This is a genomic window from Dactylosporangium siamense (genome assembly GCF_016862795.1).
GTDB classification, from domain to species: Bacteria; Actinomycetota; Actinomycetes; order Mycobacteriales; family Micromonosporaceae; genus Dactylosporangium; species Dactylosporangium siamense.
In genome coordinates this window covers 57,672-105,630 of sequence record NZ_BONQ01000111.1, presented here as the reverse complement: position 1 = coordinate 105,630, position 47,959 = coordinate 57,672, and the positions used below count along the sequence as shown (strand labels likewise).

51 protein-coding genes (1 of these 51 running past the window's edge) are annotated in these 47,959 nt (G+C 73.2%); 28 read left to right on the top strand and 23 right to left on the bottom strand.

The annotated features are described in order from the left end of the window. The first annotated feature begins 31 nt into the window (after positions 1-31). Positions 32-952, top strand: a complete 921-nt coding sequence (locus tag Dsi01nite_RS36020) for a M56 family metallopeptidase (RefSeq protein WP_203850834.1) — start codon at positions 32-34, stop codon at positions 950-952. 29 nt (positions 953-981) lie between these two features. On the opposite strand, the gene Dsi01nite_RS36015 is transcribed toward Dsi01nite_RS36020, so the two are convergent. Both Dsi01nite_RS36015 and Dsi01nite_RS36010 read right to left on the bottom strand, forming a co-directional pair. After that, positions 982-1,770: a hypothetical protein gene (locus Dsi01nite_RS36015; RefSeq protein WP_203850833.1), complete on the bottom strand. Its 789-nt coding sequence runs from the start codon at positions 1,768-1,770 to the stop codon at positions 982-984. Continuing rightward, positions 1,767-2,513 carry an ABC transporter ATP-binding protein gene (locus tag Dsi01nite_RS36010; RefSeq protein ID WP_203850832.1) on the bottom strand — a complete coding sequence of 249 codons (747 nt, stop codon included), beginning with the start codon at positions 2,511-2,513 and terminating at the stop codon, positions 1,767-1,769. Before Dsi01nite_RS36010 ends, Dsi01nite_RS36015 begins: the two co-directional genes overlap by 4 nt. A 122-nt stretch (positions 2,514-2,635) precedes the next feature. On the opposite strand from Dsi01nite_RS36010, the gene Dsi01nite_RS36005 reads away from it, so the two are divergent. Further along, positions 2,636-3,826 carry a sensor histidine kinase gene (locus tag Dsi01nite_RS36005; protein ID WP_203850831.1) on the top strand — a complete coding sequence of 397 codons (1,191 nt, stop codon included), beginning with the start codon at positions 2,636-2,638 and terminating at the stop codon, positions 3,824-3,826. Beyond that, positions 3,823-4,479: a response regulator gene (locus Dsi01nite_RS36000; RefSeq protein ID WP_203850830.1), complete on the top strand. Its 657-nt coding sequence runs from the start codon at positions 3,823-3,825 to the stop codon at positions 4,477-4,479. Before Dsi01nite_RS36005 ends, Dsi01nite_RS36000 begins: the two co-directional genes overlap by 4 nt. Positions 4,480-4,500: 21 nt before the next feature. On the opposite strand, the gene Dsi01nite_RS35995 is transcribed toward Dsi01nite_RS36000, so the two are convergent. From Dsi01nite_RS35995 to Dsi01nite_RS35960, 8 genes are all read right to left on the bottom strand, one after another. Next, the gene (locus Dsi01nite_RS35995; RefSeq protein ID WP_203850829.1) at positions 4,501-4,833 is read right to left on the bottom strand and encodes a transcriptional regulator; all 333 of its coding nucleotides are present in this window, start codon (positions 4,831-4,833) and stop codon (positions 4,501-4,503) included. Next, positions 4,830-5,507 carry a hypothetical protein gene (locus Dsi01nite_RS35990; RefSeq protein WP_203850828.1) on the bottom strand — a complete coding sequence of 226 codons (678 nt, stop codon included), beginning with the start codon at positions 5,505-5,507 and terminating at the stop codon, positions 4,830-4,832. Before Dsi01nite_RS35990 ends, Dsi01nite_RS35995 begins: the two co-directional genes overlap by 4 nt. Before the next feature lie 152 nt (positions 5,508-5,659). Then, complete coding sequence (locus tag Dsi01nite_RS35985; protein WP_203850827.1) at positions 5,660-8,275, bottom strand: FtsX-like permease family protein; 2,616 nt, start codon at positions 8,273-8,275, stop codon at positions 5,660-5,662. Next, the gene (locus Dsi01nite_RS35980) at positions 8,272-8,937 is read right to left on the bottom strand and encodes an ABC transporter ATP-binding protein (protein WP_203850826.1); all 666 of its coding nucleotides are present in this window, start codon (positions 8,935-8,937) and stop codon (positions 8,272-8,274) included. The genes Dsi01nite_RS35985 and Dsi01nite_RS35980 overlap by 4 nt, the downstream gene beginning before the upstream one ends. Position 8,938: 1 nt before the next feature. Then, complete coding sequence (locus tag Dsi01nite_RS35975; protein WP_203850825.1) at positions 8,939-9,619, bottom strand: ABC transporter ATP-binding protein; 681 nt, start codon at positions 9,617-9,619, stop codon at positions 8,939-8,941. After that, on the bottom strand, positions 9,616-10,173 hold the full coding sequence (locus tag Dsi01nite_RS35970) for a hypothetical protein (RefSeq protein WP_203850824.1): 558 nt from the start codon (positions 10,171-10,173) through the stop codon (positions 9,616-9,618). Before Dsi01nite_RS35970 ends, Dsi01nite_RS35975 begins: the two co-directional genes overlap by 4 nt. Before the next feature lie 46 nt (positions 10,174-10,219). Beyond that, a complete protein-coding gene (locus tag Dsi01nite_RS35965; RefSeq protein ID WP_203850823.1) occupies positions 10,220-10,981 on the bottom strand; it encodes a hypothetical protein in 762 nt (253 codons plus the stop codon). Continuing rightward, entirely contained in the window at positions 10,978-11,301 is a 324-nt protein-coding gene (locus Dsi01nite_RS35960) for a PadR family transcriptional regulator (protein ID WP_239136412.1), read from the bottom strand. Before Dsi01nite_RS35960 ends, Dsi01nite_RS35965 begins: the two co-directional genes overlap by 4 nt. Positions 11,302-11,363: 62 nt before the next feature. On the opposite strand from Dsi01nite_RS35960, the gene Dsi01nite_RS35955 reads away from it, so the two are divergent. Together Dsi01nite_RS35955 and Dsi01nite_RS35950 are read left to right on the top strand one after the other, a co-directional pair. Further along, a complete protein-coding gene (locus Dsi01nite_RS35955; RefSeq protein WP_203850822.1) occupies positions 11,364-12,314 on the top strand; it encodes an ABC transporter ATP-binding protein in 951 nt (316 codons plus the stop codon). After that, entirely contained in the window at positions 12,301-13,098 is a 798-nt protein-coding gene (locus tag Dsi01nite_RS35950; RefSeq protein ID WP_203850821.1) for an ABC transporter permease, read from the top strand. The genes Dsi01nite_RS35955 and Dsi01nite_RS35950 overlap by 14 nt, the downstream gene beginning before the upstream one ends. A 15-nt stretch (positions 13,099-13,113) precedes the next feature. On the opposite strand, the gene Dsi01nite_RS35945 is transcribed toward Dsi01nite_RS35950, so the two are convergent. The 3 genes from Dsi01nite_RS35945 to efeO all read right to left on the bottom strand — a co-directional run bounded on the left by Dsi01nite_RS35945 (position 13,114) and on the right by efeO (position 16,290). Further along, the gene (locus Dsi01nite_RS35945) at positions 13,114-13,683 is read right to left on the bottom strand and encodes a DedA family protein (protein ID WP_203850838.1); all 570 of its coding nucleotides are present in this window, start codon (positions 13,681-13,683) and stop codon (positions 13,114-13,116) included. Between the two features lie 38 nt (positions 13,684-13,721). Then, positions 13,722-14,246, bottom strand: coding sequence for a phosphatase PAP2 family protein (locus Dsi01nite_RS35940; protein ID WP_203850820.1), 525 nt, complete (start codon positions 14,244-14,246; stop codon positions 13,722-13,724). An 82-nt stretch (positions 14,247-14,328) separates the two neighbouring features. Beyond that, complete coding sequence (gene efeO / locus Dsi01nite_RS57650) at positions 14,329-16,290, bottom strand: iron uptake system protein EfeO (protein WP_239136411.1); 1,962 nt, start codon at positions 16,288-16,290, stop codon at positions 14,329-14,331. Positions 16,291-16,392: 102 nt separating this feature from the next. On the opposite strand from efeO, the gene Dsi01nite_RS35930 reads away from it, so the two are divergent. Both Dsi01nite_RS35930 and Dsi01nite_RS35925 read left to right on the top strand, forming a co-directional pair. Next, complete coding sequence (locus tag Dsi01nite_RS35930; protein ID WP_239136410.1) at positions 16,393-16,758, top strand: BlaI/MecI/CopY family transcriptional regulator; 366 nt, start codon at positions 16,393-16,395, stop codon at positions 16,756-16,758. Further along, positions 16,755-17,645 carry a M48 family metalloprotease gene (locus tag Dsi01nite_RS35925; protein ID WP_203850819.1) on the top strand — a complete coding sequence of 297 codons (891 nt, stop codon included), beginning with the start codon at positions 16,755-16,757 and terminating at the stop codon, positions 17,643-17,645. Before Dsi01nite_RS35930 ends, Dsi01nite_RS35925 begins: the two co-directional genes overlap by 4 nt. Before the next feature lie 52 nt (positions 17,646-17,697). Here Dsi01nite_RS35925 and Dsi01nite_RS35920 read toward each other — a convergent pair whose 3' ends face one another. Next, positions 17,698-18,093: a hypothetical protein gene (locus tag Dsi01nite_RS35920; protein WP_203850818.1), complete on the bottom strand. Its 396-nt coding sequence runs from the start codon at positions 18,091-18,093 to the stop codon at positions 17,698-17,700. Positions 18,094-18,141: 48 nt separating this feature from the next. Further along, positions 18,142-18,975, bottom strand: a complete 834-nt coding sequence (locus Dsi01nite_RS35915; protein ID WP_203850817.1) for an alkaline phosphatase family protein — start codon at positions 18,973-18,975, stop codon at positions 18,142-18,144. A 97-nt stretch (positions 18,976-19,072) separates the two neighbouring features. Here Dsi01nite_RS35915 and Dsi01nite_RS35910 point away from each other — a divergent pair, with 97 nt between their 5' ends. From Dsi01nite_RS35910 to galE, 7 genes are read left to right on the top strand one after another with little or no spacing between them, the layout of a single operon-like run. Further along, on the top strand, positions 19,073-20,221 hold the full coding sequence (locus Dsi01nite_RS35910) for a hypothetical protein (protein ID WP_203850816.1): 1,149 nt from the start codon (positions 19,073-19,075) through the stop codon (positions 20,219-20,221). Next, complete coding sequence (locus Dsi01nite_RS35905) at positions 20,218-21,018, top strand: COG4705 family protein (protein WP_203850815.1); 801 nt, start codon at positions 20,218-20,220, stop codon at positions 21,016-21,018. The genes Dsi01nite_RS35910 and Dsi01nite_RS35905 overlap by 4 nt, the downstream gene beginning before the upstream one ends. Positions 21,019-21,027: 9 nt before the next feature. Beyond that, on the top strand, positions 21,028-21,714 hold the full coding sequence (locus tag Dsi01nite_RS35900) for a response regulator transcription factor (protein WP_203850814.1): 687 nt from the start codon (positions 21,028-21,030) through the stop codon (positions 21,712-21,714). Further along, entirely contained in the window at positions 21,714-22,484 is a 771-nt protein-coding gene (locus Dsi01nite_RS35895) for a phosphatase PAP2 family protein (RefSeq protein WP_203850813.1), read from the top strand. Before Dsi01nite_RS35900 ends, Dsi01nite_RS35895 begins: the two co-directional genes overlap by 1 nt. After that, entirely contained in the window at positions 22,391-23,464 is a 1,074-nt protein-coding gene (locus Dsi01nite_RS35890) for an MGDG synthase family glycosyltransferase (RefSeq protein ID WP_203850812.1), read from the top strand. Before Dsi01nite_RS35895 ends, Dsi01nite_RS35890 begins: the two co-directional genes overlap by 94 nt. Beyond that, complete coding sequence (locus Dsi01nite_RS35885; RefSeq protein WP_203850811.1) at positions 23,461-24,177, top strand: polysaccharide deacetylase family protein; 717 nt, start codon at positions 23,461-23,463, stop codon at positions 24,175-24,177. Before Dsi01nite_RS35890 ends, Dsi01nite_RS35885 begins: the two co-directional genes overlap by 4 nt. After that, a complete protein-coding gene (gene galE / locus Dsi01nite_RS35880; protein WP_203850810.1) occupies positions 24,174-25,136 on the top strand; it encodes a UDP-glucose 4-epimerase GalE in 963 nt (320 codons plus the stop codon). The genes Dsi01nite_RS35885 and galE overlap by 4 nt, the downstream gene beginning before the upstream one ends. 121 nt (positions 25,137-25,257) lie before the next feature. Here galE and Dsi01nite_RS35875 read toward each other — a convergent pair whose 3' ends face one another. Beyond that, positions 25,258-25,923: a response regulator gene (locus Dsi01nite_RS35875; RefSeq protein ID WP_203850809.1), complete on the bottom strand. Its 666-nt coding sequence runs from the start codon at positions 25,921-25,923 to the stop codon at positions 25,258-25,260. A gap of 3 nt (positions 25,924-25,926) precedes the next feature. Then, positions 25,927-27,069: a sensor histidine kinase gene (locus Dsi01nite_RS35870; protein ID WP_203850808.1), complete on the bottom strand. Its 1,143-nt coding sequence runs from the start codon at positions 27,067-27,069 to the stop codon at positions 25,927-25,929. Between the two features lie 205 nt (positions 27,070-27,274). Between Dsi01nite_RS35870 and Dsi01nite_RS35865 the strand changes: the two genes are divergently transcribed. The 6 genes from Dsi01nite_RS35865 (at position 27,275) to Dsi01nite_RS35840 (ending at position 33,378) form a co-directional block, all read left to right on the top strand. Then, on the top strand, positions 27,275-27,892 hold the full coding sequence (locus Dsi01nite_RS35865) for a DUF4386 domain-containing protein (protein ID WP_203850807.1): 618 nt from the start codon (positions 27,275-27,277) through the stop codon (positions 27,890-27,892). A 51-nt stretch (positions 27,893-27,943) separates the two neighbouring features. Next, positions 27,944-28,516 (top strand): RNA polymerase sigma factor, encoded by a 573-nt coding sequence (locus tag Dsi01nite_RS35860; protein ID WP_203850806.1) that lies wholly within the window; start codon positions 27,944-27,946, stop codon positions 28,514-28,516. After that, positions 28,509-29,138 (top strand): hypothetical protein, encoded by a 630-nt coding sequence (locus Dsi01nite_RS35855; RefSeq protein ID WP_203850805.1) that lies wholly within the window; start codon positions 28,509-28,511, stop codon positions 29,136-29,138. Before Dsi01nite_RS35860 ends, Dsi01nite_RS35855 begins: the two co-directional genes overlap by 8 nt. A 46-nt stretch (positions 29,139-29,184) precedes the next feature. Then, complete coding sequence (locus Dsi01nite_RS35850; protein ID WP_203850804.1) at positions 29,185-29,697, top strand: sigma-70 family RNA polymerase sigma factor; 513 nt, start codon at positions 29,185-29,187, stop codon at positions 29,695-29,697. Beyond that, positions 29,694-30,431 carry a hypothetical protein gene (locus tag Dsi01nite_RS35845; RefSeq protein ID WP_203850803.1) on the top strand — a complete coding sequence of 246 codons (738 nt, stop codon included), beginning with the start codon at positions 29,694-29,696 and terminating at the stop codon, positions 30,429-30,431. The genes Dsi01nite_RS35850 and Dsi01nite_RS35845 overlap by 4 nt, the downstream gene beginning before the upstream one ends. 160 nt (positions 30,432-30,591) lie before the next feature. Further along, positions 30,592-33,378, top strand: coding sequence for an FtsX-like permease family protein (locus Dsi01nite_RS35840; protein ID WP_203850802.1), 2,787 nt, complete (start codon positions 30,592-30,594; stop codon positions 33,376-33,378). A 189-nt stretch (positions 33,379-33,567) separates the two neighbouring features. Here the strand turns inward: Dsi01nite_RS35840 and Dsi01nite_RS35835 are convergent, their stop codons facing one another. Continuing rightward, positions 33,568-34,071: a YceI family protein gene (locus tag Dsi01nite_RS35835; RefSeq protein WP_203850801.1), complete on the bottom strand. Its 504-nt coding sequence runs from the start codon at positions 34,069-34,071 to the stop codon at positions 33,568-33,570. Next, on the bottom strand, positions 34,068-34,628 hold the full coding sequence (locus Dsi01nite_RS35830) for a hypothetical protein (protein ID WP_203850800.1): 561 nt from the start codon (positions 34,626-34,628) through the stop codon (positions 34,068-34,070). The genes Dsi01nite_RS35835 and Dsi01nite_RS35830 overlap by 4 nt, the downstream gene beginning before the upstream one ends. A 98-nt stretch (positions 34,629-34,726) precedes the next feature. Between Dsi01nite_RS35830 and Dsi01nite_RS58460 the strand changes: the two genes are divergently transcribed. Beyond that, on the top strand, positions 34,727-37,426 hold the full coding sequence (locus tag Dsi01nite_RS58460; protein ID WP_275423439.1) for an AAA family ATPase: 2,700 nt from the start codon (positions 34,727-34,729) through the stop codon (positions 37,424-37,426). A 15-nt stretch (positions 37,427-37,441) separates the two neighbouring features. On the opposite strand, the gene recD2 is transcribed toward Dsi01nite_RS58460, so the two are convergent. The 4 genes from recD2 to Dsi01nite_RS35805 all read right to left on the bottom strand — a co-directional run bounded on the left by recD2 (position 37,442) and on the right by Dsi01nite_RS35805 (position 42,596). Continuing rightward, entirely contained in the window at positions 37,442-39,658 is a 2,217-nt protein-coding gene (gene recD2, locus Dsi01nite_RS35820; protein ID WP_373318904.1) for an SF1B family DNA helicase RecD2, read from the bottom strand. A gap of 136 nt (positions 39,659-39,794) precedes the next feature. Further along, the gene (locus tag Dsi01nite_RS35815) at positions 39,795-40,520 is read right to left on the bottom strand and encodes a COG4705 family protein (protein WP_239136409.1); all 726 of its coding nucleotides are present in this window, start codon (positions 40,518-40,520) and stop codon (positions 39,795-39,797) included. Positions 40,521-40,683: 163 nt separating this feature from the next. Then, positions 40,684-41,922 carry a HAMP domain-containing sensor histidine kinase gene (locus tag Dsi01nite_RS35810; RefSeq protein ID WP_203850797.1) on the bottom strand — a complete coding sequence of 413 codons (1,239 nt, stop codon included), beginning with the start codon at positions 41,920-41,922 and terminating at the stop codon, positions 40,684-40,686. 23 nt (positions 41,923-41,945) lie between these two features. After that, positions 41,946-42,596, bottom strand: a complete 651-nt coding sequence (locus Dsi01nite_RS35805; protein WP_203850796.1) for a response regulator transcription factor — start codon at positions 42,594-42,596, stop codon at positions 41,946-41,948. 86 nt (positions 42,597-42,682) lie between these two features. Between Dsi01nite_RS35805 and Dsi01nite_RS35800 the strand changes: the two genes are divergently transcribed. The 7 genes from Dsi01nite_RS35800 to Dsi01nite_RS35770 form a co-directional block, all read left to right on the top strand. Further along, a complete protein-coding gene (locus Dsi01nite_RS35800) occupies positions 42,683-43,183 on the top strand; it encodes a hypothetical protein (RefSeq protein WP_203850795.1) in 501 nt (166 codons plus the stop codon). Next, entirely contained in the window at positions 43,180-44,220 is a 1,041-nt protein-coding gene (locus Dsi01nite_RS35795) for a peptidoglycan-binding protein (RefSeq protein WP_203850794.1), read from the top strand. The genes Dsi01nite_RS35800 and Dsi01nite_RS35795 overlap by 4 nt, the downstream gene beginning before the upstream one ends. Further along, positions 44,217-44,870 (top strand): ABC transporter ATP-binding protein, encoded by a 654-nt coding sequence (locus tag Dsi01nite_RS35790; protein WP_203850793.1) that lies wholly within the window; start codon positions 44,217-44,219, stop codon positions 44,868-44,870. Before Dsi01nite_RS35795 ends, Dsi01nite_RS35790 begins: the two co-directional genes overlap by 4 nt. Then, the gene (locus Dsi01nite_RS35785; protein ID WP_203850792.1) at positions 44,867-46,057 is read left to right on the top strand and encodes an ABC transporter permease; all 1,191 of its coding nucleotides are present in this window, start codon (positions 44,867-44,869) and stop codon (positions 46,055-46,057) included. The genes Dsi01nite_RS35790 and Dsi01nite_RS35785 overlap by 4 nt, the downstream gene beginning before the upstream one ends. A gap of 181 nt (positions 46,058-46,238) precedes the next feature. Then, positions 46,239-46,649 (top strand): GntR family transcriptional regulator, encoded by a 411-nt coding sequence (locus tag Dsi01nite_RS35780; RefSeq protein ID WP_203850791.1) that lies wholly within the window; start codon positions 46,239-46,241, stop codon positions 46,647-46,649. Next, entirely contained in the window at positions 46,633-47,502 is an 870-nt protein-coding gene (locus Dsi01nite_RS35775) for an ABC transporter ATP-binding protein (RefSeq protein ID WP_203850790.1), read from the top strand. Before Dsi01nite_RS35780 ends, Dsi01nite_RS35775 begins: the two co-directional genes overlap by 17 nt. Next, positions 47,499-47,959, top strand: the start of a protein-coding gene (locus tag Dsi01nite_RS35770) for an ABC-2 membrane transporter-related protein (RefSeq protein WP_203850789.1). Its footprint extends 505 nt past the window's final position; only the first 461 of its 966 coding nucleotides appear in the window; it begins with the start codon at positions 47,499-47,501; its stop codon lies off the right edge, out of view. Before Dsi01nite_RS35775 ends, Dsi01nite_RS35770 begins: the two co-directional genes overlap by 4 nt.

The following is a 47,959-nucleotide window of genomic DNA, read 5'->3' as shown; positions in this document are numbered from 1 at the left end:
CGCTTCGCTGGCCGGTCAGAACGGAGCTCCCATGTTCGATCATTTCGTGTGGTCGGTGGTCCTGGTGCCGCCGCTGGTCGTGCTCGTGGCGCGGCTGCTCGCCGACCGGCTCCCACCGGCGACCGCCGCCCGTGTCGTGGCCTGGTCCGCCGCTGTGGTCGCCGGCGCCAGCACGGTCAACCTGCTGCTGTTCGCGATGAAGGCCGTCGCCCAGGTGCCGGCGGTCGGCGGCGCGTTCGGCTGGTCCGCCACGTTCGTGACGGCCGACACCGCCGCCGAGCCGTGGGTGCCGTGGCTCAGCGCAGTGCTCCTGATCGCCGTGGCGGTGTCCGTCCTGCGGCGGTGGCGCCGCCACCGCGACGTCCTGGCACTCGCGCGGTCACCCCACGATGGTCCGCTGGTCGTGCTCGACGACCCGACGGCCCGGGCGTTCGCGGTCCCCGGCACACCCGGCTACGTCGTGGTCACCACCGGCATGCGGTCGCTGCTCACCGACCGCCAGTTCGACGCGCTGCTGGCGCACGAGCACGCACACCTCGCCGGCCGGCATCACCGTCTGGCCCGCCTCGCCGGCCTGGCCGCCGCTGCCCATCCGGCGCTGTGGTGGGTCGCCAGGCACGTCGACTACCTCGTGGAGCGCGCCGCCGACGAGCAGGCCGCCAGCCAGGTCGGCAGCCGTCGCACCGTCGCGCATGCCATCGGTGTGGCGGCCCTGGCGACGGCCGGCACCGGCACGTCGGCGGCGGGGTCGGCGCTGTCGGTGCTGCACGTCGCCACGCCCCGTGGGATCGTGCCGCGTCGGGTCTCACTGCTGCTGGCACCCCGCACCGGCCATGCCGGCGGCATCCTGTGGCTGCTGCCGGCGTCCCTCGCCGCGTTCACCTGCGTCTGGTCCGTCGAGGCGGCCCTTGACCTGGTCGAGCTGATCCAGGCGGCCCGCGGCGCACGCTGACGGCCACCGCCCATCGAGCCACGGCGAAGTCACGCGTCGCGGGCGGTTCGCCAGCCGCCCCCGCCGAGCGCGAGCGTCACGTACATCGCCAGGGTGAGGTACGCCAGTCGCAGCGACGGCAGGCGCGGCTTCGCGGCGGTGGCGTGGACCTGGCCGACGACGTCGCCGGCGTTGGACAGCGTGAGCCGGGAGGGCAGGTAGGACCAGCCCTCCAGCGCCCTGCCGACGCCGTAGGCGAGGAACACCAGGGCGAACAGCGCGGCGACGCCGACGGCCGGCTGGCGCGCGAGCGCCCCGAGGCCGAACCCGATCATGGCAATGACCGACAGGTACAGCCCGGCGCTGCTCACGGCCCGCAGTATCCCGGGGTCGCCGAGATCCGCGTCGAGGTCGTGCCCGGCAAGCACCGCCTGCCCGAGCCAGAACGTGCCGAAGGCCAGGGTCTCACCGAACACCAGGGTGGTGCCGGCGAGGACGGCCGCCTTGGCGAGGTACACCAGTCCCCGGCGAGGGACGGCGGTGAGGGTGGGGATGATCGAGCCGGTGGCGTATTCGCCGGCCACCACCAGGACGCCGAGGACGCCGAACGCCAGCTGCGCCAGGGGCAGACCGCTGAAGGCGCTGCCGGCCGCGTCGAACGCGGCGCGGTCCGCCGGCGGGAGGGTGTCCCACGACCGGACCACGCTGACCGTGTCGATCAGGCCGAGGCCGACGCCGGACAGCAGCGCGAAGCTCAGCGCGAGCCACGTCGAGCGGACCGACCACAGTTTGATCCACTCGGCGGCGAGCGCGCCGCGGAGGGCGGGTGGCATGGTCACGGTGTCCTGCCCTCCGCCGCCCAGTCGGCGTCGCTGCGGTGCTGCGTCGTGCTCGCGGTCAGGGCGAAGTACGCCGCCTCGAGGGAGGCGTGGCCGCGGGTCAGCCGCACGATGCCGTCGTCGGCGAGCAGCCGGCCGGCGCCGATGACCAGCAGGTGGTCGGCGGTCAGGGCCATCTCACTGATGAGGTGGCTGGAGACCAGGACGGTCCGGCCCTCTGCCGCCAGGGCCCGCATCAGCGAGCGGATCCAGCGCACACCTTCGGGATCCAGGCCGTTGACCGGCTCGTCGAAGATCAGCGTCGGCGGGTCGCCGAGCAGCGCGGCGGCGATGCCGAGCCGCTGGCGCATCCCGAGGGAGAATCCGCTGACCCGACGGCCGGCGACCGACGTGAGCCCGGTGCGCTCCAGCACCTCGGTGGCTCGGCGGCGGGGCAGGCCATTGCTGGCGGCGAGCCAGCACAGGTGCCGGAACGCGGTGCGGCCGCCGTGCGCGCCGGCCGCGTCGAGCACCGCGCCAACCTCGCGCAACGGGGTGTGGAGGCGGCGATAGGGGCGGCCGTTGACCGCCGCGGAGCCGGACGACGGCGTGGTCAGGGCGAGCAGCATCCGGATGGTGGTGGACTTGCCGGCGCCGTTGGGCCCGAGGAAGCCGGTGACCCGTCCGGGGCGCACGGTGAAGGAGAGGTCGTCGACAGCGGTACGGCTGCCGTACCGCTTCGTGAGGCGGTGAACGTCGATCATGTGCTCGACGATCGCAGCGCGGGGAACCGGTGTCGTCAGCCCGGCGGCAGTGCCGGCGTCTGCCGGGCGGCGTATGCCCGTGGGCGGACGAAAGGTCGCGCCGATGGTCGTACGCTCGCGTCATGACGATCGAGCCGCGGCCACCGCTGCGGCACCGGCTCCGCCCGGCGCACTGGCTGCTCCTGGACGGTGCTGCCGTGGCCGGGTACGGCGTCGTGGCCTGGGCGGTCGTGGGGGCCGGGATCGATCCGTGGCCGCTGGCGGCGGGCGGGCTCGCGACGGCGTGTGCCGCGCTCCTGGCCGCCCGGTGGTCGCCGGTGAGCGCGGCGGCCGCGGCGCTGCTGCTCTTCTGGTTGAGCCCGCTGTCCGACCAGTTCGGTTGGCTGGCCGTGCTTCCGCTGGCGTTCGCGGTGTACCGGGTGGCTGAGCGCCACCGGACCCGGCCGGCGCTGCTGGTGCTGGCGGCGGCGGTCACCGGGCCGATCGCCACGGCGCTGCCGTCCTTCACGCACGTCGGCGCAGTGCTGCCGTTCGGGCTGCTGCTCGCGGCGGCGTGGGCGGCCGGTGTGGCGGTCCACCAGCACCGCAGGTACACCGAGGAGGTGCTTCGCCACCGGATCCGCCGGGTTGAGGCGGAAGCCGAGGCAGCCCGGCGGCGCGGTGCGGACGAACGGATCCGGATCGCCCGGGAGCTGCACGACGTGGTGGCGCACAGCATGAGCGTCATCACCGTCCAGGCAGGCTACGGCAGGCTGGTGGCCGACCGGCAGCCGGCCAGAGCCGCGGAGGCGCTCGCGGCGATCGAGACCGTCGGCCGGGAGTCCCTCGTCGAGCTGCGGCGGGTGCTGGGCGTCCTGCGGGACCAGGACCAGGACCCGGCCGGGACCGCCCCGGCGCCCGGCCTCGCGGACCTGCCGTATCTGGCGGCGCAGACCGGTGCGGCGGGCGTCGACGTGGAGGTGACCGTCGCCGGGGCGGCGCGTCCCCTCGCCGCCGGGCTGGAGCTGTCGGCGTACCGCGTCGTGCAGGAGGCGCTGACGAACGTCGTGAAGCACGCCGGAACCGTTGACGCAACGGTGGCGGTCACGTACCTCGACGACGCGCTGGTCGTGGAGGTCACCGACGACGGCCTGGGCGGGGAACGCAACCCGGACGGGCACGGCCTCACCGGGATGCGGGAGCGGGTCGCGGTGTTCGGCGGGACGTTGCGGGTCGGACCGCTGCCCGGACGCGGCTTCCAGGTGCGGGCCTGTTTTCCGGCCTCACCCGCAGCGGCGCCACAGGCGACGACGCCACCGAGGACGGCGGCGTGACCGTCCGGGTGGTGGTGGCCGACGACCAGGCGCTGGTCCGGGTCGGGCTCTGCGGGATCGTCGACGCCGCGGACGACCTGAGCATCGTCGGCGAGGCCCGCACCGGCCGCGCCGCCGTCGACACCGTCCGGCGACTCGAACCCGACGTCGTGCTCATGGACATCCGGATGCCGGACCTGGACGGCATCGAGGCGACCCGGCAGGTCGTGGCGTCAACCGCGACGCGGGTGCTCGTCCTCACCACATTCGACCTGGACGAGTACATCTACGGCGCGTTGCGGGCCGGGGCCAGCGGCTTCCTGATGAAGGACACACCTCCCGCCGACCTCCACGCCGCGATCCGGGTGGTGGCCGGCGGGGAGGCGCTGCTGGCGCCCAGTGTCACGCGCCGGCTCATCGCGGCGTTCGCGGCCCGGTCCGTGCCGACCCCGGCACCGCCCGGCCGTGGGACGCTGACCGGGCTCACGGACCGGGAGCGTGAGGTCCTGGGTCTGGTCGCCGAAGGGCTCACCAACGCCGAGATCGGCGGCCTGTTGCACATCACCGCCGGGACCGCCAAGACCCACGTGGCCCGGCTGCTGCACAAACTCGGCGCGCGGGACCGGGTGCAACTCGTCATCCTCGCCCACCGAGCCGGCCTCGGCGCGCCATAGACGGGCCGCAGACGGGCGGGGTCACGGGTCGGCCGCCGTTGCCGCGGCCCCCTCCTCGACCTGCTGGATGAGCTGCTTGAGCTGGGCGATCTCGGCGCGCAGGGCGGCCTGACCGGCGGCCGTGAGGGTGACCCAGGTGCACGTCCGCTTACCCTCGTAGCCCTTCTCGATCCGGATCAGCCCGGCCTTCTCCAGGACGGCGAGGTGCTGCCCGAGGTTGCCGGCGGTCAGCTGCAGTGTGGTGCGCAGGAAGGCGAACTCGACCTGGCGGGCCTGGTGCGCGATGGTCATGATGCCGAGCCGGACGCGCTGGTGGACGATCTCGTCGAGGCCGTTGGCGGGGTGGTCGGTCATCGTCCCTGAACCTGGCGGTCCGGGCGGAGTGCGGCGAAGGCGGCGGCGCCCAGCAGCAGCACGGCCGCCGGGACGAGCAGGTGCGGCAGGAAGAACCACCGCGAGGTCGCGTGGATGACCCTGCCGTCCAGGGTGGCCACGGTCGCCAGGTAGCCCAGGCTGTAGGCCAGCAGGGCTCCGTGACGTTCGACCCACGCGAGCACCAGCAGCGCCAGGCCGATCACCGCCATGGGACTGGCCAGCCAGTTGACCAGCAGCACGGCCGGACCGACCTCGAGTTCGCCCGGGTCGGCGAAGGGGTCGGCGGGGACGGGAAGCAGCGGATGGAACACCAGCAAGATCGACACGGCCGTCATCAGGATCGCCAACGCGACGCCGACGACGATGTAGGGGCGGATGGGGGTGCCCACCCCGCGCCGCCGGGAGCGCTTGACGTAGAAGCCCGCGATCGCCGCATAGGCCAGCACCAACGCGACCGTCCAGTATCCGAGCTGGGTCGGGTTCTCCCCTGAGCAGACCATCTGGTCCGCGCGGGACCGGCAGGTGCCGAACAGGTCGACGTAGGGCCCGTACCGGTAGACGGGTATCGCGAGCAGCGTGATCGTCGCGAAGACCAGCAGTGGGAACCAGGTCCCGCGTTGGGCGACACGGACCTGGTGCGTCAGGTCACGCACGGTTGCTAGCAGCTCGCGCGCAGTGCTCGACTGGGGCACAGATTCGTTTGCCATGCATTTAGCTTTGCACCGCCAACCGATCTGCACAAGAGAACATCGCCGATCCGTCGACGCGATCCGCTGGATCGCGCAACCTCATCCGTCGCGCAGCCTCAGACGTCGCGCAGCAGGGCGAGGCGTGGTTTGCGGGTCTGCGCGAGCACTCCCGTCACCGTCACCGCGACGGCGGCGACCATGGCGGCGCCGAGCACGATGAGATAGGTCCACGGCAGCGCCATCCGGTCCGGCGGCGGGTCGAACGTGCCCTTGAGGATGACGATCAGCACCTGGGCCAGCCCGACACCGGTCCCGGCGCCGATGACGAGCGCCGGGACGGTGATGACGAGCGCCTCGCCGGCGACGAAGCCGGCCAGGTGGCGCACCCTGGCGCCGAGCGCGGTGGTGATGGTGAACGTGCGGCGGCGCTCGGTCAGCCCGAGCGCGAGGACGAGCCCGGCGGAGGCCACCGCCAGCAGGAGTGCGAAGCCCAGTTCGATCCGGGTGAGTCCGTCGAGGTCCACGGCGGTCAGGCTGGAGCCGATCACAGTCCGGCTGGCCGTGATGTCGGTGATGGCCGGTCCGGGGCCGATCGCGGCCCGCAGTGCCGCCGCGACGGTTGCCGGATCGTGTCCGCCGGCGTCGATGAGGTGGGTGCTCGGGCCGTCGCCGACCTTCCCGGCGATGTAGTGCTGGTTGGCCACGAGGAAGCTGTCGGTGGGTGCCGTGGGGAACTCGTTGACGACGCCGAGGAAGTGGAAGGTGACCGGGGTCGGGTTGCCGGTCCGCGGGTCGGTGATCCGCAGGATGAGCTGATCGCCCGGTTGGAGCTGGAAGTCCGTGACGGTCTCGGCGGACACGAGGATGCCGTCGGGTTGTTGCTCGAGGCGGTGCATGAGCGTTTCGGCGGTCCCGCCGGTGAACCAGGCGTCGGCGAGGTGCGCGCCGCCGGTGATGGTGGCGGGTCGCACGGCGTAGAGGTCCTGCAGGTCGGCGCCGACGTAGGCGAACCGGTGCTGGATGGTTTCGACGTGCCGGACGCCGGGGGTGGCGTGGATGGCGTCGGCGAGACCACCGGTCAGGTCGCCGGGGGTCGCGGTGACGGTGACGTCCGCGCCGTTGGTGAGGCGGGCGTCGACCTCGGCCTGCTGCTGATACGTGGCGGTGAAGGCCGCGGTGGAGACCGCGAACGCGATGGCGCAGGCGATCAGCGTGGCGGCCGTCGCGATCGGGCGGCGGCGTCGCTGCAGGGTGGCCGCGACAGTGCCGGCGAGCGGTCCGGCAACGGGCCGCAGCAGCGTGGTCAGGGGCCGGCGGCCGAACCGGAGCCCGGCCTCGACGAGGCGCCAGGTGAGCAGCGCGGCGCCGATCCACAGCAGCGCCGGGCCGGTGAAGGCCCAGTGGTCCACGGCGATGCGTGGGGCACCTTCAGGGGCCACGACCAGCTGGTAGCCGGTCGCCGTGGTGGCGCGCAGCACGAGGAACGCCCCGACCAGCGCGATGCCGTCGACGCCGAGCCGCAGCACGAGCGGGAGCCGGGGGCGGGCGGCGCCGGTCCGACCGGCAGCCACCGTCTGGGTCCGCAGCGACCGTCCGGCCGGGAGCAGCACCGTGCCGGCGGCGATGACGAGACCGGCGGCCGCGGCGGCCGCGGACCAGGCGGCCGTGCCGCTGTCGCCGAAGACGAGGGAACCGAGCGCGGCGGCCGCGGCGGCACCGAGGGCGGCGCCGATGATCCCGCTGACCGTGGCCTCGACCGCGGCGATCGACAGCAGCTGCCTGGCGGTTGCGCCGCGGGCGCGCAGCAATGCCTGCTCCTTGCGGCGGCGGTCGGCCGCGGCGGCGACGACGGTCGCGGTGAGCAGGCCGGCGAGCGCGGCGCCGGGGCTTGCCAGGAACAGGAACAGCGCGGTGGCGTAGGCGGCGTCGGACCGGGCGGCGTCAAGGGCGGCGGCGAGGTTGTCGGTGCTCTGGCCGGCGCCGGCGAGCGTGGCGTCGAGGTGATGGGCGGCGCCGGTGCTGACGGTGTAGGCGGTGCCGGGGTCGGCTGGAAGCCGCCGGTCGGTCCGCACGTGGATCTGGTCGGCCAGCAGGTCCGGCCGGTCCGCGCGCAGCGGGTCGAACAGGGTCGTGAAGGTCGTGGCCGGCAGGAGCAGGACGTTGTCCGGCGGAGCGGTCGCGGCCGGGTCGAGGGCGAGCATCGTGTCGGCGTGCGGCAGGTCGACGATGCCGTCGACGGTGACCTGCGCGGCGGGCAGTCCTGGGCGCGTGACGGTGACGACGCTGCCGGGCCGGGCGCGCAGGTTCGCCGCGGTCTGCTGGGCAAGCAGCACCCCGTTGCCGGTGCCGCCGAGGTCGCGGATCTGCCCGGGGAATACGGTGCGGTAGTCCGGTGGGAGCCCGACCACGACGGCGGCACCGGTGGTGCTGACCGTGGTGCCGTCCTGTGTGGACAGTGCGGGGACCTTGGCGTAGCCGACGGGCAGCGCGACGGCGACGCCCGGTTCGGCGCGGGTGGTGGCGAGGACGGCCCGCGGATCGGCGCCGGCGTTGAGGTGCACCTGCCAGTCGACCTGGACCGGCGCCACGGCACGGGCGGTCATCGAGGCACGGGCCGTCGACAGGAACGAGCCGACGGTGGCCAGCAGCGCCACGGCGGCGGCGATCCCGGCCGCGGTGCCGAGGATCCTGCCGGTCCGCCGCCGGAGCAGCCCGGTGAGCCAGATCATCATGATGATGCCTTTGCGGTGGGGATCGTGCCGTCCGCCATGGGCCAACGGATGTCCATGCGGCCGGCCACCGTGCTGTCGTGGGTGGCCAGCACCAGCGCGGCGCCGAGCCGGTCGACGGTGGACAGCAGGACGTCGAGCAGGTGGGCCGCGGTTGCGCTGTCCAGCGCGGCGGTCGGCTCGTCGGCGACGACGAGGTCCGGGTTCGTGGCGACGGCGCGGGCGACGGCGACGCGCTGGGCCTGCCCGCCGGACAGCTCGTGTGGCAGCCGGTCGGCGAGGTCGTCGAGGTGCAGCAGGCGCAGCGCCTCCGACGCGGCCCGCCGCGCCTGGCCGGCCGATTGCCCGGCGAGCAGGACGGACAGGGCCACGTTCTCGTGGACGTCGAGGGTGGGCAGCAGCGCCGGGCTCTGGAACACGATGCCGATGCGGCCCGGACGCCGCCGTGGGTGGCCGTCGAGCGCGGGCCAGGCGGCTCGGCCGCCGCTCGGATCGTCGATGCCGGCGATGAGCTGCAACAGCGTCGACTTGCCGGATCCCGACGCGCCGGTGACCGCGATCCGGTCCGTGGCGGTGATCCGGCAGCTCACGTCCCGCACCGCGGCGACCTGGCCGAAGGTCCGGCTCAGGTGGGTGCCCACGAAGACCGTTGCGCCGCGTTCCACGTCAGCGCTTCCCTTTCTCGACGAACTGGCCGTCCCGGAGCTCGACCACCCGGTCCGCGGCGCGCGTGACGGCCGGGCTGTGGCTGGCCACCAGCACGGCGGTGCCGTTGGCGGCCCGCGCGGCGAGCAGGCCGAGGATCGCGCGTTCGGTGAGCTCGTCGAGCTCGCCGGTCGGCTCGTCGGCGATGAGCACCGCCGGGTCGTTGGCCATCGCGACAGCGAGGCCGGCCCGGGCGACCTGGCCGCCCGACAGCTCGCCGGGCAGCGCCGAGCCACGGTCCTCGAGCCCGACCGTGCCGAGCCGCTCCCGCACGCCGTCGGTGCCGTGGGGTTGCTTGGCGAGCCGGCGGGCGAACCGGATGTTCTGTGCGACGGTGAGGTGTTCCAGGAGGTTGCCGGACTGGAACAGCACGCCGACGTGCCGGGCGCGCAGCACGGCGCGGGCGGTGTCCGGACGGCGGGTGATCCGCCGCCCGGCGACCCACACGCTGCCCCCGTCGGGCTCGTCCAGCCCGGCCAGGCAGGCCAGCAGCGTCGACTTGCCCGACCCGGACGGGCCGGTGACCGCGAGCCACTCCCCCGCCGCCAGGCTGACCGACACCCCGCGCAGGGCGAGGACCTCCTCGTCGCCGCTGTGGAAGAACCGGAACAACCGCTCCGCCCGCACGGCCGGGGCGGTCACGGCAGCCACCGCACAGAGTCCGTGACGGTGCGCCACGGGTCGACGTTGTCCGCGCCGTGCGGCCCGGCGAGCGTCACGGTGAGCAGCGACGTCGCCTGCCAGAACTGGTACCGCTCGACGTCGTCGTTGACCACCTTGCCGGTGACCGGGTCGGCGGGCGCGTCGGCCCGGTAGGTGACCAGCAACGCCGGACCCGCCTTGCGGTCCACTGTGGACACCTTGCCGGCCGTGAACCCGGCGGTCGTGGCGCTCAGGTCGGCCAGGTCCTTCGTGCCGGCCGCGGCGTCCGGCGCGGTGGGCCGGGCACCGAGCGCGACGGTGATGGTGTTCAGCTTGTCGGTGAACGTGACGGTGTCACCGGACTCGGAGCGCGCCCAGCCTTCCGGGACCTTGATGGCATACCGGTCGCCCGCCGGGCGGTACTCGACGAATGCCTGGTTGTCGGGGATGTCCCCGGCGCCGCCGGCGTCAGGAGCGGCGCCGCCCCCGCCGCAGCCGGTCAGCGCCAGCGCCGCGACGATCGCCACGGCCGTGAACCTGCGTAGCGTCTTCATGCCCGGCACCGTAGAGCGCCGATGCTGAAAGACTACTGAAGGACCATCACCGTCGTCGGCCGCGCAGGTCCTGTCCCGCGCCGATCGTCGCGGCGCCGAGCAGACCCAGGACGAGGGCCGGCCCGACGAGGCCGGCGTCCGGCGCCGACCAGGTGACGGTCAGCGCCGTCTGACCCGCCGCGAGCACGAGGCCCGCGCCGATGACCAGCAGCGCGCCGCGCAACCTGGCCCGGCCCGGCATCCGGGCGGTCCGGGCAAGGCAGGCCACGAAGGTGCACAGCCGCACAGCGGTGAATCCGAGCGTCACCCAGTACCAGCCGAAGAGGGCGGCACGGACGGCACCGGTGGGATGCTCGACCAGGCCGCTGTTCGCGATGAGGATCATGGCCAGCACGGCGACCGCCGGCGCGGCGAGGACCCCCACCGCGTCGCCGGCCAGGCGGCGCCACGCGGCCCACCGCAGCAGGGGCACCGGTGCGCCCAGACCGGCGCCGACGAGGATCAGCCCGAGCCACAGGCTGGTGAGAGGGCGGCTCGGGTCGGCGGTCAGGGTGGACGGCCCGGCGGCGCGCAGCAACAGGGCGGTGGCGGCCACGACCGTGAACATGGCGACGGCCAGGACACGGCGGGTCTGTCCGGGCGCCGACTCGGGCCAGTCGCTGGGATGCAGCCACAGCCGCCCGGCGCCGACGAGCGTGTCGGGCCAGGAACGGATGCCCGACGACGCGACCTCGCGGCCGATCTCGGCGCCCCAGCGTTCGCGGACGGCGGGCGGGTAGAGCCTGGTGAACATCGTGGCGGCGCTCATGCCGGCGCGATCCCGAGCGCGCGCAGCCCGGCCTGGGAGACGCGGGCCATCTGCTCGAGCTCGGCGCGCAGCGTGGCACGGCCCGTGTCGGTGATCCGCATGGTGCGGTGCCGCTCCTGGGGCTGCGACGGGGATTGGGACACGTCGTCCGCAGGCCGGATGAGGCCACGGGCCTCCAACCGGGCCAGCGCACCGTACAGGCTGCCGGGGCCGAGTTTGCGGCCGGTGAGGTCCTCGATAGCGGCGTTGATGGTGTAGCCGTGCCGCGGCCCGTCCGCGAGGACGGTGAGGACGAGCATCTGGGCGTCATTGCTGTGCACGCCCCCATAGTACGCAACGCGTTGCTACTTGTCTCGTAGTACGCAACGCGTACTATGCCGGTATGGAGAACGGCACGATGATCGACGCGCATGAGCTGTCGAAGCGGTACGGGCGCCGGCCCGCGGTCGAGGGGCTCAGCTTCACCGTGGCGCCCGGGCAGATCTGCGCACTGCTCGGGCCGAACGGGGCGGGCAAGACGTCCACGATGCGGATGCTGGTCGGCCTGTCCGCGCCGGATGCCGGCAGCGCCCGGATCCTCGGCGAGCCGGTCTGCCTGGGCGCCGCCGTGCTGCGCCGGGTCGGCGTCCTGATCGACGGTCCCGCGTTCGTGCCGCACCTGACCGGCACGGCCAACCTCAGGCTGTTGTGGTCGGCGACCCGGCGGGCCTGGCCGCCCCCCGCGCTGGACGACGCCCTGGACCTGGCCGGGCTGGGCGCGGCGATCGACCGGAAGGTCAAGGGCTACTCGATGGGCATGCGGCAGCGCCTCGTGCTGGCGCAGGCGCTGATGCGGGCGCCGGACGTGCTGATCCTGGACGAACCGGCGAACGGACTGGACCCGGCCGAGGTCCGCGCGCTGCGGGATCACCTCGCCACCGCGGCCGGGCAGCGGGCGGCCGTCCTCGTCTCCAGTCACCAGCTCGCCGAGGTGCAGCAACTGGCCACCCACGTGGTGGTCATGCACCACGGCCGGCTGGTCACCGCCGGCCCGCTCGCCGACCTGCTCCGCGACGCCGGCGCGTTCCGCGTCGAAGTGGACGACACGGCCGCGGCGCTCGCCGTGCTCCGCGGGATGCCAGGCGTCACGTCGGTCGCCGCGCCGGATCCCGCAGCCGGCGGCGAGGTCGTCGTCACCGCCCCCGACGTGCAGTCCAGCGACCTCGTCCAGGCGCTGGTGACCGCGGGTGTCGGTGTCACATCGGCGCGGCGGGCGACCCGCTCGCTGGAAGACGCGTTCCTCGCCATGACACAGGCCACGACCGGAGGGCGGGACGACCGTGCTGCGCATTGAACTGACCACCCAGCTCCTGCGGGTCCGGACCCTGGTCGCGCTCGCCTGCCTCGCCGCCGTTCCCGTCCTGGCCGGGCTCGCCACGGCCCCCGACGCCGGGCGCCGCAACGGCACGCAGGGTGGCCTGTTCGGCGCGGCCACCTACTCCGCGCTCAACCACACGATGGCGAGCCTGGCGTTCACCGCGCCGCTGCTGCTGCCCATCGTGGTGGCCATGCTCGCCGCGGCCGTCGGCTCCGCCGACCGGGACTGGGGGACGCTGCGCTACCTGTACGTCGCCCCGGTCGGCCGCGGCCGGCTGCTGGCCGGGAAGCTCGCCGCCGTCGCGGTCACCACCGCCGCCGCTGTGCTCAGTGTGCTGGTGGCGGGGCTGCTCAGCGGCGTCGCGGTGTTCGGCTGGCACCCGCTGCGGATCATCGACGCCGCCGACCCGGGCACCGGCGACGCGATCGGCCGCGTCCTGGCGGCGAGCGGCTACACGCTGCTGTGCATGCTGAGCATCGCCGCGATCGCGTTCGCCCTCGGGCTGCTGCTGCCGCGCGGTGCCGAGGCGCTCGGCGCCGCCGTCGCCTTCGTGGTCGCCGCCAGCATCCTCAACGCCCAGCCGGCGCTGCACTCCGTCGCGGTGATCCTGCCCGTGCACTACTGGCAGGACTGGACGCCGCTGTTCGATCCACAGGGCACGGCCCGGCTTGCCGCCGGCGCGATGGCACAGGTCGCCACGATCGCCGTGGCCACCGCGGTGTCCGGTCTCGTCCTGATCCGCCGGGACCCGGCGGCATGACCAGCGGGCGGCGGCTCAGCGCTGGCGGGAGCGGGCGCGGGCGCGGAGCAGCTCGACGGCGATCGGCAGCACCGACACCACGACGATGCCGATGAGGATGAACTCGATGTTCGACTTCACGAACGCGATCTGGCCCAGGAAGTAGCCCAGGACCGTGACACCCGTGCCCCACAGGGTGCCGCCGATGACGTTGTACAGCACGAAGGTGCGGTAGTGCATGCCGCTGGCCCCGGCCACGATCGGGGTGAACGTCCGCACGATCGGCACGAAGCGGGCCAGGACGATCGAGCGGGCGCCGTATTTCGCGAAGAACCCCTGCGCCTTGGTCAGGTGCTCCTGTTTGAACAGCCGTGAGTTCGGCCGCCGGAACAGCGCCGGGCCGACCCGCCGGCCGAACAGGTAGCCGAACTGGTCGCCGGCGACCGCGGCGACCGACACCAGCAGGCACACCAGCCACAGCGGCTGGTGCAGGTAGCGGCCGTCGGCGACGAGCAGCCCGGTGGTGAACAGCAGCGAGTCGCCCGGCAGGAAGAAGCCGATCAGCAGGCCGGACTCGGCGAAGACGATCGCCAGGATGCCGATCATTCCGAAGGTGGAGATGAGCCACTCGGGGTCCAGGAACTTCACGTCGGCTTCCTCACGGTCGTGACGGTTGGTGTGTATGCGACGACCGCGACCGCGGCGACCGCGATGCCGAGGGCGGCGAGGATGTCACCTGGGTAGTGCACCCCTACCCAGATCCGGGCCAGCCCGACCGTGGCGGCCGCCACCAGGAGGACCGCGCCCCAGCCGCGGTGCAGGAACACGCCGACGGCGAGCGCGACCGCGAACGCGGCGGTGGCGTGGTCGCTGGGCAGTGAGACGCCCGGGGCGTGCGGGATGAGCTGGTGCACCTGGTGCGTCTGAAACGGCCGCAACTGCCCGTTGAGGTGGTTGAGCAGTTGTGCGCCGAGGAACGCCAGCAGCAGCGCGGCGAAGGCCCGCGCGACCGCAGCGGCCCGATGGCGCAGCAGCGCCCAGACGACGAGCGCGGCGAAGGCGGCGAACACCACAAAGACCAGCCGGTCGGCGAGGAACTCCATGACGTCGTCGAGCCTGTCCACCCGGCCGGCGTGGCCGTTGATCATCTGGAACAGTCGGTAGTTCACCGAGGTCACCTCCATGTGCGGCCAAGGTAAGGAACCGAACCTGAAAATTTGATGAAGAACTGCTGCACGCCGGACGCCGGCCTCACCGGTGCGCGATGACCGCGGGGACCGCGCTGACCTGCTCCCCCAGCGCGTTGATCGTGGCGGCGAGCAGTTGGACCTGTGCCGGTTGCAGGGTGGTGTACGACACGAATCCGTCTCCCTGCCGATGTTTGGCCAGTTCGGCGTCGACGGCGGCGAACCGGGCGTCCAGCCGTGGCCCGAGGTCCGGCTGCCGGGCGTCGAGGACCGGGCGGAGCGCGGCGAGCGCGGCCCGCGAGCCGTCGACGTTGGCGGCGAAGTCCCACAGGTCGGTGTGCGAGTAGCGGTCCTCCTCGCCGGTGACCTTCTTCGTGGCGACCTCGTCCAGGAGGCTCTTCGCGCCGTTGGCGAGCTCCAGCGCGGTGAGCGTGACGCCGTCGAGGCGCTGGCGGAGGCTGCGGACGTCGGCGAGGAGGCGGTCGGCGACCGGTGCCACCGCGGCCAGGTCGCCGCCGCTCCACAGCTGCTGCTCGATGCGGTGGTAACCGGTCCACTCGGCGCCCGGGTCGAGGTCGCCGTCGCGGGCGTCGATACCGGGGTCGAGGTCGCCGAAGGACTCCGCGACGGTCTCGATGCGCTCGTAGTAGGTCCGCGCGACGGGGAACTGGGCCTGCGCGGCGGCCCGGTCGCCGGCCTTGACCGCGGTGACGAACCGGCCGGTCTGTTCGACGAACGCGTCGGCCTGGCTCAGCACGTACCGGCGGTAGTCGGCGGCGGCCGCGGCGAGGGCGGCGTCGTCGGTGGCGGCCGGCGCGGCGGTGCCGGTGACGGTGAGCGGGCTGCGGATGCCGGCGCCGACCATGCCGGGCTTGCAGGCGACCGTGTACGTGCCGGGCGCGAGGTCGACGTGCAGGTCCCGGCGTACGCCAGGGGCGACGTTCTCGACCTCGCCGACGACGCGGTCGCCCGTGCCGTACACGTAGAACTCGGTGATCTTGGCGCCCTTGTTGCTGACGGTGAAGGTGCGCTGGCCGGACGGGGTGTGATCGGCGCTCAGGTCGCATCCGGTGTCGGTGGCGGTGACCGTGATCACGCCGTCGGCCGGCGCCGCGTCCCCGGCCTTCGACCCGCCGCAGCCGCCCGGGGTGAGCCCGAGCGCGACGACGGTGCCCGCCGCGACGAACGCGTTGGTGCGCACCCTGGCCGCGGGTTGCGGTGCCGGCCGGAAGAACAGTGCCAGCATGATCACGGCGAACAGCAGCCACGCGGCGATCTCCAGCACGCTCGCGCGTGGCGTCAGGTTGATCGTGCCGGTGAGCAGGGTGGCGTACCACGACGTCGGGTCGATCGTGGTGCTCAGGTCGAACGCGGTCCGGGTGCCGCCGGGCAGCACGTTCGCGCTCTGCAGGCCGTGCACGCCGTACTTGAGGATGCCCGCGGCGACGAGGATGAGCAGCGCACCGGTCCAGGTGAAGAAGCGCCCGAGGTTGATCCGCACCGTAGCGGTCGTGACGACCCAGCCGAGAGCGACCGCGGAGGCGATCCCGGACAGCATGCCGAGCAGTGGCGCGGCGGAGTCGGTGGCGCCCTCGGCGGCGGCGAAGACCAGCAGCACCATCTCCACGCCTTCGCGGAGGACGGCGAAGAAGGCCATGGTCACGACCGCCCAGCCGCCCATCGACAGCGCGGTCTCCAGCCGACCGGTGAGCTCACCCTTCAACGTGCGGGCGGTGCGCCGCATCCAGAAGATCATCCAGGTGACCAGGACCACCGCGACGAGCGAGGTGGCGGCCTCGAACAGTTCCATCCGCACGCCGCTGCCGAGCCAGCCGGCAACCGTGGTGAGCAGCACGCCGACGGCGGCGGAGGTGAGCACTGCGGCGGCGACCCCGGCCCAGACCTGGCGCAGCCGGTCGCGGCGCGACGACTGGGTCAGAAACGCCACCAGGATGCTGATCACCAGCGCGGCCTCGAGCCCGTCCCGCAGGCCGATGAGGTAGCTGGCGAAGAAGACCGTTCCCACGAAGCGCTCCAAGCATAGGCTTACCTAACGACGCCAATCTCCTACATGTTGTAGGAGGCGTCAAGTCGAGCGGCCCGGCCACGGACGGTTATCGTGGAACCTGTGACTGATGTGGCGGGACGGCGGGCGCCGGGTTCCCTGGAGTCGCGGACGATGACCGCGCTGTGGGCGGCCGGCACCCCGCTGTCGCCCTCGCAGGTGCAGGACGCCCTCAACGCCGACCTCGCGTACAACACCGTGCAGACGATCCTGATCAGGCTGATCGACAAGGGCCTGGTCCAGCGCCGCACCGCGGGACGCAGTCACGTGTACTGGCCGGTCCAGGACGCTGCCTCCGCCGCCGCCCAGCGGATGCGGGCGGTGCTCGACGGCCTCGACGACCGGCAGGCGGTGCTGCGCCGCTTCACCGACGACCTGGCGGATTCCGACATCGCCACGCTGCGCGCGCTGCTGGACCGGCCGTCGTGACCTTCCTGGTGTACCTGCCGCTCCTGCTCCCCGTCGCCCTCGCCCTGATCGCCAGGCTGCTGCCGGCGGGCGCCCGCCCCGAGCTCGCGGCCCGGGTCCTGGCCACCTGCGGGGTGCTCACCGCCGCGGTCAGCACCGGCTGCCTGGCGTTGCTGGCACTGACCGCCCTGGACGACCTCCCGGCGATGGAGGTCCGCGAACGGACCGCCGCCTTCCCGTTGCCCGAGCCGGTCCCCGGCGCGGTCGCGGTCGGGGCCGGGCTGCTGCTCGTCGCGGCGGCCTGGAGCGTCGTGCGCGACCTGCGCCGCAGGCGGGCCGTCGTCGCGGACCTGCACGCCGCCGGCGCACCGCACGACGGGTTGCTCGTCGCCGACTGGACCGAGCCGCACGCGGTCGCGGTGCCACCCGCCGGTGCCGGTGGGCCCGGGCACATCCTCGTCACATCGGGGTTGCTCCGCCTGATCGACGCGGCGGAGTGGCGCGCGGTCGCCGCGCACGAGCGGGCCCATCTGCGCCGCCGGCATCACCGGACGGTGGCACTCGCCACGACGGCGGCCGCCGTCAACCCGCTGCTGCGTCCGGTCGCCGGCGCGGTCGCCCTGCTGGTCGAGCGCAGCGCCGACGAGGATGCCGTCGCCGCGGTCGGTGACCGGCACATGGTCGCCCGCGCGATCGCGAAGGTCGCCCTCGCCGGTGGGTCACGCACCGGCACGCTGGGGGCCGGCGGCTCCGACGTCGTGCGCCGGGTCGCCGCCCTGACCCGCCCCGTCACCCAGGGCTCGTGGGCGGGCCTGGCCCTGGCCGCCGCGATCGTGCTCGGCTCCGCCTCGGCGGGCGTCGCCGCCCTCGCGGACTTCGTCCGTGTCGCGCTGATCTGGATTTCCTGACGCTTCGGATCACCGCTCACCCCGGCACCGTCGGTGCCGGGGTGAGCGACGTTCAGGGGGTCGTGCTGGGGCTGGCGCTGGCGGGGGCGGTCGGCGTGGCCGTGGACGGGGAGGGGATCACCGTGGACGTCGGCCCCTTGTCGTCCTGCTCTTCCTCCTGCTCGGTGCCCCCGTCGTGGCCTTCCCGGTCGCCGCGGCCACCGTGCCCGTCGCCGTGGTCACCCCCGTCACCGCCGTGTTCGCTGACGATCGCGGCGCCGGCGACGGCGCCCAGGACGCCACACGGGACCGCCGCCAGCACCAGGGTCGCCGCGACGGCCACCGCGGCCGCCCTGCCCGGCGTGCCGACCATGCCACGCCACCAGGATCGGGCCGGCCCGGTGGGTGCCGGCACCGTCGTCTGCGAAGGCTTCACTTCCGGTGTCGCCGGCTCGAGTTCATCGCTCATGGCGGCGAAGGTAGGCCGCCGATCCTGAAAATTCGTTGAACCGCCGGCTCACCGCAGCGCCAGCGGCGCGCGCAGGGCCGCGTCGCCCAGCGGGGGGAGGCCGTAGAACTCCTGGATGGTGCGCAGCATCGAGTAGTGGTCGACCCGCTCGGTGCGGTCACCGGCGGTGACGTGCTGGCCGAGCACGACGGTCGGGATGTGGTTGCCGTCGGTGCGGTTGTCCTCGTCGAAGGTGAGCACCAGCAGGCTGTTGTGCCGTTCCGCCCAGCCGATGTACCGGTCGAACGTGTCGTGCAGCCAGGTGTCGGCCTCGGCCTTGGGGCAGTCGTGCATGTCGTGGCAGAGCCCGGGGATGACGAAGGAGACCGTGGGCAGCTGCCGGTAGTCGCTGGGGAAGTCGTGCAACGGCCGGTTCGCCGAGGCGGGCACGTTGTCGAAGTTCACCCATGGGTTGTGCCGCCGGACATAGGTGCGGTCGGCGCAGCCGGTCCAGCCGACCGACGGCAGGTCCTCGGAATATCCGGCGAACGTGTGCCCGGCGTCCAGCAGCTGCCTGGCGAGGTTGGGCACGCCGGTGAAGGTGTGGCCGCAGTGGTTGTCGGTGACGCCCTGGGTCGAGCCGGAGAACAGCGCGAGGTAGTTGGGCTGGCTCGGGTGGGTCTCGCCGTATGCGGCGGTGAAGTTGGCGCCCCGCGCGGCGAGCGAGGTGATGTACGGGGTCTTGCGGTGTCCGACGACGGCGTCGTAGCGCTTGTTCTCCATCACCACGATGACGACGTGGTCAGGTGGGCCCGGGTCGCCGGTGGTGTCGGCGCGCACGGCCCCCGCGCCGACCAGGGCGGCGCAGACGGCGATGACGCTCAGCACTGGAATGCTCCTCATTCCTACAGCTTGTAGGAGTACGCTGCACCGATGGGTGGCGACACCCACGAGGTCAGCCTTCAGGGGGATTTCAGGCTTCGCCGCCTACGGTCCGGCCATGGTGAGCATGGCGGGCGTGCCGACACGCCACGGACGCCTGGCGGCGGTCGCGCTGGGCAGCTGGACCCTCGCATGGTTCGTGATCATGGCGTGGAACGGTGGCGGTTCGTGGCACTTCTTCGTGCAGGGCGCACAGGCGCTCGCCGACACCGACGACGCGATCCGTGGCGGGCTGCACACCTACGCGGCGGCGCCGATCCTGCAGATCGGCCCGGTCGCGCTGCTCGCCGCCCTCGTGGCGATGCCGGCCGGCGTGGCCGGCGCCCTGTTCATCTGGCAGGTGCTGGGCGCGGCCGCCGGCCTGGTCATCCTCTGGCAGATCCGCCGCATCGGCGCGGTCACCCGGCCCGACCTGCTGCACGACGGGCGCCTGGACCTGCGGATCGCCGCCGCGGCCGTCGTGTTCATGCCCGTCTGGATGTTCCTGGCGGTCGGGGTCACCCACGTCGACGACGTCCTGGCGCTGCTGTTCACGGTCCTGGCGCTGCGCGCCGCGGTGTCCGCCCGGCCGGTCCTCACCGGGGTGCTGCTCGGCCTGGCCGTCGACGCCAAGCCGTGGGCCCTGCCGTTCGGGTGCCTGCTGCTCCTGCTCGGCGCCCGGCGGGCGGTGCTGTCCGGCGCGGCGAGCATGGCGGTCGTCGTCGCCGCCGCGTGGCTGCCGTTCTTCCTGGCGGATCCGGCCACGAGCAACGCCCTGCACTTCACCATCACCAACACCCGGCTGTCGGCGCTGCGGGTGCTCGGCGTCCACGACGCCCGGACCCCACCGTGGGACCGGCCGGCCCAGGCGGTGCTCGGCGCCGCGGTCGCGCTGCTGGCCTGGCACCGCGGCCGGTGGCCGGCGATGGTGCTGCTCGCCGTCGGCGCGCGGGTCGTGCTGGACCCGGGCACCAACAAGTACTACGTGGCCGGGGTGGTCGTCGGCGCGGCGCTCTGGGACGTGCTGGGTTCCCGCGCGGCCTGGCCGTGGTGGACCGCGACCGCCTACCTCGGGCTGTTCGTCGCACGCTGGGTGCCGATGCCGGACGCCGCGCACGGCTGGCTGACCCTCGCCTACGTGCTGTCGTGCGCTTTCCTGCTGGTCGCCCCCTCGGGTGTGCCGCTTTCAGCGACCCTTCAGGTGCGGAATGTGAGGCTACGGCCATGACGATCGCCCGCCGTGCGGCAAACAAGGTGCCCGAAGTCACCGTCTACTTCTGGATCATCAAGGTCCTGGCCACCACGGTGGGCGAGACCGCCGCCGACCTGCTCAACATGAACCTGGGCCTCGGCCTCACCTGGACCACCGTCGTGATGGCCGTCCTGACCGCCGGCGCGCTGGCACTGCAGTTGCGGTCCGAGCGATACGTGCCGTGGCGGTACTGGCTGGTGGTCATCCTCATCAGCGTCGTGGGCACCCTCATCACCGACAACCTCGTCGACAACTTCGGTGTCCCGCTCGAGGTCACCACCGCCGTCTTCGCGGTCGCGCTCGCCGTCACGTTCGTCCTCTGGCACCGCAGCGAGCACACCCTGTCGATCCACACGATCTTCACCAGGCGGCGCGAGTCCTACTACTGGGCCGCGATCCTGTTCACCTTCGCGCTCGGCACCGCCGCCGGGGACCTGCTCGCCGAGCGGATCAACGTCGGCTACCTGCCGTCCGCGGGCATCTTCGCCGCGGTGATCGCGCTCATCGCGTTCGCCTACCGGATGCGGCTGCTGGGTGCGGTGTTCGCGTTCTGGGCCGCCTACGTGCTGACCCGCCCGCTCGGCGCGTCACTGGGCGACTGGTTGTCGCAGTCCCGCGACGCCGGCGGCCTCGGACTCGGTACCGTCGGACCGAGTGTGGTGTTCCTGCTCGCCTCGGTCGTCCTGGTCGTCTACCTGACCCGCAGCCGGGTGGACGCGACCGAGGAGCCGGCCGTCGCGGCCGCCAAGATCAACGCACGAACCTACCCGTAGGAGGACCGGATGCGGTTGCTGCTGGTCGACGACGAGGTCGGGCTGGCCGAGACGATCCGGGACGGCCTGCGCACCGAAGGCTTCACCACCGACCTGGAGTTCAACGGCATCGACGGGCTGTGGGCCGCCACGGAGTCACCCAACGGCGCCTACGACGCGATCGTGCTGGACATCATGCTGCCCGGGCTCAGTGGCTACGAGGTGTGCCGGCAGCTGCGCCAGCGCGACGTGTGGACCCCGGTGCTGATGTTGACCGCGAAGGACGGCGACCACGACGAGGCCGACGGGCTCGACCTCGGCGCCGACGACTACCTCACCAAACCGTTCTCGTTCGTGGTCCTCGTCGCCCGGCTCCGGGCCCTGATCCGCCGGGGCGCACCGCAACGGCCGGTCGTGCTCAGCGCGGGTGACCTGCGCCTCGACCCGGCGCGGCGGCGGGTCACCCGCGGCGACGACGAGATCCCGGTGACGCCGCGGGAGTTCGCACTGCTCGAGTTCATGATGCGCAACGCGGGCGACGTGCTGACCAAGACCGCCATCATCGAGAACGTCTGGGACGCGGCCTTCGACGGCGACCCGAACATCATCGAGGTCTACGTCGGCTACATCCGCAAGAAGATCGACCACCCCTACGGCCGGTCCGCGATCCGCACCGTGCGCGGCGCCGGGTACCGCATGGACCCGGACGGTGGCTGATGCGCCGGATCCCGGTGCTCTGCGCGGTCGCGCTGAGCGTCCTCACCCTGCTCGTCGTCGCCCGGTCCGGGCCGCTGATCCGGCTCGACACCGCGGTGAGCGACGCGGCCCGCGGCTACGCCCTGCGGCACGACGGCTGGCGCGCGGCGATGTCGGCGGTGACGCACACCGCCGACACCCGGGTCCTGCTGCCGATCGGGCTGTTGCTCGCGGTGCTCCTGCTGTGGCGGCGGTGGCGCACCGGCCTCGCCTTCCTACTCGGCACCGCGGTCACCGCCACCGTCATCCGGCTGACCATCCTGGCGCTGGTGCACCGCCCGAGACCGGTGGACCCGCTCACCGCCACGGCCGGCTGGGCCTTCCCGTCCGGGCACACCACGTCCTCGGCGGTGACCGCCGGGGTCGTCGTCGTGCTCGGCTGGGCCGTCCTGACCGGACGGTGGCAGCGTGGCGTCCTGGTCGTCGTGGCGGGCACCTGGGCTGTGCTCGTCGGGATCAGCCGGGTCGCGCTGCTGGCGCACTGGCCCAGCGACGTGCTCGGCGGCTGGCTCCTCGCCATGGGTGTCACGGTGGCCTTCGCCCGCGGTCTCCAGGTTCAGCGTTCCTTCAGGTCCGGGCGGCCAGCATCCCCCCAGCGTGACGATGGCCGATCGCACCGGCCCGAGGGGAGCTCCGAGTGGAACACCGAGGAACCAGCACCGCGCGACGGCGGATCGTGGTCGTCTCCGCCAGCTTCGGCGCCGGACACGACGGAGCGGCCGCCGAGCTGAGCCGACGGTTACGGGCGCTGGGGCACCAGGTCGACCGGCACGACTTCGTCGATCTGGTGCCGCGGCGGGCCGGTGCGCGGCTGCGCGGCCTGTACCGGCGGCAGCTCACCGTCCTGCCGCACAGCTGGGGCTGGCTGCTGGCCCTCGCGGGCGCGCCCCGTCTCGCGGGGGCCGCCGCCGCGCTGACCGCCTCCGCCGACGACGCGCTGCTCGCCGCGATCGGCGACGCCTCCGCGGTCGTGTCGACCTACCCCTTGGCCAGCCAGGTTCTCGGCCGGTTACGGCGCCAGGGCCGCCTCGCGGCGACGGCGATCACCTACCTCACCGACCTCTCCGTCCATCCACTGTGGATCGCCGATGGGGTCGACGTCCACCTCGCCCTGCACGACGACGTTGCCCGGCAGGCCAAGGTGCTCGGCGCGACCGACGTGCGGGTCGTCGCGCCGGCCGTCGCACCGGCGTTCACGGAACTGGTCCCGGCCGACGCACTGGCCGCCGTCAGGGCGCGGCTCGGGCTGCCGGCGGCGCCGATCGCGCTCGTGGTGGCGGGCGCGTGGGGGGTCGGGTCGGTCGAGCGGGCCGCGCAGGACGTCGCCGCCACCGGGCTCGCCGTCCCGGTCGTGGCCTGTGGCCGCAACGACGCTCTGCGCCGGCGGCTCAACCGGTCCGGCCGGGTCGTCGCGCTCGGCTGGATCGACGACATGGCGACGCTGATGCGGGCGTGCCAGGTCGTGGTGCAGAACGCCGGTGGCCTGTCGTCCCTCGAGGCGCTCACCGCCGGCGTGCCGGTCGTCACCTACCGCTGCCTCCCGGGCCACGGCGCCACGAACGCCGAGGCGCTCGACCGCATCGGCTGGGTGCCGTGGATCCGGCGCCGCCGCGACCTCGCCGCCGGGCTGCGGGCGGCCCTGGACCGGCAGGACCGGTTCACGCCGGCCGCCGCGCTGCCCGAGTCGTTCACCCATCTGGTCGCGGCATGAGGCGGGCGCTGGCTGCCGGGCTGCTCACCGCGACCGCGGTGCACGCCGCACCGGCGGTCACCGCGTTCACGCCGGCCCGGCGGGCGCTGCTGCCCACGCTGGCCGGGACCGGGCCGCGCGATCGGGTGGCGCTCACGTTCGACGACGGACCTGACCCGGTGTCGACGCCGCGGTTCCTGCGGCTGCTCGCCGACCACGACGTGCGGGCCACGTTCTTCGTGCTCGGCTCGATGCTGGCACGCGACCCTGGGCTGGGCCGCGAGATGCTCGCCGCCGGGCACGAGCTCGCCGTGCACGGCTGGGCGCACCGGTGCCTGCTGTTCCGCACGCCCCGGGCCACCTACGACGACCTGGCCAGAGCCCGGGATCTCGTCGCGTCGCTCGGCGGGGGTCAGCCGCGCTGGTTCCGGCCACCGTACGGCGTGCTCACCACCGGCGCGCTCATCGCCTGCCGCCGGCTGGGCCTGCAACCGAAGCTGTGGACCGCGTGGGGCCGCGACTGGGAGGCCGGCGCCACCCCGACCTCGATCGTGCGGACCCTGACCAGCACCCTGATCGGCGGCGGCACGGTCCTGCTGCACGACTCGGACTGCACGTCCGCCGCCGGGTCGTGGCAGCGGACCCTGGCCGCCCTCCCCCGGCTCATCGACTGGACCCGCGACCGCGGCCTGCGCCTCGGCACGCTCGGCGAACACCAGGCCGGGCCGCGATGACGTGGCTCGTCACCGGCGGCGCCGGGTACATCGGCGCGCACGTCGTCGCGGACCTCCTTGCGGCAGGTGAACGCGTCGTCGCGCTCGACGATCTGTCCACCGGCGACCCGGCCCGGCTGCCCGTCGACGTGCCGCTCGTCGTCGCCGACGCCGGCGACCCGGTCATGCTCAGCGCGACGCTGGACCGGCACGGCGTCACGGGCGTCATGCACCTGGCCGGTAGCAAGTCCGTCCCCGAGTCCGTCCTTCGCCCCATCCGGTACTACCAGCAGAACGTCGGCGTCGTGGGCGCGCTGCTGGCCGCGATGGTCGATGCGGGGGTGCGCCGCCTGGTGTTCTCCTCCTCCGCTGCGGTCTACGGCGTTCCCCTCGCCGCGACCGTCGCCGAGACGGCACCCACCCGGCCGCTGAACCCGTACGGGCAGACGAAGCTCGTCGCGGAGCAGCTCGTCGCCGCCGCCGGCCTGGCGCACGGCATCTCGTGGGTCGCGCTGCGATACTTCAACGCCGTCGGCGCCGGCGCCGCGCACCTCGGCGACCGGGGCACCACGAACCTGCTGCCGCTCGCCTTCGACGCGCTGGAGACCGGTGTGCCGCTCACCGTCGCCGGGACCTCGCTGCCGACCATCGACGGCACCGGCGTCCGCGACTACGTCCACGTCGCCGACCTGGCCCGCGCGCACCGGCTCGCCGCGCTGCGCCTGGCCGGCCGGCAGTGCGCCGCGATCTACAACGCCGGTGCCGGCCGCGGCCACTCCGTCCTGGACGTCGTGCGGACGGTCGCGTCGGTCACCGGCGCCCCCGTGCCGATCCGGTCCGGTCCGCCGCGCCCCGGCGACCCACCGGAGGTCGTCGCCGCGATCGACCGCATCCACGCCGACCTCGGCTGGCGCCCCCGGCACACGCTCCTGGACTCGGTCGCCTCAGCCTGGCGCGCCCGCGCAACGAAGGTCACTTGAACCCGGCACCGCCGGTCGATGGTGCGCACGCCGCGGTGCCCTGCTGTCACGCGACCGCGTTCGGGCTGGTCACGGCCCGCCACCACCCATGCTTGAAGCTCCGGCTGCCGTATCGCGGCCGTCAGCCGGGTCGGGCGGTGATCCGGCGGGTCTCGTAGGCCCACATCGCGATCTCGACCCGGTTTCGCACCCCGAGCTTGGCCATCAGGCTCGCCAGGTGGGTCTTCACCGTGCTGAGGCTGATGTGCAACGTGTCGGCGATCTCGGCGTTGGACAGACCGCGGGCGACGGCGAGCACGACGTCCTCCTCGCGCGGGGTGAGCGGGTCGATCGGTTGGGGGGCGGGCCGTCCGGCCGGCGCGTTCGCGAACGCCTCCAGCAGCCGCACGGTCACGCTGGGCGCGATGAGCGCCTGGCCCCCGGCGGCCGCCCGCACCGCCTGGACGAGCAGCTCCGGCCCGGCGTCCTTGAGCAGGAATCCGCGCGCACCCGCCCGCAACGCGCCGAAGACGTAGTCGTCGAGGTCGAACGTGGTGATCACGACCACCGCGAGCGGGTCCACCACGCCCGGGCCGGCGAGTTGCCGGGTCGCCTCGACGCCGTCCGGCGGTGGCATCCGGATGTCGAACAGGCAAACGTCGGGCCGCAGCTGCCGCGCCAGTTGCACCGCCGTCCGGCCGTCGACCGCCTCGCCGACCACGTCGATGTCGGGCTGGGCGTCCAGCATGATCCGCAGGCCGGCGCGGATGACCGGCTGGTCGTCAGCGATGAGCACGCGGATGGTCACGGTTCACCCGCTTCCGAGCGGGAGTCGCGCCTCGACGAGCCACCCGCGCCCGGGCAGTGGTCCCGCCTCCAGGCTCCCGCCGAGCAGCGTGACCCGCTCCTGCAGGCCGGTGAGACCGTATCCGTTGCGGCTGCGACGGGTGGCCACGCCGTCGTCGCGGACCGTCACCCGGACCCGGCCCGGCTCCGCGGTGACCTGGACCCGGACCGTGCTCGCACGGGCCGCGTGCCGTCGCGCATTGGTGACGGATTCCTGCACGATGCGATACACGGCGCCGTCCACCGCCAGTGGCAGCCGGTCCAGCGGACCGTCCAGCCGCAGCTCGATCGGCAGCCGGCCGGCCGGGTCGCGGGTCAGTGCGGCCAGGTCGGCGACGCCCGCCACGGGGGCCAGCTCGGCGCGCGTGTTGCCGTCGCGCAGCGCCGAGACCATGCCGCGCATCGCCTCCAGGGTCCGTGCGCCTTCCTCCTCGACGTCCTCCAGTGTCGTCAGTGCGGTCGCCGGGTCGGCGCCGATGAGGACCCGGCCGGCCTGGGCCCGCACGACGATGGCTGAGACGTGGTGCGCCACGGTGTCGTGCAGGTCCCGGGCGAGCGCCTCCCGCTCCCGGAAACGCATCCGCTCCAGCTCGCCGCCGCGCGCCGCCGACCACAGGCGCACCGACGCCCCGAGCACCCCCGGCAGGGCCAGGAACCCGAAGCTGCCGACGTAGTCGCCGGGCGGGACGTCGTCGACGAGCATCGACAGCGCGAACGCCGCGAACGCCACCGCCGCACCGAGCACGATGTGCCGGCCGGATCCCCACCGGAACAGCGCGTACACCAGGACCAGGATGATCATTCCCGTGTAGAGCCCGACCGGCTCGGGATGCGCAGCCGCCGCGTCGATCAGCGTGAGCGCGATCCCGGCGCCGAACGCGGCGGCGACCATCGCCAGCGGATGGGTGCGGCGCCACAACGTCGCCAGGCACAGCCCGACGGTGACCAGCACGGAAACCGGCCACCAGACGATGTCGTCGCGCAGCACCGCCTCCAACCCGGTGCCGGCGAGGCCGGCGGCCAGCAGCGCCCAGTCCCGCCGGACCCGCGGCGGCGGATCTGGAACTCGCGGCTCGGCCCACAGCCGCCACAGGTCGTCTCGGAACATGGCTCCAGCCTTATGCAGGTCATGGCGTGCGTCATCGGCCGAAAGCACGAGACCCGTCCCCCGCCGCGGAGGGAGGGCACCGCGGCCCGGCGGCCGATGATGCGCCCCGCCCGGGCAACCAGACTCCTCGTCGACGGCATCGTCACGCCAACCCATGGAGGAGATCACAGTGCGTCGGTCCAGCCCAACCGCACGTCTGGCGGGTGTGTTGTTCATCCTCGCCTCGGCCACCGCCATCGCCGGCGGCTCGCTGTTGCTGCCCATCCAGCAACCGGACTACCTCAGCACCGGCGGCCGGCACGCACAGCTGGCCACCGGAGCCCTGCTCGAGTTCGCCCTCGCGGTCAGCGTCATCGCCATCGCCGCGGTGCTGTGGCCGGTCCTGCGCCGCGACGGCGAACACCTGGCGATGCTCTATGTGACGACCAGGACGCTGGAGGGGGTACTCATCGCCGCGGGCGCGACCGGCGCCCTGGTGATGACGTCCCTGGCCGAAGGGCACGCGCCGACGGCGGCCGGCGACGCGGTGCTCGGCGGCCGGGACTGGGCCTACCGCATGGGGACCCTGGTCGTGTTCGGCGCCAGCGCCGTCGTCCTCAACGCCCTGCTCCTGCGTGGCCGCCAGGTGCCGTCGTGGCTGGCCTGGTGGGGCCTGATCGGCGGCGGCCTGCTCCTTGTCCGCGGCGTCATCGAGGTGTACGGCGTCGAACTGCCCGTCGCGGCCCAGGCCGTCCTCGCCGCGCCGATCGGCATCGAGGAGATGGTCTTCGCCGGATGGCTGATCGTGAAGGGTCTCGCACCCGCGGAGTCGCGCGGCGCGTGAGTTTATGGTGGAGACCGGTAACCAGGTGGCCGTAGGCGGACATTCCCAGGTATGGAACCAGACGACGCGGCCACTCGAAGGCGCTTCGAGGCACTGTTCGAGGCCCACTACGCGGAGTTGACGCGTTTCGCTGCCCGTCGGGTAGGCGCCGACGCGGCGGGCGACATCGTCGCCGGCACGTTCCTCATCGCCTGGCGCCGGTTCGGCGAACTGCCGGCCGACCACACCCGTGCCTGGCTCTACTCCACCGCCCGGCAGGTCATCACCAACGAGCTGCGGGGGCGCACGCGGTGGGAACGGCTGACCGCCAAGGCGGCCACGGCAGGCGAGATCCACGTGGCGGACCATGCCTCGCTGGTCGACGAGCAGGTCCGTGTCCGTGCGGTGCTCGCCGAGCTCTCCCCGGCCGACCAGGAGGTCCTGCGGCTGATCGAGTGGGACGGGCTGGACGTGGCCGAGGCGGCACTCGTCCTGCGCTGCACCCGCACCGCCCTCAAGGTGCGGCTGCACCGGGCGCGGCGGCGATTCGCGCAGCGGCTGCTGGCGACGGACGACCGGTGCACCTCCACGGCCCGGCACACCCGGCCATCCATCGTTCCCGAAGGAGCATCAGCCCATGAATGACACCATGGACCGCCTGCGCGCGGCCGACCCGACCCGCAGGATGACCGACGCCGACCCGGGAGACCCGCCGGCGCGGGCCCTGCTCGCCCGGGTCTTCGCCGTGCCGCAGGAGTCATCCCGGCGGCCCGGACGTCGGCGGCTGGTCGCCGCCGCGGCCGGCGCGACCGTGGCTGCCGCCGCCACCGCGTTCTTCGTGACCGAGCCGGCCGCGGCGTACACCGTGGACCGGCACGCCGACGGGTCGGTCGGCGTCTCGTTCCGCGCCGCCCGCCTGAAGGACACCAGGCAGCTCAACGCCGAACTCGCGCGAGCGGGTGCGCGGACGGTCGTCATCCGGATGGTCCCGGCCGACCGGTGCACGACACCGCTGGACATGGACCCGGCGTTCCCGTTCCTCACCACCGCGACCCCTGCGGAGCTCGACCGTTATCCGGTCTCCTACCAGTTGCGGGACGACGGCGTGGTCATCACTATCCGGCCCGACAAGATGCCGGATGGTGACACCCTGGCCTTCGGGTACAGCATCCGCAACGACCGCGACGGCCGCACCACGATCGCGGTCCCCGCAGTCGTGCGCACCCTGCCGACCTGCATGGCGATCCCGAACCCGCCCAGGCGGTGACCAACGCCCGTAGAAGTCAGGTAAGCGGATCGGGGTCCCGAAACGTATGCAGGGCGTGGGGCAATTGGAGTTCACGGAGTTCTACCGGGCCGACCGGGACAGGTGCCTTCGCGCGGTGCTCACCGGCGTCGGCGACCGGCAGCTGGCCGAGGACCTGGTGGCCGAGGCGTTCACCCGGGCGTGGATGTCGTGGCACAAGGTCCGCCGGCATCCGGCGCCGCGGGCGTGGATCGTCCGCACCGCGCTGAACCTGCGGGTCTCGTGGTGGCGCCGGCGGCGGCGCGAGGTCGAGCTGGACGACGGGCACGAGGCCGCGGATCCCGATGGTGATCCGGGCCGCACCGCCGGGCTCGACCCCGCGCTGCTGCACCTGTTGCGCCGGCTGCCGCAGCGGCAACGGGAGGTGGTCGCGTTCCGGGTGTTTCTCGACCTGGACACGGCCACCACGGCCAAGGCCCTGGGCATGGCCCCGGGCACCGTCACCGCCCACCTGTCCCGAGCCGTCGCGACACTGCGCGGGCAGCTCGTCATCAACCAACACCTGGAAGGTGGATCATGAACGACCACGACACCGCGGTACTGGACACCCTGAGGGACGCCATGGACGGGGTGAGCATGGCCGTCCCGGTCGAGCAGATCGTGAGCACGGGGCGCACCCGCCGGCACCACCGCCGGGTGGCGACCGTGGCGGCCGGGACGGTGGCGGTCGCCGGCCTCGCGCTGGGCGTGGCGACGCTCGCCAACCCGTCCGCCGCACCGCCCGCGACCGGGCAGGACGTGCACGTCCGCACCGTCGCGTACACCGTCGACCGGCTGACCGACGGCACCGTCCAGGTGACCTGGACCAAACGCCAGTACTTCGACGACCCCGCCGGGCTGGAGGCGGCGCTGCGCCAGGCCGGCTTCCCGGTGCTCATCAAGGTCGGCGAGTTCTGCGTCGGACCGCACGACGACCCGACCCTGGTCAACGGCACCGGCCCCGGCGTCCTGGACGTCGTGCGGGCGTCCGACACGGACGGCGAAGTCGCATTCATCTACGACCCCGCGGCCGTGCCCGCCGGCAAGCAGCTGTTCATCGGCTACCTGAACCCGGCCCAACTGGCGATCACCGGCGGCATCCCCGGATCGGTCGAGCGCCTCGTGCCCGCCAGCGGGCCGCTCACCTGCACCACCGAGCTGCCGCCCGGCCACGGCAGCCCCGGCGACAAGCACAACCCGAACGTGAAACCGTCCGGCACGGAGCGCCCGGGCAAGCCGTCGGACCCGAGCGCGACACCACCACAGAACAAGTAGCACCGCGACCCGGTCACGTGGGCAACCTCTTGAGGTTGCCCACATCCGCGGATGTGAGCGATAACATGCCATCGAGACGCTGAAACGGGGGCGATCGATGCTTGGTATGGCCGTGTCGCAGTGGCGGGTCCGCTTGCAGCGATCGCTTGCCCTCCTCTCGATGATCACTGTCGCGGTGGTCGGCTTCACGCTGCTGACCGCGGCCGCCGTCACCGCCCGGCTCGACGCCACCGGCACCGTCGAGGCCAACTTCCGCCCCGCCTACGACATCCTGATCCGCCCGACCGGCAGCGTCCTGCCGCTGGAGCAGCAGCGCGACCTGGTGCAGTCCGGTCAGCTCGCCGGCCTCCGCGGAGGCATCACCGTCGAGCAGTGGCACCAGATCCAGGGCGTGCCGGGCGTCGCCGTCGCCGCGCCCGTCGCCGTCATCGGCTACGTCATCCGGACCGTCCCCGTCGCCGTGCACCTCGACGCCGACCTCGATCCGGCCGCCGAACGCCAGGTCCTCAAGGTGCAGCCGACCTGGGTCACCGACGCCGGCCTGTCCCGCATCCCCGACGGCGCGGCCTACCTGTACTCGACCCGGAATCCGCTGTACCAGAAGCAGCTCAGCGAGCTGCGCGGCGGCGAAGGGATCCCACCCGCCGAGGAGGTCGACCCGGCCGGTGCCCGCCGGCAGATCTGCCCCGTCGTGCAGTCCATCGGGGAACGCGACTTCATCGACCCGACCGACCTGCCGGGCCGCTCGTCGCTCACCTGCGTCGGCGGGCCCGGCTCCCGCGACGTGTTCGGTGACCCGGTGGCGCCGGTGGTCACCCTCGCCTGGTCGGTGCCGTTCCTGATGGCGGCCGTCGACCCCGCGTCCGAGGCCGCCCTCGCCGGTCTCGACGGCGCGGTCACCTCCGGTCGCTACTTCACCGCCGGCGAACAACCCGCGCGGCGTCGGCTCGACGGCATGCCGTACCCCTACGACTCGCTGCCGATCCTCGTCGCCGACAAGCCACAGCTCGACGCCCGGCTCGACCTGCGGATCCAGCGGCTGGGCGGCACGTCGGTGGACCTGGTCCGGGCCGGCACCGACAACCGCAGCCTCCGCGCCGCCCTGGACGGCCAGCCCGGCACACCGGTCGCGACCCGCACCGTCACGATCGACCAGCCGTACCAGGACCTGGTCGACCGGCTGCGCCACCCGTTCCAGAACGGTCCCGACGACATGGCGGTGGCCAACACGCTGTGGCTGGACCGGTTCTGGACCGTCGGCCCCGCCCGGACGACCGCCGACGGCGACGGCCTGCGCACCGAACCGGTGCCCTACGACCTGAAGATCTGGGGCCTCGGCGCCGACGCCGGCGACAGCGGCCACCCGGTGCCGATGGAGCTCGCCGACACCGGGGTGCGCGGTGCCGTCGCGGCGCACCCGAACATCACCGCCGAGCACGACGTCCAACCCGGCGACATCGCCATGCCCGACGTCGCACTCGACGCCGTCGGCACCTTCGACCCGTCCCGGGTCCAGCTGGGCGGCCCGCTGTCCGCGGTGCCGATGGACACGTACTTCAACCCCGGAGCCGCCGGCGCCGACGACGCGTCCCGCACAGCCCTGAACGGCCGGCGCCTGGAGCCCAACGCCAACGTCAGCGGCCTGCTCAGCCAGCCACCGCTGATGCTGACGACGATGGGCGCGCTGCCGGTCATCTTCGGCCCCGACGGATACGGCACGACACCGGAGTATCCGGAGTACCAGCTCAACCGCACCGCGCCGATCAGCATGGTGCGGGTGCGGCTCACCGGCGCCGTCGGCATGGACGCCGCCGATCGCGAACAGGTCCGGCTCGTCGCCGAGCAGATCGCCCGCCGCACCGGCCTGCAGGTCGACATCACCCTCGGCTCCTCCCCCACCGGCGTCACCGTCCACTACCCGGCGGGCAAATTCGGGCGCCCGGACCTTGCCCTCTCCGAACCGTGGGTGAAGAAGGGCGTCGCAGCGGTGCTGGTCCGCGCCGCCGACCGCAAGAGCGTCCTGCTGTCCGGTCTCGTGCTCGTCGTGTGCGCCCTCGCCGTGCTCAACGCCACCAACGCCGCCACCCGCGCCCGGCGCACCGACCTCGGCGTCCTCGCCTGCCTCGGCTGGAACCGAAGACAGCTGCTCCGCCTCCTGCTCACCGAGACCACCGGCATCGGCCTGGCCGCCGGCCTCGCCGGAACCCTGCTCGCCGTGCCGCTCGCCCTCGCGTTCGGGCTCGACATCGGCTGGCCGCACGCCCTCCTGGCGATCCCCGTCGCGCTGCTCCTGGCCGTCGCGGCCGGACTGTGGCCGGCGCTGCGAGCGGCCAGACCGGACCCCGCCGTGGCCGTGCGCCCCGCCGTGTCGGCACCGTCCACCAGGCGGCGCAGCCCACGGCGGGTGACCGGGCTCGCCCTGTCCTACGTGGCCCGCACACCCGGCCGGGCCGCCGTGGGTGCCGGCAGCCTCGCCATCGGCGTCGCCGCGCTCACCATGCTGCTGGCCATCACCTTCGCGTTCCGCGGCGCGGTCGTCGGCACCCTGCTCGGCGAGGCGATCGCAGTGCAGGCCCGCACCGTTGACTACCTCGCCGTCGCCATCACCATCGTGCTCGGCATCGTGTCCGTCGGCGACGTGCTGTTCCTCGGCATCTCCGAACGCTCCGGCGAGCTGGCCCTGCTCGGCGCCGCCGGCTGGCCCGACAACCAGCTCCGCCGTCTCGTCGTCACCGAGGCGGTCGCCATCGGCCTGCTGGGCGGCGCCACCGGTGCGGGCCTCGGCCTGGCTGCCGCGGCCGTGTTCGCCGGCGCGCTCACCACCCCGTTGCTGTGGTGCGCGGCGGTCGCCCTCACCGCCGGCGTCGCCGTGTCCGCGATCGCCGCGACAGTACCGATCGCGATCCTGCACCGCCTACCGATCGCCCAGCTGCTGGCCGAGGAGTAGGGGTGTCCCACCGGGTGGTGCAGGATCGCTCACCGGTTGGGCTCAGTGCGCATCCGGGAGGTAGCGGCTCAGTCCGGGCAACGGCATTCGCAGCACGTCGGACTGGACGGCCGCCAACAGCTGCGGATGGCTCGCGCCGCAACCGGCCGGCCACCGACGGCTTCGTCGATGTCGACGCCGACCAGATGCTCATGGAGCGGAACGGTGCAGGGTGGCGGTGATGGTCAGGTCGACGTCACGGCCGACGAGGATCCGCGGTGCCCGGATCCCGGCGTCCGGCAGGTGCAGCCGGGCCGTGCCGGTGACCCGCAACTGGTCGGCATGCTCCTCGACGGTGCCGTCGATCCACAGTGGAGCGTCGTGGCCGCGGACCCGCAGCAGCGCCTGAGCGCGCCATCCGCCGGTGGACGGTTCGAACTGTGCTGCGAGCAGCTCCATGCGCGGATACCGGTCAACATCGAGGAAGCGCGGGCCGCGCAGGTCGCGGTCCCGGCGCGGGTTGGCGGTGTCGACGGACGCCGGGTCGAGGGTGCCCGCCAGCCGGGTCGGCCGGCCGTCCGCGCCGATCTCCAGGGTGCCGGCGGTCACGGCGATGGTGCCGTGCACGGTCTTGAAGCCGAAGTTGCGGGCGGCGAACCCGGCCCGGGTCGGCGTGGCGACGGTCCAGGTCCCCGCGGCGGTCAGCGTGGTCATGCCCGGCTCCCCTCGATCGGCAGGTCGGCGTGCATGAGGCGGTAGACGCCCATCCGGTCGGGCCGGCTGAGCAGCGCCGGGTTCTCCTCCGGCAGCAGCGTGGTGGACATGACGGCCCGGATGCCGTCGTCGATGGCGTCGGCGGTCTCGGCGAGCGTCACGATCGTCACGGCGTTGTCGGCGGCCCGCAGCCGGAGGGTGCAGACGATGCCGGGGATGTCGCGGGTGGCCGGCCAGAGGCGCCGGGTCGACGCGAACTCCTCGGCGTCCGCCCATTCCTGTGAGCGGGGCCCGTCGAACCCGACGACCTGCATGAAACGGGCGGGTCCCGGGGCGGACCCGAGGTGCGCGCCGAGGAGCGCCAGCCGGTCCGGTCCCGGCGCCGACCAACCGGTGATCATGATGCCGTCACCGGCACCGAGCGGCCGGCCGATGAGCGCGCCGAGCGGGTCGCCAGGGAGCGTCCCGAGCGGGTCGCCGGCGGTGGACAGGGCCCGGTCGACCCAGGCGGTGTCGACGGGATGGGCGTCGGGGACATGCTGCGTGGAGATGTACATGCTCCGAGCGTGCCGCTCCGGGGGGTGACGGACATCCGTGCCGGCACTGAACCTGGCACTGAACCCGGCACTGAGGCGCCCATAATGGGCGGGTGTCCATGCCCGGGATCGCGTTCGTCGGCCGTGACCGCGAGCTTGCCGTGCTCGCCGAGCGGCTGGCCGTCGGTGGGATCGTGGTCGTCGAGGGCCCGGCCGGGGTGGGCAAGAGCATGCTGGTCGACCGGGCGGTGCGGGAGGCCGGCGCGGCGGTCGTGCGCGGGTACTGCCCCGCGGAGCCGGCGCCGCCGCTCTGGCCGTGGCGGACGGTCCTGCGCCGGGCGGGTGTCGAGGCCGGGTCCGGCCCGGCGGTGGAGCCGACCGCGGCCGCGTCGGCCCGGTTCGCCGCGCTGGCCCGGATGGGCGACGCGATCCTCGCCGCCGCCCCGATGATCGTCGTGCTCGAGGACCTGCACTGGGCGGACGCCGCATCCCTGGACCTGTTGCGGCAGCTCGCCGAGGGCGCCGCGGACAGCGGTCTCGTCCTCGTCGGGACCGTTCGCACCCCCGCGCCGGAAGAGGTGGCGCTGCGGTTGGCCGGTCTCGGCCGGTACGGCGCCGCGGCGCTGCCACTGGAGCCGTTCACCTGCGCCGAGGTGGCCGAGCTGGTGGACGCCCGGGTCGCACCGGACGTGTTCGCGCGCACCGGCGGGCTGCCGCTGCTCGTCGCCGCGGTCCGCGCCGGGCACGGGCAGAGCGACCTGCCGACCGTCGTGCGGACGCTGCTCGGCGCACTCACCACACCGCAGCGCGGCGTGCTCGAGGCGGCCGCGATCCTCGGCGAGGAAGTCGACGAGCCGCTGCTGCGAGCGGTGCTGCACGACGGCGACGTCGCCGCGGCGCTCACCGCGGCGTGGCAGGCCGGGCTGCTGACCGTCACCGGCGACGGCAACGGGTACCGGTTCGCCCACGCGCTCGTCCGCGACGGGATCGTCGCGCGGCTGGAGCCGGCGGTGCGGCGGGGGCTGGCCCGCGCCGCGGCGCTGGCCCTCGAGGCCGCCGGCGGCGAGCGGGCGGCCCGGATCGCCGCGCACTGGCGGCAGGCCGGCACCGACCCCACCGACCTGCGGGCCGCCGCCGCCTGGTCCCGGCGGGCCGCGGCGCAGGCGGGCGCGGCGCACGCCTACGAGGACGCGGCCAGGCACCTCGACGCCGCGCTGACCGACGCGTCCGCGGCCGGCGCCACCGGCGACGAACGGGCCGAGCTGCTCATCGAGCTCGCCGGGGCGCAGTACCGCGCCGGGCGGTACGACCGCTGCCTGGAGCTGTGCGTCTCGGCGGCCGACGCGGCCGAGGGCGCCGGCCGGGGCGACCTCGTCGCGCTCGCCGCGCTGGTCCTGCAGGGCGTGACGTTCCCGCAGGCGGGGGCGGTGATCACCCGGCTGTGCCGGCGGGCGCTCGCCCACCCGGGCCTCCCCGACGGGCTGCGCGCCCGGGTGCTGGCGCAGGTCGCGGTGATGGCCGCCGACGCCGGGCGGGTCACCCAGGCGGAGGCGCCGGCCCGGGAGGCCCTCGCGCTGGCCGCGTCGAGCGGCGACCCGCACGCGGAGATCGAGGCGGCCCGGGCCCGCGAGCTGACCCTTGTGCACCCCGACGACACGGCCGAGCGGCTGCGGCTCGGGGACCTGCTCGCCGGTCGTGCCGAGGCGCTCGGCCAGCCCCTCGCGGCGGTCATCGGGCACGAGTGGCGGATGGCCGCCGGCTACCTCACCGTCGACCTGGACGTCGTCGAGTCGGCGGCCGCGGCCATCGAAGACCTGGCCGCCGCCGCGCCGCTGCCGGTCGTGCACTGGCACCGGCACCGGTTGCGGGCCAGCCGGGCGGCGCTCGCCGGCCGGTTCGCCGAGGCGGCCACGCACAGCCACCAGGCCACGGCCATCGCGCTCTCCTCCGGCGACGGCAACGCCCTGGCGATGCACTTCGCCCACGGCGTGCACGTCGCCGTCCTGCGTGGGGACCCGGCGGCCCTGCCCGACGGGCTCGACGCGGCGCTGCGCGACGCGCCGGCGCTGCCGCTGGTCGACATCCAGCGGGCCACGTCGCTCGCGTTGTGCGGTGCGGTGGAGGAGGCGATGGAGGTGTACGAGCGGCTCCGCGCCCGGCTGCCGCTCCCCGCCGACCACCCGGCCTGGGCGGCGGTGCTGCTCCAGATGGTCGACCTGATCCAACGCTTCGACGACGCGCCGACGGCCGGGCTGGTCTACGGACAGCTGCTGCCGTTCCGCCGTTACCCGGGCGCGCTGGGCACGGCGACGGTGTTCTACCGCGGCACCGTCAGCCGCGAGCTCGGCCAGCTCGCGGCCGTCGGCGGCGACCTGCCGCTCGCGGCGGAGCTGCTGCGCGAGGCGCTCGTCCGCGACCGCGCGCTCGGCGCCCTGCCCGACACCGCGCTGACGTGCCTCAGCCTGGCCCGGGTGCGGCGGGCGCAGGACGACCTGACCGGGGCGGCCGACCTGGCCCGGCACGCGCTCGACATCGCGTCGCGGCTCGGCATGCCCGGCACCGCGGCGGCCGCCGCCGAACTCGCCGCCGGCATCGCCGAGGACCGGCACGACCCCGACCCGCTCACCACCCGGGAGCGCGAGATCGCCGAGCTGCTCGCGCAGGCCCTGACCAACCGGCAGATGGCCGAGCGCCTGGTCCTGTCGGAACGGACCGTGGAGTCGCACGTCCGCAACATCCTCGCCAAGACCCACTGCACGAACCGCACCGAGTTCGTGGCCCGCTGGCGCGACCCCGCCCGGCACTCCAGCCGCCGCTGAACCACCAAGGGGCCGCTACACCTTCGCCCTGCCTGTCGGGGCCGTGAGGCGGTGGGTCAGGGCGGTGTGGCGGCGGCCGGTGCCGGCGGTGCGGACGGCGATGGACAGGGCCTTGCGGCTGCCGGCGAGCACGACGAGGCGTTTGGCGCGGGTGACGGCGGTGTAGAGCAGGTTGCGTTGCAGCAGGGTGTACGCGCTCATCGTGACCGGGATGACGACGGCCGGGTATTCGCTGCCCTGGGAGCGGTGCACGGTGATGGCGTAGGCGTGCTGGAGCTCGTCGAGCTCGTCGAAGTCGTAGTCGATGTCTTCGTCCTCGTCGGTGCGTACCGTCAGCTGGCGGTCCGTCGCGGACAGGGCGGTGACGACGCCGACGGTGCCGTTGAAGACGCCGGCGGTGCCCTTCTCGTAGTTGTTGCGGATCTGGATGACCTTGTCGCCGGGGCGGAAGACCCGGGCGCCGTGGCGGCGTTCCGGGGCGCCTTCCCGCGAGGGTGCGAGTGCCTGTTGGAGCAGGGTGTTGAGGTTGCCGGCGCCGGCGGGGCCGCGGTGCATCGGGGTCAGCACCTGGATGTCTCGGGACTGCAGGCCGAAGCGCCGTGGCACGCGACGGGCCACGATGTCGACCACGGTCTCGGCGGTGGCCTCGGGCTCCTCGACGGGGAACAGGAAGAAGTCGGGGTGCTCGCCGAACAGCGGGGCCTGGCCGGCGTTGATGCGGTGGGCGTTGACGATGACGCCGGACTGGGCGGCCTGCCGGAAGACCTTGGTCAGCCGCACCCGGGGCACGGTGTCGGCGGCGAGGACGTCGCGCAGGACCTCGCCGGCGCCGACGGAGGGCAGCTGGTCGACGTCGCCGACGAGGAGGAGGTGCGCGCCGTCGGGGACGGCCTTGACGAGCTTGTTGGCCAGGATCAGGTCGAGCATGCTGGACTCGTCGACGACGACCAGGTCGGCGTCGAGCGGGTTGTCCCGGTCGTAGGTGGCGTCGCCGCCGGGGCGCAGCTGCAGGAGCCGGTGCACGGTGGTGGCCGGGTGTCCGGACAGTTCGGTGAGGCGTTTGGCGGCGCGACCGGTGGGTGCGGCCAGCACGATGCGGGCCTTCTTCGCCGCGGCCAGGGTGATGACGGATTTGACGGTGAAGGACTTGCCACAGCCGGGGCCGCCGGTGAGGACGGCGACCTTCTCGGTGAGCGCCAGCCGTACCGCCGCCAACTGCTCCTCGGCGAGGTCGTGACCGGTCCGCTCGCGCAGCCAGGCCAGGGCCTTGGCCCAGTCGACGCCGGCGAAGGCGGGCATCCGGTCGGCCCGGGTGTGCAGCAGTCGCAGCAGGCTTCCGGCCAGGGAGGATTCGGCGCGGTGGAACGGGACCAGGTAGACGGCGGGGATGGTGCCGTCGCCGGTGCTCGGGTTGGGCACGGCCTCGCGGATCACGCCCTCGTCGGCGGCGAGGTCGGTCAGGCAGGTGCGGACCAGTCCGGCGGGGACGCCGAGGATCTCCGCGGCGTCGGTGATCAGGTTGGGTTCGGGTAGGTAGCAGTGGCCGTTGTCGGCGGCTTCGGACAGGGTGTACTGGATGCCGGCGCGCACCCGTTGCGGGCTGTCGTGCGGGATGCCGACGGCCTGGGCGATGGTGTCGGCGGTGCGGAAGCCGATGCCCCACACGTCGGCGGCCAGGCGGTAGGGCTCGTCGCGGACCACGGCGACGGCGGAGTCGCCGTACTGCTTGTAGATGCGCACGGCCAGTGACGTGGAGACGCCCACGCCCTGCAGGAAGACCATGACCTCCTTGATGGCCTTCTGTTCCTCCCAGGCCGCGCCGATCATGGCGGTGCGTTTGGGGCCGAGGCCCGGCACCTCGATCAGCCGGGTCGGTTCCTCCTCGATCACGCGGAGGGTGTCGGCGCCGAACCGTTCGACGATGCGGGCCGCCATCCGGGGGCCGATGCCTTTGATCAGCCCGGAGCCGAGGTAGCGCTCGATGCCCTGGATCGTCGCCGGGAGCACGGTGGTGAAGGAGTGCACCTCGAACTGCTTGCCGTACTTCGGGTGCGACCCCCATCGTCCGACGAGTCGCAGGCTCTCGCCCGGCTGCGCACCGAGCAGCGCGCCGACCACGGTGAGCAGGTCCTGGCCGGAGCGGTCGGTGGCGACCCGGGCGATGGTGTAGCCGGTCTCCTCGCTGACGTAGGTGATCCGCTCCAGGACGGCGTCCAGCGTCACGGGTGTCACGGCCGGAATCCTATCGACCTTGACAACGGCGGCGGTGCTCGCCTGTTCATCGCCGCCATCCTCATCGGCGCACGCCGGACCGGCAGCTGACGGTTGGCCGGCCGGCGGATGTTTCCGTGGCCGGAAGTGCTGTCACTCAGTGGGGCCGGGCTGCGGGGTGCTGGCGCCGAACGGCGAGGATCGCGATGATGGCTGCCAGCAGCACGGCGGAGGCGGCGTAGCGGTCCAGGGCCAGGCCGCCCTTGGCGAGGGGCTTGTCGAGGAAGTCGCCGACCACGGCGCCGAGCGGCCGGGTCAGCACGAACGCCGCCCAGAACAACAGCGCGTGCGGAAGGCGGGTCCAGCGATACGCGGCGGCGATGACCGCCAGCAGGGCGGTGAACAGGAGTGCGCCGCCGGTGTATTCGAGTCCGATCGTGTCGGCGGTCCAGTCGCCCAGTGCGGTTCCCAGGGTCTGTGAGAACAGGATGGTCAGCCAGTAGAACCCTTCGGTGCGCGGTGTCCGGACGCTGGTCACCGCGATCGTGCCGGTCGCCCTGTGCCAGAGGCCGAAGGCGGCGAGCAGGCCGCTGAGCAGGATCGTGGTGCCGCCCAGATAGCCGATGCCCAGGTCCCGGTCAACGTAGTCGGCGATCGTGGTGCCCAACGTCGTCGTCGCGACGATCGTGAACCAGTAGATCCACTGATCGAACCGCGCCGCCCGGATCTGCAGGATCACCGCGGCCACAAACGCGAGTGCGAAGATCAGGCTGCTGGTCGGATAGCCCAGGCCCATCGACATGGACAGCGAATCGCCACCGGTCTCGCCGAGCGTGGTGGCGAGAATCTTGACCACCCAGAAGCCGAGGGTGATCGCCGGCACCTTCGCGACGACATCGCGGAGTGGCCCGGCCGAGGTGTCGGCTGTGGCATCTGCCGTGAGGGTTGTCTGCGGTGTTTCGAAGGGCAGGCGCGGACGTGGCATGAGCGGGCTCCGTTCCGGTGATGACCGAATAAATGGGACAAATCATCACCAGATGCTACACCTACAACCTGTAGGAGCTGGCGGCTCCAACGTGGTGCGCCGCGTCGCCGCATTGACCCGACCCCGCGGCGGGCGGCAGCGCGAGCGTGACGTGCAGGCCGCCGCCGGGTCTCGGGACGGCGGTGACGGTGCCGTGATGCATCGTGGCGATCGACGCGACGATGGCCAGACCGAGCCCGAAGCCGTCACCGGAGGTGCGGTCGTTCAGACGATGGAAGGGTTCGAACAGGCCGTCGATCGCCTCGGTCGGGACGACCGGGCCGGTGTTGGCCACCACGACCGTCGGCCGGCCGTGCGCGGTGGACGTGCTGACCCACACGTCGCCGCCCGTGACGTTGTACCGCACGGCATTGTCGACCAGGTTGGCGATGAGCCGCTCCAGGAGCACCGGATCGCCGGACGTGGCCGCCGGCTCAAGCGACGCGTGCACGTGCCGGTCGGACAGTTCGGCCGAGTCCAGGACGTCCTCAGCCGCCGTGGCGAGGTCGACGTCCTCGCTGACCATCAACCCGCGCTCGTTGCGGGCCAGCGTGAGCAGCGCCTCGACGAGTCCCTCGGCGTGATCGACCTCGATACGGACGTCCTGCGCCATCTCGCACAGCTCGGCGTTGGTGGGTGCCGGCTTGGCGAGCACGACGTCCACCGTGGCCCGCATGGCCATGAGCGGTGTGCGCAGCTCGTGGCTGGCGTTGGCGATGAACCGTTCCTGGCCGACGAAGGTGGCCTGCAGACGGTCGAGCATCTCGTCGAACGTGTCGGCCAGGTCCCGCAGCTCGTCGTGCGGACCCTGCAATGCGATCCGGTCCGACAGGTTGCGTTGCGACGCCGCGCGGGCGGCCGCGGCGATCGTGTGCACGGGTCGCAGCACCCGGCCGGCGACGATCCAGCCGGTCAGTGCCGCGAGGCCGATCACCGCCGCCAGGGTGGTCAAGGAGAACCGCAGGAGCTGCGACAGCGTCTCCGCGCGCTGGGTCTGCGCACCCCAGACCTGATACGCCGTCACGCACTTGTCCCGGAGGTTCGGATCGACATCCTTCGACCTGAGGGCCTCGACGCAGATCGGCTCGAACTCGGCGCGATCCGGCACCCGAAACGCCGACGTCTCCACCTGCCCGCCCGGCAGGCGGACCGACCACGAGGTCACGGCCGTGGGAATGGCCGCCACCAGCAGGTAGGTGATCACCAACAGGATGGCGCCGCCGGCGGCGAAGAGGCCGGTGTACAACAACGTCAGACGCACCCGGACAGTCGGTTTCGGCCTGGTCACATCCGGTACCCCTTACCGACGACGGTTTCGATCATCGGCGGCGGGCCGAGCTTGCGCCGCAGCCGGGCCATGGTCACCGAGACGATCGTGCTGAACGGGTCCGCGTTCTCGTCCCACACGTGCTCCAGCAGCTCTTCCGCGCTGACCACGGCGCCGTCGGCGGCGACCAGGATCTCCAGCACGCCGAACTCCTTGCGGGTCAGCGACAGCGCCTGACCGCCGCGGCCGGCGCGATGCCGGGCCCGGTCGACGGTGACGTCGCCGCGGCGGATGAGCGGCGGCGCGGACGGCGCGCGCCGGCCCAGTGCACGCACCCGCGCCACCAGCTCGTGGAAGGCGCACGGCTTGCCCAGGTAGTCGTCGGCGCCCAGCTCCAGGCCGTCGACCCGTTCGTCGACGCTCGCGGCGGCGGTGAGCATGAGGATCCGCGGCCCGCCCAGCGCGGCGGCCAGCGACCGGCACACCTGGTCGCCGTGCACCACGGGCAGGTCGCGGTCGAGAACGACCACGTCATACGCCGTGTGGCCGGCCCGTTCCAGCGCGGCCGCGCCGTCGTGGACGACGTCGACCGCCATCCCGGCGTCGCGCAGTCCCTCGGCGATCCGCTTGGCCAGTGTCGCGTGATCCTCGGCCACCAGCACTCGCATGGCCCAATTGTGCGCCGCAGGGCATTGCAACGGTCCGACATGCGCGGTCGCGGTGGTGTCGACCCCCGCCACGTAGACATTGCGGCATGAGACGAATGCTTGCAGTCCTGGTCCTGGTGGCCGCGTTCATGGCGGCATGCGGCGATGACGGTGGAGCACCGAAGGGTGGCTCGTCGCAGGGCGCCGCCAGCTCCTATCAGCAGTTCGCCGCATGTATGCGGGAGCACGGTCAGGACGTCCCCGACCAGGACCCCGACAGCGGCAACGTGGTGATCACACCGCCTGCGGCCAACGGCGCCTGGGACACCGCGATGAGCGCCTGCCGGCACTTCCTGCCGGACGGCGGCGAAGCGGGCGCCGTCACGCCGCAGCAACTGGAGGGCCTGCGCGCATATGCCGTGTGCATGCGCGAACACGGCGTCGAACTGACCGACCCCGACCCGACCACCGGCAAGAGCCAGTTCGGTGGCCGGCTGGCCAACGCCACCCGGGACCAGATCGTCAACGACCCGACCTACAAGGCCGCGGACGCTGCCTGCAAGGACCGGCTCGGCAACAGTGGCGCGCCGAAGGGAGGTGGCAAGTGACCCGGCTGCGCGCCGTCGTGATCACCGCGGCGACGGCCCTGGTGGCCGCGGCCGTCGCCGCCGCCTCGATCGGCTTCGGTGGGGACCCGCCGTCGCCGGGCGGCGCTCCGGCACTCGCGACCGCGCCGGTCACCCGGGTCACGCTGACCAGGACGCAGCAGGTGAACGGCACGCTGGGCTACGGCACGCCGGTGCGGGTCAGCGCGCGCGGAAACGGCACGATTACGGCTCTGCCGGTCCTGGGCACCCTGATCAGCCGCGGTGAGGCGCTGTATCAGGTCGACAACCGGCCGGTGTCGCTGTTGTACGGCGACCACCCGCTCTACCGACCGATCCAGTCCGGGGACGCGGGGTGGGACGTCAACGAGGTCGAGCAGAACCTCGCCGCCCTCGGCTATGCGGGGTTCACCGTCGACACGACGTACACCGCTTCGACCGCGACCGCGGTGCGAAAATGGCAGAAGGACCACGGACTCACCCAGACCGGGGTCTTCGAGCCCGCGACCGCGGTGATCGCCACCGGGCCGGTGCGGGTGGCCACCGTCGACGCGCAGCTCGGCGACCCCGCCAACGGCCAGATGCTCAGCTACTCCGGCACCACCCGGGTCGTGCAGATCCCGCTGGACGTGACCTACCAGAGCATGGCCAGGCAGGGCAGCACCGCCACGGTCACGCTGCCGGACGGGACGATCGTGCCCGGCACCGTCGCCACGGTCGGGTCGGTGGCCGTCGCGGGCCGTCTGGCCGAGGACCCGGCCACGATCGACGTGACGGTCACCGTGGCCGACCAGACCAGGCTCGGCACCCTCGACCGGGCGCCGGTCACGGTCTCGCTGGTCGCGGCGACCGTCGAGAACGTGCTCACCGTCCCGGTGGCCGCGCTCGTCGCACTCACCGACGGCGCCACCGGCGTCCAGGTCGTGGCCGGCTCGACCAACCACTACGTGCCCGTGGAACTCGGCATGTTCGCCGGCGGTCGGGTGCAGATCTCCGGCGACGGCATCACCGAGGGAACCCTCGTCGGGATCCCGACGTGATCACCTTCAGCGGGGTGGGCAAGTCCTACCCGGGCGGGGTCGTGGCCCTGCGCGACGTGTCGCTGACGATCGAACCCGGCGAGCTGGTGGGCATCGTCGGACCGTCCGGATCCGGCAAGTCGACGATGCTGCACCTGATGGGCGCGCTGGACCTGCCCACCAGCGGCACCGTGGCGGTCGGCGGCCGGGAGCTGTCGCGGCTGTCCGACCGGCAGCTGTCCGCTCTGCGCGGACGCACGATCGGGTTCGTCTTCCAGCAGTTCCACCTCGCCGCCGCCGTGCCGGCCGTCGACAACGTGGCGGACGGGCTGCTCTATGCCGGCGTCGGCTTGCGCGAACGGCGCCGCCGCGCCGCGGACGCCCTGCGCCGGGTCGGGCTCGGTCACCGGCTCGACCACCGGCCGCACGAACTGTCCGGTGGCGAGCGGCAGCGGGTCGCCATCGCCCGCGCCGTCCTCGGTGATCCCCCCTTGCTGCTGGCCGACGAGCCGACCGGAAACCTCGACACGGAGTCCGGGGCGCACGTGCTGCGGCTGCTGCACGAACTGCACTCTGGAGGTACCACCGTCGTGCTCATCACCCACGACCGGGACATCGCCGCGGGCCTGCCGCGGCGGGTCGAGATCCGCGACGGCCAGGTGACGTCATGACGGCACCGTCGCGCCTGCTGCCCCGCGACGTCGCCCGGGTCGGCGCCACCGGCCTGCGGACCCGGCCGCTGCGCGCGGTGCTCGCGGCGTTGGGCATCGCGATCGGTATCGCGGCCATGGTCTGCGTCGTGGGTATCGCGAGCTCCAGCCGGGCCCACATCGACGAGCAACTCGCCAGGCTCGGCACCAACCTGCTCAGGATCAGTCCGGGGGAGACCATGCTCGGCGACGAGGCGCACCTGCCCACCGACGCCGTCGCGATGGTCGGCCGGATACCTGAGGTCACTTCGGTGACGGCAACCGCGAGAACCACCGCTCACGTGTACCGCAGCGAACACATGCCGGCGGCCCAGACGGGCAGTATCGCGGTGCTGGCCGCCCGGACCGACCTGCTCGACACCGTCCACGCCGCCGTCGCCCGCGGCACCTGGCTCAACGCGGCGACCGAGACCTACCCGGCCGTCGTGCTCGGCGTCACCGCGGCCCGGCGGCTCGGCATCACCGCGCCCAGCCCCGAGGTCAAGGTGTGGCTCAACCACCAATGGTTCGCCGTGGTCGGCCTGCTCGACGCGGTGCCCCTCGCACCGGAACTGGACAACGCCGCGCTGATCGGCTGGCCGGCGGCGATCGCGCAGCTGGGCTTCGACGGCTATCCGACGACCATCTACACCCGTGCCCGCGACGACTCGGTCGTGCCGGTCCAGGCGATTTTGGCCAGAACGGCGAACCCGGAACATCCGAACGAGGTGAAGGTGTCGCGGCCGTCGGACGCGTTGGCCGCGAAGGCGGCGACCGACAGCACGCTCTCGGGCCTCCTGCTCGGGCTCGGCGCCGTGGCCCTGCTGGTCGGTGGCGTCGGCGTGGCGAACACCATGGTGATCTCGGTGCTGGAGCGGCGTTCCGAGATCGGTCTGCGCCGGGCCCTGGGCGCGACCCGCGGACACATCCGGCTGCAGTTTCTCACCGAGTCGCAGTTGCTGTCGGCGCTCGGCGGCGTCGGCGGGGTCGTGGTGGGTATCGCCGTCACCGGCGCCTATGCGGCCTATCAGGGCTGGCCCACGGTGGTTCCGGCCTGGGCAACGGTCGGTGGGGTGCTCGCGACGCTGATGATCGGCGGCGGTGCCGGCAGCTATCCGGCATGGCGCGCATCCCGCCTGTCCCCGACCGAAGCACTGGCCGCGCCGTGACCTGACGCCCCGCTCGGCCAGGAGTCGAAGGTGTCGGCTGTCCTACCGTGCCGGCACCCCGCTGGACTCGGTCGCCTCGGCCCGGCGCGCCCACACGGCGAACCTCATCGAGCCGCGTTCTTGACATCGGCGCGATCGCATGACCATCATTCCACTAAGCACTTAATGGAATGAGGCTTTGGTGATCGACTTCCAGCTCGATGACCGGTCCGGCGTCGCCACCTACCTGCAGCTGGCACAGCAGGTGCGGCACGCGCTGCGGCTGGGCCTGCTGGAGCCCGGTGACAAGCTGCCGACGGCGAAAGAGGTCGTGGCGAAGCTCGCCATCAACCCCAACACGGTGTTGAAGGCCTACCGGGAGCTGGAGCGCGAAGGGCTGCTGGTGGTCCGGCAGGGCTCGGGCACGTTCGTGCGCACGTCCCTCGCCCCACGCGACCAGGCCGAGCTGGTCGAGCTGCAGCAGCGGCTGACCGACTGGGTGGCCGCGGCCCGCCGGGCGGGGCTGATCGACGAGGACATCGAGGCGATGTACCGCGCGGTGATGCGCAAAGACACCCATGACACGGAGGAACTGCATGACACCCGTGCTTGAGGCGGAGGGCCTGGGCCGCCGCTACGGACGGCAGTGGGCGCTGCGCGACTGCACCCTGGCGCTGCCGGGCGGGCAGGTGATCGGCCTCGTCGGTCCCAACGGCGCCGGCAAGACCACCCTGCTGAGCCTCGCGGTCGGCCTGCTGCGGCCCACCGAGGGCGAGGTGCGCGTCCTGGGCCGCCGGCCGCGCTCCCCCGGCACGGTCGCCGAGGTCGGGTTCGTCGCGCAGGACAAGCCGCTGTACCGCAACCTCACCGTCGCCGAGACCCTGCGCATGGGCGCCTGGCTCAACCCCGGCTGGGACGCGCCCGGCGCCCGGGACCGGATCACCCGGATCGGCCTGCCGATGGACCAGAAGGTCGGCAAGCTGTCCGGCGGGCAGCGCTCCCAGCTCGCGCTCACCGTGGCCCTGAGCAAACGGCCGAAGCTGTTGCTGCTCGACGAGCCGGTCGCCGACCTGGACCCGATCGCCCGCCGCGACTTCCTCAGGACCCTGATGAGCGAGGTCGCCGAGTCCGGCGTGACGGTCGTGCTGTCCTCGCACCTGCTCGCCGACGTCGAGAAGACCTGCGAATTCCTGGTGCTGCTGGCCACGTCGCACGTCCAGCTCGCCGACGACACCGAGACCCTGCTGTCGCAGCACCGGATGGTCACCGGCCCCCGGGCCGACGCGCAGTCGTTGTTCTCCGCGCACACGGTGGTCCAGGCCGACTACGCCGAACGGCAGGCAACCCTGCTGGTCCGCGGCCGCGCCCCGATCAACGATCCGATGTGGACGGTCCGGCCGGTCTCGCTGGAGGAGCTGGCACTCGCCTACATGTCCACTTCGCTGCCGCAGGAGGTCGCCGCATGATCCGGCTCGCGTGGCGGCTCGCCCGCCCCAACCTGGTGTCCTCCGCCGTCCTGCTGGCCGTCGTCGTCGGGTATGCGGTCCTGACGAACCGGGCGATGACCGCCCAGTTGCGCGACTCAGGGCTGGACGCGTGCATCGCGTCCGGCGGCGACTGCGACCTGCTCGCCCAGGCCTTCAGCGACAGGTTCAACCTGATCATCAACTCGTTCGGGCTGCTCAACCTGGCGCCGATGCTGCTCGGGGTCTTCTGGGGCGGGCCGCTCGTCGCCCGGGAGCTCGAGCAGGGCACGCACCGCCTGGTCTGGACGCAGTCGCACGGCCGTGGCCGGTGGCTGGCCGCGCGGCTCGGGCTGTACCTGGCCGGCGCCGTCGCGGTGACCGCGATCATGACCGAGGTGATGACCTGGTGGTTCAAGCCGCTGGAGCGCGTCCAGGTCGAGGGCGACGCCGCGTTCGG

What these genes read in the sequence shown, in the direction of transcription:
- Dsi01nite_RS35870 (WP_203850808.1), bottom strand. Translation starts at nt 27,069, where the DNA reads ATGTTCCGAGACGACCTGTGGCGGCTGTGGGCCGAGCCGCGAGTTCCA.
- Dsi01nite_RS35900 (WP_203850814.1), top strand. Translation starts at nt 21,028, where the DNA reads ATGCGGTTGCTGCTGGTCGACGACGAGGTCGGGCTGGCCGAGACGATC.
- Dsi01nite_RS35830 (WP_203850800.1), bottom strand. Translation starts at nt 34,628, where the DNA reads ATGTACATCTCCACGCAGCATGTCCCCGACGCCCATCCCGTCGACACC.
- Dsi01nite_RS35895 (WP_203850813.1), top strand. Translation starts at nt 21,714, where the DNA reads ATGCGCCGGATCCCGGTGCTCTGCGCGGTCGCGCTGAGCGTCCTCACC.
- Dsi01nite_RS35970 (WP_203850824.1), bottom strand. Translation starts at nt 10,173, where the DNA reads ATGAAGACGCTACGCAGGTTCACGGCCGTGGCGATCGTCGCGGCGCTG.
- Dsi01nite_RS36010 (WP_203850832.1), bottom strand. Translation starts at nt 2,513, where the DNA reads ATGATCGACGTTCACCGCCTCACGAAGCGGTACGGCAGCCGTACCGCT.
- Dsi01nite_RS35835 (WP_203850801.1), bottom strand. Translation starts at nt 34,071, where the DNA reads ATGACCACGCTGACCGCCGCGGGGACCTGGACCGTCGCCACGCCGACC.
- Dsi01nite_RS35855 (WP_203850805.1), top strand. Translation starts at nt 28,509, where the DNA reads ATGAATGACACCATGGACCGCCTGCGCGCGGCCGACCCGACCCGCAGG.
- Dsi01nite_RS35985 (WP_203850827.1), bottom strand. Translation starts at nt 8,275, where the DNA reads ATGATGATCTGGCTCACCGGGCTGCTCCGGCGGCGGACCGGCAGGATC.
- Dsi01nite_RS35905 (WP_203850815.1), top strand. Translation starts at nt 20,218, where the DNA reads ATGACGATCGCCCGCCGTGCGGCAAACAAGGTGCCCGAAGTCACCGTC.
- Dsi01nite_RS36020 (WP_203850834.1), top strand. Translation starts at nt 32, where the DNA reads ATGTTCGATCATTTCGTGTGGTCGGTGGTCCTGGTGCCGCCGCTGGTC.
- Dsi01nite_RS36005 (WP_203850831.1), top strand. Translation starts at nt 2,636, where the DNA reads ATGACGATCGAGCCGCGGCCACCGCTGCGGCACCGGCTCCGCCCGGCG.
- Dsi01nite_RS35775 (WP_203850790.1), top strand. Translation starts at nt 46,633, where the DNA reads ATGACACCCGTGCTTGAGGCGGAGGGCCTGGGCCGCCGCTACGGACGG.
- Dsi01nite_RS35995 (WP_203850829.1), bottom strand. Translation starts at nt 4,833, where the DNA reads ATGACCGACCACCCCGCCAACGGCCTCGACGAGATCGTCCACCAGCGC.
- Dsi01nite_RS35850 (WP_203850804.1), top strand. Translation starts at nt 29,185, where the DNA reads ATGCAGGGCGTGGGGCAATTGGAGTTCACGGAGTTCTACCGGGCCGAC.
- Dsi01nite_RS35840 (WP_203850802.1), top strand. Translation starts at nt 30,592, where the DNA reads ATGATCACTGTCGCGGTGGTCGGCTTCACGCTGCTGACCGCGGCCGCC.
- Dsi01nite_RS58460 (WP_275423439.1), top strand. Translation starts at nt 34,727, where the DNA reads ATGCCCGGGATCGCGTTCGTCGGCCGTGACCGCGAGCTTGCCGTGCTC.
- Dsi01nite_RS35945 (WP_203850838.1), bottom strand. Translation starts at nt 13,683, where the DNA reads ATGATCGGCATCCTGGCGATCGTCTTCGCCGAGTCCGGCCTGCTGATC.
- Dsi01nite_RS35860 (WP_203850806.1), top strand. Translation starts at nt 27,944, where the DNA reads ATGGAACCAGACGACGCGGCCACTCGAAGGCGCTTCGAGGCACTGTTC.
- Dsi01nite_RS35845 (WP_203850803.1), top strand. Translation starts at nt 29,694, where the DNA reads ATGAACGACCACGACACCGCGGTACTGGACACCCTGAGGGACGCCATG.
- Dsi01nite_RS35915 (WP_203850817.1), bottom strand. Translation starts at nt 18,975, where the DNA reads ATGAGGAGCATTCCAGTGCTGAGCGTCATCGCCGTCTGCGCCGCCCTG.
- Dsi01nite_RS35805 (WP_203850796.1), bottom strand. Translation starts at nt 42,596, where the DNA reads ATGCGAGTGCTGGTGGCCGAGGATCACGCGACACTGGCCAAGCGGATC.
- galE (WP_203850810.1), top strand. Translation starts at nt 24,174, where the DNA reads ATGACGTGGCTCGTCACCGGCGGCGCCGGGTACATCGGCGCGCACGTC.
- Dsi01nite_RS35785 (WP_203850792.1), top strand. Translation starts at nt 44,867, where the DNA reads ATGACGGCACCGTCGCGCCTGCTGCCCCGCGACGTCGCCCGGGTCGGC.
- Dsi01nite_RS35910 (WP_203850816.1), top strand. Translation starts at nt 19,073, where the DNA reads ATGGTGAGCATGGCGGGCGTGCCGACACGCCACGGACGCCTGGCGGCG.
- Dsi01nite_RS35885 (WP_203850811.1), top strand. Translation starts at nt 23,461, where the DNA reads ATGAGGCGGGCGCTGGCTGCCGGGCTGCTCACCGCGACCGCGGTGCAC.
- Dsi01nite_RS35965 (WP_203850823.1), bottom strand. Translation starts at nt 10,981, where the DNA reads ATGAGCGCCGCCACGATGTTCACCAGGCTCTACCCGCCCGCCGTCCGC.
- Dsi01nite_RS35955 (WP_203850822.1), top strand. Translation starts at nt 11,364, where the DNA reads ATGGAGAACGGCACGATGATCGACGCGCATGAGCTGTCGAAGCGGTAC.
- Dsi01nite_RS35920 (WP_203850818.1), bottom strand. Translation starts at nt 18,093, where the DNA reads ATGAGCGATGAACTCGAGCCGGCGACACCGGAAGTGAAGCCTTCGCAG.
- Dsi01nite_RS35800 (WP_203850795.1), top strand. Translation starts at nt 42,683, where the DNA reads ATGAGACGAATGCTTGCAGTCCTGGTCCTGGTGGCCGCGTTCATGGCG.